Here is a 55,454-nt window from a genome sequence, read left to right as displayed (position 1 = left end):
CTCGTCGCCGAGATGACCCCTGACTCTGGCATTCAAGTGTTCTGAGCATTCCGATAACTCAGGTTGTCGCAGGGGCATAAAATGGGCATGTCTTGCTTCCTAGACTTGACAGTATGATCAGTTTCTCGCCCCAACACCTTCCATTCTGCTAATGGGGCGCTTCTGGGACTTGATCACGGGCGCGGAACTCTCCCATAACCGCGCAGCCGAGGGTGAGCCGGGCGGCATTGCGATTCCATCTCGCGATGCCGCCCGCACCGTCGGTGGCATCGAAGCACTCTCGCTCGGCGCTGTCTATCGCGCAGTGTCGATCCGCTCGACTGCGATTGTTCAACTCTCGATTGACGTTGAGCGTGCGGGCGAACTCATTACGACGCCTTCGCTCATCCGGCGCCCTGATATCGACACCCCGCTCTCTGTCTTCCTTGAGCGCACCGTCGTATCCCTCAACCTCGCGGGCAACGCGTACTGGCGCATTCGCCGTGACTCTGCCGGGCAGGTCAATTCACTTGAGGTACTCAACCCTCACGACGTCACCATTCAGACGACGCCCTCGGGGCGCATCTCGGCATACGTCTATCGCGGACACGACCTCAAGCCCGCCGACGTTCAGCACCTAAGCAAGCTTCGTGTTCCCGGCTCGCCGTATGGCCTGGGCCCGATTCAGGCCGCAGCGGCTGAGATTCGCGGCGCTCTCGACCTTCGCGACTACGCCTCAGGTTGGTTCGCATCCGGCGACGTCCCCTCGGGCGTGCTCTCGGCAAGCGCACATCTGACCGACGAGCAAGCCGACGCCATCCGCACGCGCTGGACAGAAACACGCGGCGGCACTCGCGGCGTTGCCGTTCTCGGGCAGGGCACGAGCTATGAAGCCGTGCAGCTATCCCCCGAAGATGCACAGTTCCTCCAGTCGCAGCAATGGAACGTTACGAGCATCGCTCGCCTGTTCGGCGTCCCCTCGTCGCTCATGCTGGCTGTTCTCGACGGCAACTCGATGACCTATTCGAACGTGCAAGACGAATACCAAGCCTTCGCACGTTACGGGCTCGCCGATGACATTCGCGAGATCGAGGAAGCCTTTACGGCGATCCTGCCTCGCGGGCAGCGCGCCCGTTTCAACGTCGAAGCCCTTTTGCGCATGACTACGCGCGACCGCTACTCAGCGCACGCCGTCGCTCTCAACTCGGGCTGGATGACCCCCAACGAGATTCGCGTCGTCGAAGGGCTCGACCCTATCGATGGCGGCGACGTACTCCGAGCCCCCAACACTCCCCCGAAGGCGGAAGCATGACCGACCTACTTACGCGCGCGTTCGACATTCGCGCAACCGACGACGAGACACGAACCGTTGAAGGTGTCGCTGTCCCGTGGGGCGTGACTATCGCCGTCGGCGGCATCCGCGAGCGCTTCGAGCATGGAGCCGTTGAGGTTCCCGCAGATGGCCGCGTGCTGCTCTACGACCGCCATGCCGAGCCCATCGGGCGACTGACTGCTCACGAAGACACCGAGGCCGGATGGAGCATCCGCGCGGAATTCTCCGACACCGCACGCGGGCGCGATGCCTGGACGCTCGCAAAGGACGGCGTTATGTCGCAAATGTCTATCGGCTTTATCGCTCGCGAGGACGACGAAGACGCCGACGGCACCATCGTTCGCCGCCGCGTCGAAGTACGCGAAGTCTCCCTAGTCCCGTTCGGTGCGTACGGAAACGACGCCCCGGTTACCAATGTCCGCCATGACTCGGCGGCTGACAACAACGCGGCGCAGTCCGCAGAAAGGAGTCGGCAGATGACCGACCCCGTTACCGCCGCCGAGGCCACCGAGCTTCGCGGCGCAATCGATGACCTCGCACGCACTGTTGAGGCACTCAACAGCCACGAGGATGACTCCATCGCAGTAGATACTCGCACCGCAGGCGAGGCGCTCAAGGCCATTGCCGCAGGCGACGACACCAGCATTCGCGGCTATGAAGACACGCTCGTGCGCGCATACACAGGCGGCACAACCGCTGACACCGTGGCGCAGGCCGGTTGGGTCGGCGACCTTACCCGCATCTTCGACGCAAGCTCGGGCGCGCTCGCTGACGTGTTCTCGACGGGCACTCTCCCGGCGACTGGCACGAGCATTGAGTACGCCGAGCTCAAGTCGAATACTGTCTCGGTTGACGAACAGCTCGCCGAGGGTGACAACATCACTTTTGGCAAGGTAGCTACCGAGATCAAGTCGGCTCCGGTCAAGACCTACGCGGGCGGCACTGAGCTTTCGCGTCAGCAGATTGAGCGCGCCTCGGTCAACGTCGTTCAGACCTCACTGGAGGCGCTCGGCACCGCAGCGGCAGCACGTAAGAAGGCCGTACTCCGTGCGGCATTCATCGCGGCCGTCACGGCTCGCGAGGCCATCGCCGTTAATGGTGGCGTCGTCGTTCTCGGCGCAGTGCTCGCAAGCTCGACCGCTCTCCAGTGGACTAACAGCGTCGTAGATGCCGCAATCAAGCTCGATGCCGAGAACCTCGCCATTGACGCTCTGATCGTGTCCCCGTCCGTGTTCAAGCACCTCAACGCGCTTGAGACTGAGGGGCACCGCGTGTTCCGAGTCGCAGACGATGCACGCACTGTCGGCACGCTGAACCTGCCTGGCCTCGAAGGCAACCTCGCGGGCATCCGCGTTGTGGCTGACGTTGGCCAGACCGGCGACAAGGCCGCGTTCGTCAACGGGCGGGCGATCCGTCAGTATGACTCGCCGCTCGTGTCGCTCCAGGACGACAACCTCGTCACCCTGTCGAAGTCGTTTGCGGTCTACCGTTACGGCGCAATTGCCGCCGAGATTCCGGCTGGCATCGTCCCCGTCAAGCTCGCAGCTTCCTAAGGCTGACCAATGACCGCCGCCGACCTCGCGCTCTATGTAAGCCCCGATATGCCTCTCAGCGAGGCATCCTCGGCGTACGCGGGCGAGTGCTGGGAGGAAGCCGAAGCGCTCATCTCCCAGCACGTCGGCGCGGCCTCTGTTCCCGCTGTCGTACTCAAGCGAGCAACCCTTGAGGTTGGTTCCGAGCTTTACCACCGCCGCAAGGCACCGAACGGAATTGCGCAGTTCGCAACTCCCGAGGCGTCAAGCCCCGCGCGCATTGCACGCGATCCGCTCGTCGGCGCGTACCCGCTGCTCGCTCCCTGGCTCGGGCGAGGTATCGCATGATTCTTGTCTCCGAACGTAAGGCCATCGCCGAGGTGCTGACCGGCGCGGGCATCCGCACCGTGGCTCACGTGCCAACGCGCCCCGAACCGCCAATCGCATTCGTCGTCCCCGGCTCGCCATACCTCGAAGGCGGCGACACCTTCGGACAGAAGACGCTCCGACTCGACATGTGGATCGTCGCGGGCCAAGGCGATAACGACTCGCTATCCGACGCGCTCGACGCGCTCATCGTGACAGCACTTGCCGCGCTCGAAGCCGACGACTTGACCGTCGAAAACGTCAGTCAGCCCATCGCATGGCAACCGTCAACGGGCGGCGAATACCTCGTCGCTGTCATCGGTATCCGTACCGAAATCTCCACCCCAACCCCAAGCGCCTAGGAGGCGACAAAAATGACAAGTACTCGTATTCGAGGAAAGCGCCTCGGGCTCATGCTCGGCGCAGCAGACGGCACCCCCGCCTGGCAGGACATTACGACCTACACCCTCGCGAACGAAGACCTCGATTCACCGACGTTCGGCGACGTGGCAACTGGCGCTGGACAGTGGATGCTCTCGGGCACCGCGATTCAGTCCACGGCAGCCGATTCGTTCTGGCAGTACGTCTGGGCGAACGCGGGCAGCGAAGTTGCCTTCACGCTCGCACCGCACGGCAACGAGACTCCCAGCGCCGCGCAGCCGCATTTCCTCGGCACTGTGACGATTGGCCGCAAGCCTTCGCTCGGTGGCGATGTGAACTCGACCGGCTACACCTTCGAATTCGAATGGGAAGTCGTCGGCGAGCCAACGCTTGACGACGGCACCGGCGTCTGACGCATGTACCCCCGGCTCGGCGCACGCTCTCGACCCTCGGTTCGTTTCGAGGGCGTTGAGCGTGCGTTCGAGTTGACCTCATACAAGATCGTCAGTGAAGACGGCGTAACAGGCTTCCTGTCGCCGTTTGAGGGCGCAGACGATAGGCCGACGTACCTCGAAGGCACCGCTTACCAGTCGCTCGCCGAGGGCTCGCTATGGCGCTTCGCTCGTGACCACTCGGGCGAGCGAGTCGAGTTCGTCGTCGCACCGCACGGCAATGCCGAGCCTGGCATCAATCAGCCGCATTACCGGGGCAGCGTCGTCGTAGGGCCAAAGCCTGACCTTGGCGGCGAAGCCGAGGATCGAACGTTCCTATTCGAATTCGCATGGCGCGTCGTGGGCGAAGTCGAGGAACTCGCATGAGCGACGAGTTCGAGGTTGTCAGCGGCACAGGCCGCGTGCGCGTCAAGGGACTTCGCAAGACGCTTCGCTCGATGGAACAGGCGGGCGCGGATGCCGAGAGCATGCGCGACCTCATGCATTCCATCGGCAGCATCGTCGTTCGCTCGGCAAGCCCGCCACGAGTCAGCGGCGCTCTCGCGGGCACGATGCGCGCAGGACGCGGCAAGACAAAGGCCGTCGTTCGTGCCGGTGGCGCGCGCGCTCCCTATGGCCCCGTCATTCATTACGGCTGGCCCGCACGGGGCATCTCAGCGCAGCCATTCCTTTCGGACGCGCTCAACCGCAACCAAGCAAACATCTTCCGCGAACTCGACACGGGCATCGCGGACATCCTCAGCCATAACCGGCTGACCTAACAGAAAGTCGAGACGACTAAATGGCAATTGATTACTCCACCCTGACGATGGGTGAAATCGGACAGATCGAGTCCCTCTCCGGGCAGGGCATCGCCGTACTGGAGAACGAACAGGCACCTAAGGGCTTGGCACTGGCCGCGCTCGCGTTCATTGTGAAGCGCCGCGAGAACCCGCGCTTCACCTGGAATGAGGCACAGTCCCTCACCTTCGCCGAGGTTGGCGACGTGCTCGGGCTCGACACGTCCGACGACACCGAGACGGAGACCACCGACGCCGACCCTTTCGAGTTGCCCGAAGCGTCCACGACTTCGGGCAAGCGTCGCTCGAAGACGACCGACTAGGCGACATGGCGACGTTCGTCGTGCGGCTCCGTTGGACGCCTTCGGATTACTGGCGAATGACCGCCGCTGAACGTGACGCCATCATTCGCGAACTCAACAGATCCCACTAACTCCCTGCCCTCGGTTGGTCTCGCACCGAGGGCAGGGCATCCCAGCCCGAGACGGAACGGAGCGAGTGCATGAGCAAGCACACAATCGCAATCTCAGTGCTCGCTGACACGAAGCCATTCAGTAAGGCCATGAAGGGCATTGGCGGCATCGCAAAGGGTGTCGCCGTCGGTGCTGGCGCAATCGCCGCCGCAGTCGGCGTGATCGGCATCAAGGCCATCGGCGCAGCGTCTGACCTTGAGCAAGCGATGGGCGGCATGCAAGCCGTATTCAAGGGCGCAGCGGGCGAGATGGCCACGCTCGCCACTAACGCGGCGCAGTCCGTCGGGCTCACCACGTCTGAGTACGCCTCGCTCGCTACCGTGCTCGGCAGTCAGCTAAAGAACATGGGCGTCAGCACTGACGACCTGGCGGGGCAGACCGATTCACTCGTCGGGCTCGGCGCTGACCTCGCGGCGCAGTTCGGCGGCTCTACCGCCGACGCCGTAGGGGCGCTCAGCTCCCTCATGCGCGGTGAGCGTGACCCCATCGAGAAGTACGGCGTTTCGATCAATGAGGCGCGCATTCAGGCCAAGCTCGCCGAGATGGGCCTATCGGGTCTGACCGGCGAAGCGCTCACTCAAGCCAAGACGCAAGCGACCCTTGCACTGCTCTATGGCCAGACCGCCGACGCACAAGGCGCGTTCGCTCGCGAGTCCAACACGCTCGCAGGTCAACAACAGCGGTTGGGCGCATCGCTCGCCAACATCAGCGCCACGATTGGCACGGCTCTACTTCCCGCCGCTACCGCCGCAGTCGGCGCGTTTGGCCAGATCGTGCAAGTCGTGTCGAACTCCGCTGGATTCGCCGCATTCACGCAAGGGCTGGCAAACGTTTCTCAGGGCATGGCGGATGCCGTGGCCGGATTCATGGCAGGCGATGGGCTCGACTTCACAAGCATTGCGACCGGGCTACTCAGCGCGCGAGATGGCATCGTCGATGCCGCGCTGAACGCGCTTGGCGGCATCCTGGATGCGGCGACTGAGATTGTCCCGCTCGTCATTCAATCAACCGCGAGCCTCATTGAGCGCGTCGTCGGCTTCCTCTCCGCTAACGCCCCGATGCTGCTCGCGGGCGCTGTCGCCCTGTTTACGGGCCTACTCAGCGCAGTTGCGACCATTCTTCCGCCGCTCATTACTTCGCTCGCCACGATGCTCCCTGGCATCGTTACGGCGCTGCTCGGCATGCTCCCGGCGATCCTCGCGGCAGCTACTCAGATGTTCACCGCGCTTGTGCAGGCGATCCCGGTTGTTATCCCGGTTCTGCTCTCGACGCTCGTAACGCTCATCCCGGCACTCGTCGCCGCGATCCTTGGCATGATCCCCGCAATTCTCGACGGCGCGATTTCACTGTTTGCCGCCATCGTTGAGGCAATCCCCGTCATCATTCCGCTCGTCATCACGGCGCTGCTCGGGCTCATCCCGACGCTCGTATCGACAGTGCTCGGCATGATCCCGACGTTGCTCGAATCAGCATTCAAGTTGTTCACCGCGCTTGCCACGGCGATTCCAAAGATTATCCCCGAACTCATCCCCGCGCTGCTCGGGCTACTCCCAACCATCATCAGCACGCTGCTTGGCATGATCCCGTCGCTGCTCAGGGCGGGCGCTGACCTCATCGGCGGGCTCGTCAAGGGACTTTGGCAAGCCGCAAGCTCGGTCGGCTCCGCGCTACTCGACATCGCCAAGAGCGCTATCGGTGACTTCCTATCGTTCCTCGGCATTCAGTCGCCATCACGCCTGTTCGCCGGATACGGTCAGAACGTCATCGCCGGTTTGGCTCGCGGGCTCGGGAAGGCGCGCCCTGTTGACCTCGCGATGCGGTCACTCGCACGCACGGTCGATACGAGCTTCGCGCCGACCATGACGCTCGGCGCTGACCGCGTTACGAGTTCGGCTCGCCCCGTGCGGACGGCAGCGCAGATGCCGAATGTCGTTCACCTGTCGCCGCAGGATCGCGAGCTACTGCGAACCAACAACGTGCAGTTGCGGATCGGCAATAGGGATATCGCGCAGGCGCAGGGCTCGGCGAACTTCGTAACCAAGCGGCAGGGCGTCGGATAGCAAACATGTCCTAATTGACTGTTTCGCAGGTCGAACCCGCTGCCGTGCTTGGGCAGACTCGCCGGCGACAGGTTCACGGTAAGTCGCTGGCGCGTCAACTCGAGTTGAGCGTTCGTCACCGCGTTGTGCACGCGCTGAGCCGCTTCACCCAGTGCTTTGTCCGGCAGCCCGACGATTTTGAATCCCGGCGTCTGATTCGACACGTCAGCTTCGATCTCGACCAGGTGACCGTCCACGCCCGTCAGCGCGACCGCCCAGGTTCGCGCCGTCCTCATCGCAGATCCACCAGATGCTCAAGCTGACCTGCAGTCGGGTCTCCGCCAATGATCCCGATCACATCGATGCGCAGCATCCGATTCTTGGCGAGGTCGGCATGATCTCGGCACCAGGCGTACCCCAGCCGCCAGAGGCGCTCCTTCTTGCGCTCATCGACCGCTTCGAAGGGATGCCCGAAATCAATACTGCGCCGGGTCTTCACCTCGACGATGCACAGTGCTCCATCGCGCTCTGCGACGATGTCGATCTCGCCCTGCGAGCACCGCCAGTTACGCGCCAGAATCTGATATCCGCGCTCGATCAGATGCTGCGCCGCGCGTTCTTCACCCGCGCGTCCGAGGTCGTCTTTCGCTGCCATGACGACAGCATGCTCAAACCCAGGAGTGCGGGTACCCCGCGATTACACGAACCGTGCAGAATCCTCGTAGAACCGGAAATGGGGATAACTACTTGCCGTCCAGCGACAGGTCCTCTGGCAGCTCGAATTCTCGTCGCTGGAGCTCTTCAACGTTGACGTCCTTGAATGTGAGCACGCGCACGGCCTTGACGAAACGATCGGCACGGTAAATATCCCAGACCCAGACGTCCTTCATCGAAAGCTCGAAATAGAAGTCATGCTCGGTGTCACGACGGACGACATTCACCTCATTGGCGAGATAAAATCTGCGCTCGGTCTCCACTACGTATGCGAATTGCCCTACGACATCGCGATACTCGCGAAACAGTGCGAGTTCGAGCTCGCGGTCGTAGTCGTCGAATGCCTCTTCATCCATGATGAGTCCATCCTATGAGTTCCTGGGCTGGGAAGCTCAGAACAGGGTCGGTGCATCGGCTATCGCCCACGACGACCGATGAAACGGAGACAATCCCCGGTCTCTGATCGCGGCACGATGCTCGGCGCTGGCGTAGCCCTTGTTGCGATTCCACTGGTACGGCGAGTGCTGCTCATGCAGCTCGGCCATGTGTGTGTCTCGCGCCACTTTGGCGATCACAGATGCTGCCGAAACAGAGGCGCAGTCCCGGTCTCCCTTGATCACCGAGCGCACCTGCAGTGGCACCGGGTGCACGGCCGAAACATAATCGTGGTTGCCGTCCAGGATCACCAGCGTGCGCTCGAGAGACACGCCCTGTACGACCACGGCGTCGATTGCCCGGGATGCGGCCAGCCCCAGCGCGCGGATGATTCCGACCTCGTCAACCTCGGCGGCGCTCGCCCAGCCGACACCGGATGCCGGCACCCAGGCTGCGGCACGGGCGGCGACATCGGGACGACGCTTCTCGGTCACCAGCTTCGAGTCGCGCAAGCCTTCCGGCACGCGGCGGCGGGCCCCGGCAGCATCCATCACAGCCGAACCGACGGCGACCGGGCCTGCCAGCGCACCGCGCCCGACCTCATCGAGCGAGATGATCAGGTCGTACTCGGCCAGGAGTTTGCGCTCCAGACGCAGGGTGGGCGCGACTACCGTCATTCTGGCTCCGGAACCCCGTTGAATACGGGATGATGTCCATCGATCGTGCCGATGCGTCCGAGCGGCCACGTCGTCAAGAAGGCCTTGCCGACAACGTTGTCCAGGGGCACGAAACCACCACTGGGCAGGTCTTGATGGGCGCGAGCATCCTGCGATCGGTCGCGGTTGTCACCGAGCAGCCACAGTGAGTCCGCGGGCACGGTGACATCGAAGGGCTCGTTGGATGCGGCGGTGTCCCCCTCGGGCAGGTTCAGATACGACAATTCATCAACGGGCGCCCCGTTGATCTCGATCTGACCGAGCGCGTTGCAGCAGACCACGTGGTCGCCGGCGGTACCGATGATGCGTTTGACGAGGTGATCTTCGCTGTCAGACGAACTCAGCCCGATCACCGTGAGCAGCGAATCGATCGCTTCGATCAGCGGTGGCCCCGCCGGCTTCTGCACCTGCGCTGGCAGCCACCCGCCCGGATCCTCGAACACGACCACGTCGCCGCGTTCGTATCCCGTCCAGCGCGGCGTCAGCTCATCGACCAAGATTCGGTCGTTCACCAGGAGCGTGCGCTCCATGGATGCGGAGGGAATGTAGAACGAGCGCACGATGAAGCTCTTCACCAGGAACGAAACCAGAGCGGCGATCACGATGATCACCAGCACGTCACGTAAGAAAATCCAGAATCCGCGGCGCCTCCTACCGGGGACCTCACGGGCGGATTCAGTCGTCATCGCGTTCCTTCACGGGGAGCTTCACACCGCGCACTGACGGCTCATTCAAGGTTCCCATACTCCAGGCCGAACAAAAGCACCCCGAGACGCTGTGTCCCGGGGTGCTTGAAAGAATATCGCGATCAGTTGTCGCGCTTCTCCTTGATCTTGGCCTTCTTGCCGTGCAGCTTGCGCAGGTAGTAGAGCTTCGCGCGGCGCACGTCTCCACGGGTGACGACCTCGATGCGGTCGAGCACCGGGGAGTGCACCGGGAAGGTGCGCTCGACGCCCACCTGGAAGCTGACCTTGCGGACCGTGAAGGTCTCGCGCACGCCATCGCCCTGGCGGCCGAGGACGATGCCCTGGAATACCTGGATACGAGAGCGCGAGCCCTCAGTGATGTTGACGTGCACCTTGACGGTGTCGCCGGGACGGAAGTCGGGGATGTCGGAACGGAGCGAAGCCGCGTCGACGGCGTCCAGGATCTGCATGATCGTCTCTCTCTGCACTCGCCACAGGTCGGATGCATGAAATGGAAGGAATACGTAGGTGTGTGCTGAACGGCGCTTGACACGACCGCGGGCTCCCCTGAGGCAGAGCCGGTCACGGCACAACGATCCATTCTCGCACGGAACGCGCACCGCACCAAACCGCAGATCAGGGTTCGGCTACCGGCTTTTCCTTCACGATGATGACTTCCTGCTGGCGAAAGGCCTGGTCCCAGGCATCCGGCTCAGAATCCGTCACCATCGTCGGCGTGACGCGGATGCCGACACTCGCGCTGCGAGCCTCATTCCACAGTTGCCAGAGCATCAGCCAGAACAGCGCTATGGCCGCGGCGATCGCGCCGGTCAGCAGCAGCGGGAACCACGCCTGCGGGTAAAAGCCGACCGCAATCGTCAGGGCGTGCCACACGCCGAAACCGAGCACGTCCCACCACGACAGCATCCGGGTTTCCCGCACCGATGCACGCGCCCGTGCCAGGAGGGTCAACACCAACTGTCCGAGGAACACAGACGGAATCGCGATGAACAGCACCCAGAGGAATGCCCAGCCGCCCGCGTTGAAGATGCCCCAGCCAATCAGCAGCCACAGCGGCAGCACAACCGCGGCCGGAAAGAGCCAGCTGTACAGTGCACGTCGCAACCACATGTCACGATCGTACGTCGCACTTCTATGTGCGTCACCAATGTTCGCTGTGAGCGACCACAGCCAGGATCAACGAGAATAGAGAGGACGAGAGGAACACCCATGATCGAATTGCGCACTCCTGCTGAGATTGAAGAGATGCGAGCGGCGGGACGATTCGTTGCCGAGACCCTGGCGACGCTGCGCGATGAGACCAAGGTTGGTACGAACCTGCTCTCCATCGACCGCAAGGCGCACGACCTGATCCGCAAGGCGGGAGCTGAGTCCTGCTACATCGACTACGCACCGTCGTTCGGCAACGGGCCTTTCGGCAAGGTGATCTGCACCTCGATCAACGACGCCGTACTGCACGGACTCCCCCACGATTACACGCTGCGCGACGGCGATCTGGTCTCGCTCGATTTCGCGGTCGCGGTGGATGGCTGGGTGTCCGACTCGGCCGTCTCTTTCATCGTCGGCACGCCGCGCGATGAGGATTTGCGTCTGATCGACACGACGGAGCGTGCTCTGGATGCTGCAATCGCTGCCGCGACCGTCGGCAATCGTATCGGCGACATCTCTGCGGCGGTCGCCGCGATCGCGCACGGCGAGGGCTACTCCATCAACACCGACTTCGGCGGGCACGGCGTCGGCCGCACCATGCACGGCGACCCGCACGTCGCCAACGACGGTCGCGCTGGTCGGGGCTTCCCGCTGCGCGATGGACTCGTGCTGGCCTTGGAGCCCTGGTTCCTCGCCACCACCGACGAACTCCGCACCGATGCAGACGGCTGGACACTGCGCAGCGCTGATGGCTCTCGCGGCGCTCACTCTGAGCACACGGTGGCGATCACCGCTGATGGTCCGATCGTGCTGACTGATCGCACGTTCCTCGGAGTGAAGTAGAGCAGTTCTTCGTGATGCGGTGCCGGCTTCACGCAGCGCCAGGGCTTATGCCATCCTGAGGGCATGATTCCGCAGGATCGACGAGTGCCAGAACGTGTACTGCTGGCTCGTCATGCGCAGGCGGAATGGAATGTCGAGGGACGGCTGCACGGACAGCGGGATTCGCCGCTGACACGTGAGGGAATCGCCCAGGCAGCGCGTCTCGCTGACAGTCTCGCGCCGTACGGGGTCAGCATGGTCTTTTCGAGCCCGCTGGGCCGGGCGCTGCGAACGGCCGTCATCATCGCCGAACGTCTCGGTACCGAGATCGTCGAGATGCCCGAGCTCGCAGAACTCGATCTCGGGGATATGGCCGGGATGACCCGCCCCGAGATCGAACAGGCATTCCCGGGCGCCCGCGAGGAGCGGGCGGAGAACCGCTATGGCTGGGCATTCCCTGGCGGCGAGAGCTATGCACAGGCTCGTGGACGAGCTCGCGTTGCGCTGTCTGCCTGCGGGTGGGAGTCGGATGGACTGCCTCTCATCGTCTCGCACGAAATGATCGGGCGGATGCTGCGCGCCGAGCTGCGCGGCCTGAATCCTGCCGAGACGCTGGAGCTGAGGCATCCGCTCGGCACAGCCTTCGACATCAACGGCCGCGCCGAGCATCTGGTCTGACGCGCATCCGCTGAGTCTCAGACGTCGGAGCGGTACACGAACACGTCGGTGAGCATCGGCAGGTCGAATTGCTCGCGGCCACGGGTCTGCGGGTCAGCGTCGAGAATGTCCTCGAGCTGCGCGAGCATGCGCCCACGGGTCGTTTCGTCGGCAACGAGGAAGCTACTGACGGTGAGCCAGCGGCTGAGGTAGTCCCCCCGCGTGATCTGCTCGTTCCAACGGATCTGGATCTGCTTCTCGAAGGCGAACCCGGGCAATTCCTCTGCTGCGGACTCAGTCGTGCCGTCAGTTTCAGCTACTGCCGGATGCGCGACGCGATGGCAGGCATGGTCCCACGTGCACGTCGGGTCAGAATGATTCCAGAGCAGCTCGAGGATGCCACCCGGCACCAGCACGCGCGCGATCTCAGCGCACGCCTTCTCCCTGTCGAACCAATGGAACGCCTGGGCCACCGTCACCGCGTCGACCGCAGCATCCGGCAGCGGAACGTTTTCTGCTCCCCCGATGATCGCTTCGACTTCGGGCAACTTCGCCCTGAGCACATCGAGCATCGCAAGAGACGGCTCCACGGCGAACACTCGCTCGGCCCGGTCCGTCAGCAGTTCGGTGAATTTCCCGGTGCCTGCTCCGAGGTCCAGTACTGCGGCGACGCGGGTCGGGATGATCACCTCGGCGGCAGCATCCGGAAATCCGGGTCGGTACCGCTCGTACTCTTCGCCGATGTTCTCGAATGACTGCGCCAGTTGCTGGTGATCCGCCATGCTTCGACGATAGCGTCGATGGGAAGTGGACGAGCCACGAGAAATGCCCTGCTGCATGAGAAATGGCGTAGCAACACGTTTCTCATGCGAGACGACGTTTCTCGCGGCGGCGGCAACGCGGGGCGCGCGGCGCGCGCCTACGCGAGCTCGATGAGGTCCTGGTACTCCTGGTTCCAGATGTCTTCGACACCGTCGGGCAGGATCAGCACGCGCTCGGGGTTCAGCGACTGCACAGCCCCCGGGTCGTGCGAGACCAGAACCACAGCACCCTCATAGTGTGCGAGCGCGTCAAGGATCTCCTCGCGCGACGCCGGGTCGAGGTTGTTCGTGGGCTCATCGAGCAGCAACAGGTTCGCGGATGACACGACCAGGGTCGCCAGCGACAGACGGGTCTTCTCGCCACCGGAGAGGACACCGGCCGGCTTCAGCACGTCATCCCCGGTGAACAGGAACGAGCCGAGCACGCGACGCGCCTCCATCTCGGTGATGTGCGGGGCCGCAGACACCATGTTCTGCAACACCGAACGGTCCACGTCGAGGTTCTCGTGCTCCTGTGCGTAGTAGCCGATCTTCACGCCGAAACCAGGCTCGAGCTGCCCGGTGTCCGGCTCGTCGACACCGGCGAGCATCCGCAGCAGTGTCGTCTTTCCGGCACCGTTGAGTCCGAGCACGACCACTTTGGAGCCGCGATCGATAGCGAGATCAACGTCGGTAAAGATCTCCAGGGAGCCGTACGACTTCGACAGACCGGTAGCCATCATCGGCGTCTTTCCGCACGGAGCCGGCTTCGGGAACCGCAGCTTCGCGACCCTGTCCGTCTCACGCACGTCATCGAGACCAGCAAGCAGCTTCTCCGCGCGCGCAACCATCTGGTGCGCTGCGGCAGCCTTGGACGCCTTGGCGCCGAAGCGGGCAGCCTGCTGCTGCAGCGAGGTCGCCTTCTTCTCGGCGTTCGCGCGCTCCTTCTTGCGGCGCTCTTCGTCCGCTACCCGCTGACGCAGGTAGTTCTTCCAGTTCATGTTGTAGATGTCGATGCTCTGACGGTTCGCATCGAGATAGAACACGCGGTTGACGGTCTCGCCGACGATCTCGATGTCGTGGCTGATCACGATCAGCCCGCCGCGGTAGTTCTTCAGGAACTCACGCAGCCACACGACACTGTCGGCATCCAGGTGGTTGGTCGGCTCGTCGAGGATCATCGTCTCGGCATCGGAGAACAGAATGCGAGCGAGTTCGATGCGGCGTCGCTGACCACCGGAGAGCGATGACAGCGGCTGGTCGAGGATGCGATCCGGTAGCGACAGGTTGTTCGCGATCGAGGCCGCTTCAGCTTCAGCCGCATACCCGCCTAACGCTTCAAAGCGCTCCATCAGGTTGCCGAACTTGCGCATCGCCTTATCGGCGACGGCCTGATCAGCGGATGCCATATCCTCGCTGGCCTTGGCCATGCTGAGCTGAATGGATCCGAGTCCACGAGCATCCAGAATACGCGTGCGTGCGAGCATCTCCGGGTCGCCGGTACGCGGATCCTGCGGAAGGTAGCCCAGCTCACCGGATCGGGCCACGTTGCCGTCTGCCGGGGGCAGGTCACCGGCAAGCACCTTCGTCAAAGTGGTCTTGCCGGCACCGTTGCGTCCGACCAGCCCGATCTTGTCGCCGGCAGAGACGCGAAAGGACACGTTCTCCATCAGGAGGCGGGCGCCAACGCGAATCTCGAGGTCGTGCACGGCAAGCACAGCGGAAGTCCGTTTCGTCAGGGGAATTTGGCCGATGGGCCAGCCTCCCAGTATAGGTCTCCCGCGCTGGTAAGACGCCGACAGCCCCCGATGCAAAGACCCCTCTGAAGTATGACGCGTTCGATACCTCAGGGTGATGTGGTCGTAGCAGCGCAAACCATAGGTTCTACGGGTGGACATCATCAACGACCTCATCCTGCAGGCTGCCGCATCCCCGTGGCTCTATCTTGTTATGTTCGCCACGGCCGTGCTCGACGGCTTCTTCCCTCCGATCCCGAGCGAGACGGTGCTGGTCGCAGCCGCTGCGGTTGCGACATCCACCGGTGAAACGAATCTGCCCCTCTTGATCGGCGTCGCCGCTATCGGCGCGATGATCGGAGACAACCTGGCGTATGCAATCGGCCGCACAATCGGAACCACCCGATTCGCCTGGATGCGCCGTCCTCGCGTCGCCGCCGCCTTCGAACGCGCACAGCGCACACTCCGACGCAACGGCGCCGGCCTCATCCTCGGCGCCCGTTACATCCCGGTCGGACGCGTGGCCGTGAATATGTCAGCCGGCGCGCTGAGCTACCCGTGGCGGCGCTTCCTGCCCTTCAGCATCCTCGGCGGCATCACCTGGGCCGCGTACAGCGCGGGCATCGGGCTCCTGGCCGGGCACTGGCTGAAAGAGCAGCCACTCCTGAGCGCCGTCTTCGGCGTCGCGTTCGCTCTCCTCCTCGGCGTGATCATCGATCGCATCATCGCCCTACGACGTCGGCGCCGCGAAAGCGAGGATACGGATGCCCCGACCCCGGCTGAGATCGAGATGCACGAGTCGCAGCCTGCGCAGGTGCAAGGATGACTTCCATGAGGTCGAAGAAGCGCGCTGCGCCGCAACCCGCCGCACAGCGCCGGTGGCCGTGGCCGCGCAACCGGCACACCGCCCTCATCGTGATTCTGACGACGGCCGCTGTCGCGCTGTACAGCGTGCTGGTTCCGGTGCACGTCACCTTCTACGGCAGTCCGGTTGCTATGACGATGCTGCTGGGCGCGATCGCCGTGGCCGCTCCGCTCGTCTCGCTCCGTTACCCTCGGGTCGCGATGATCGGCTTCACGGCATCGGCCGTACTGATTCCACTTATGGTCTCCCGCCAGATGGTCGTGGCAGCCCCGTGGCCCTGGTCGGTTCCGCTGCTCATCGCCTTCGCGATCATGGTCGCCAGCGTCACGTTCCGCCACGGGTGGCGATATGGACTCATTCAGCTGATCGTCGGTGCCGTCGCCGGAGTGATCGCATCGGTGATGCTCCCGGCAATCCCGAGCGGTAACTCGCTCATCGTCACCACCTCAATCCTGACCGGTGTCTACCTGCTCTCCTTCCTGCTCGTCGGCCGCCTGCGGCTGGGGGACGAACTCACGCGAGAACGCGCACTTACCGCGCAGGAGCAGTCCCGGCGCGAACTCGTTGAAGAGCGCACACGGATCGCACGAGAACTGCACGACGTCGTGGCCCACAGCCTCTCTTTGATTCAGGTGCAGGCATCCACCGCGCGTTACCGTGTTCCCGATCTCGCACCCTCCAGCGCCGCCGAATTCGAATCCATCGCCGCCTCGGCCCGTGAATCGCTCTCCGAGATGCGAAGGATCCTGGGCGTACTGCGTATGGAAGACCACACTGCCGACCTCGCCCCGCAACGCGGAATCGAGGACATCGCCGCGCTTGTGGATGCCACCAGGCGCGCCGGTGCCGCCGTCTCACTGATCCACCACACGGCCGGCGAAGATGTGAGCGCTTCGACCGGGCTCGCCGTCTACCGCATCGTCCAGGAATCACTGAGCAATGCTGTGCGCCACGCGCCCGGCACCGCAATTTCCGTGACCGTGACAGATGACGATTCTGACATCGTGCTGATCGTCCATAATGTTCACTCTCCTCAGGCCGGCGACCCGGCGGCGAGCCAGACCGCCACCGTGACGATGGGGCATCCCGGCGGCCATGGTTTGCGCGGTATGACCGAGCGTGCGACGCTACTCGGCGGGAGCATCCAGGCAGGCGATGATGCTGACGGCGGCTGGACAGTCGCCGCACGCGTGCCGAAGAACCCCCTCTCCCCTCCCGCGGAAGGCAATCTGTGACGATCGAAGTACTCATCGCCGACGACCAGGCGATGGTCCGCGCCGGATTCGCTGCCCTGCTGGATGCCCACGACGGCATCACCGTCACCGGCCAAGCCGCCGACGGCGCAGAAGCAGTTGCGGTCAGCACCCGCGTGGACCCGGACGTGATCTTGATGGACGTGCGGATGCCGAAACTCGACGGTATTGAAGCGACCAGACGCATCCTCGGTGACGGTTATCCCGCGGCGAAGGTACCGCGCATCTTGATGCTGACCACTTTCGACATCGACGACTACGTGTACGACGCGCTTCAGGCTGGCGCCAGTGGGTTTCTCCTGAAGGACGCCCTGCCAGAAGAGCTCGTCCACGCCGTGCGCGTGATCGCCGCAGGTGACGCGCTGCTGTCGCCGAGCGTGACGCGTCGCATGATCGCGCAATTTGCCGCGCAGAAGCCACGCACCACGGCATCCGCCCATCTGCTCAGCGAACTCACCGAGCGCGAGCGCGAGGTGTTGATTCTCCTCGGTCAGGGAAATTCGAACAGCGAGATCGCATCCGCGCTTTTCATTGCGGAGCAGACCGTCAAGACGCATGTAGGCAAAGTGCTGGCCAAGGTCGGTGCACGTGACCGCGTTCAAGCCGTGATATTCGCCTACGACACCGGCTTGGTCGAACCCGCCTGACGCCTCTGCCACCTGGGTAGGGGGTCACTCGACACCTCCGGGTGATGTGCGGCTACACAGCGACTCCATAGTCTCCTCGAACAGTCACCGAGGAGGAACCCCATGGCCATCGCCGAGGCACCCCAGCGCAGCGCACCGACCGCCCGACACTTCACTACCCGCGACCCGGGAATCGACTTCATCCGCGCCCTCTGCGTACTGGGCGTCGTGCTGCTGCACTCGATGATGGTCGGGGTGACGGTGACGGCATCCGGTCCCGTGTTCGAGAATGCCAGCGACGGCACGGCATGGATCGCTCCGCTGAGCTGGATCCTCCAGGTCATGCCGCTGTTCTTCGTCATCGCGGGGTTTTCGGGCCTGCTCGCCTACCGGCGCGTGCGCGAAAGAGGTGGCACCCCAGCAGAATTCATCGCAGCTCGAATCCATCGCTTGCTACTGCCCGCCACCTTCGCGATCGGGATCGTCGGCGTCGCTCTTGCCATGCTCACCGTCGCCGGCGTCCCGGCCGATCTCATTGCCGTTGCCGGGTTCAGATATGGGCAGCCCCTGTGGTTCCTCGGAGTCTTCCTGATCTGCCAGGCGCTGCTGCCGGCGCTGGCTGGGGCCCACCGCCGCGCTCCCCTGCTCACCATCGGCGCTCTCGCAGCAGCGGCCGTGACGGTCGACGTCATCCGTTCGCTGACGGGGTTGGATGGGCTCGGTTTCATTAACCTCGCGTTCGTATGGATGACACTGCAGCAACTCGGTTTCTTCCTCGCCGACGGGAGCATCGACGCGATGAGCAGACGAAACCGGATGCTGGCGGGCATTGCCGCCGCCACCGCACTGATTCTCACCTTTGTCTGCGGAATCTACTCCCCCGACCTCATCGCGAACATCAACCCACCGACCGCGGCATTGCTGCTGGTCGGAGTCGCACACACTGCCGCCCTGTCGCTGTTCCGAAACCAAATCGCACAGTTCAGCCGGCGCCCGCGCGTTGCTGCTTTCACGCGATTCGTCACCCCTCGCACGATGACGATCTACCTCTGGCACATGCCTGTACTGCTGGCGATGGCCGGCGCGACCGCCCTGTACGCGATGTCGATCGGGATCGCCCTTCCTGAGCTGAACAGCATCGAATGGTGGATTGGCCGCCCGCTGTGGCTGGCCACAGCGCTTGCCTGCACCACCACGATCGCGATGATCTTCGCGCGGATCGAGGCTCAGCGGGCACCCGCAGCTACCGGGTCACTTCGCCGTCTGTCCGTCGCGATCCTCACCGGTGCGACCGCGGTCGTGATGCTGCTCGTCTTCGGTACCAGTCTGCTCACTGCCTGCAGCGCCGTGCTGATACTCGTTCTGTCGCTGCGACTCGCTCGAGCAGACAGCGCACGCGTTGCGGTCAGCTGACGTCGAGAGCGGCGATACGAGTGATGGCCTCGGTGATGATCTCGGGACTCGTACCGAAGTTCAGCCGGACGTGACCGGCCCCTTCGGCTCCGAACGCCGGACCGAAGTGCAGCGCGACCCTCGCCTCCCGAAGGATCCGCTTCGATGGGTTGTCACCCCAGCCGAGACCGGCAAGGTCGATCCAGGCGAGGTATCCGGCATCCGGCAGGCGATAGCGCGCGGCCGGGAGATGCTGGGCGAGCAGATCTGCCACCAACCGTCGGTTCTCATCAAGGGTGACCAGAAGACTGTCGAGCCACACGTCGCTCTCTTCCGCGAATGCGGCGACGGCGGCGAGCATCCCGAACTGGCCGGTGCGCCACTCGACTTCGATAGGCAGAGACCGCAGGACTCGAGTGGTGTCGTCAGAGGCTGTCACCATGAGCGCACACTTGAGACCGGCGAGGTTGAACGCCTTGCTCGCACTGACGACGGCGTAGCCGACCGCGCGAGCATCATCCGATATCGACAGGAAGGGCCGGAACCCGGTATTCGGTTGCACGAGGGGCGCATGGATCTCGTCGGACACCACCGCAGCGCCGTGCGCGGCGGCAAGCTCAGCAAGCGCGGTCAAAGATGCCGCCGAGTGCACGGTGCCGGTCGGATTGTGTGGATTGCACAACAGCACCGCTCGGGCGCCGGCTTCCAGCGCCGCATGGATGCCGTCGAGGTCGAGCTCCCACCCTGTTCCCGAGTCTCGCAGCGGAACACGTTCGACGATGGCGCCGGCCTCTTCGACGAGGTCAAAGAATGGCGGATACACGGGCGTCGTGACGATCACACGCTCGCCCGGCGATGTGACGCGCCGCAGAATCTCGACGATGCCCATGCTCACATCGGCAGTAGAACGCATGCGCGCAGCATCCGGAGACCAGCCGAAACGACGGTGCGCGAATTCGGCGTATGCCTCGGCAAGTGGGGTGCGTGAAGCCACGTAACCGGTGTCGCCGATCGAAATGGCACGCTCAAGCGCCCGAGTGATCTCGGGCGCCAGAGCGAAATCCGTTTCGGCTACGAACAGCGGCAGCACATCGGCGGGGTACTCCCGCCACTTCTCGCTGGTGCGCTCGCGAAGAGCATCCAGCGAAAGAGCGCGGAGCCGTTCCATGTCAGATAGCGAAGCCGAGCGCCCGCATCATGTCGCGTCCGTCATCGGTGATCTTCTCCGGACCCCACGGCGGCATCCACACCCAGTTGATGCGGAAGCGGTCAACGACGGAGTCCAGCGCCTCTGCCGTCTGCTCTTCGAGCACATCGGTCAACGGGCAGCCAGCGCTCGTCAGTGTCATGTGGATGACGAGAGCATCGTTCTCGTCATCCCAGCTCAGGTCATAGATGAGGCCGAGGTCGACGACGTTGATCCCGAGCTCCGGGTCCATGACGTCCTTCAGAGCCTCGGTGACCTCGTCGAACTTCTCTGGGGCAAGCGTCGCGGTCATGACCTCAGCCTACGCTTCGATCGGCGCAGCAGGGTCGAAGAAGCGGTCGTAGCCTTCTTCCTCAAGGCGATCAGCCAGTTCAGGCCCGCCCTCTTCGACGATCTTTCCGCCGACGATCACGTGCACGAAGTCCGGACGGATGTAGCGCAGAATGCGGGTGTAGTGCGTGATCAGAAGCACGCCGAGTCCGGTGGACTCCTTCGCGCGGTTCACGCCCTCCGACACGATCTTCAGCGCGTCGACATCGAGACCAGAATCGGTCTCGTCGAGCACGGCGAACTTCGGCTTGAGAACCTCGAGCTGAAGAATCTCGTGACGCTTCTTCTCGCCACCGGAGAAGCCTTCGTTGACGTTGCGCTGCGCGAACTTCGGGTCCATGCGCAGGTTGGTCATCGCGGACTTGACGTCCTTGGTCCACGAGCGGATCGCGGGAGCTTCGCCGTCGAGCGCGGTCTTCGCGGTGCGCAGGAAGTTCGTGACCGTCACACCGGGGATCTCCACCGGGTACTGCATCGCGAGGAAGAGACCGGCGCGCGCACGCTCGTCAACGCTCATCTCGAGAACATCGTCACCGTCGAAGGTGATCGAGCCGCTGGCGACGGTGTACTTCGGGTGACCGGCGATCGTGTACGCCAGTGTGGACTTGCCTGAGCCGTTCGGGCCCATGATGGCGTGCGTCTCACCGGTCTTCATGGTGAGGTTGATGCCGTTGAGGATCGGGGTCGTCCCCGCCTCGGTCTCGACCGTCACGTGCAGGTCGCGGATCTCAAGAACAGACATTTCAGACTTCCTTCGTCACGGTCGGATCAATGAGCACGTCATCGCCGTTGATTTCAACGACGTAGACCGGAACGGGCTCATAAGCGGGGAGATTCTGGGGGATGCCGGTACGCAGCGAGAAGGCGGAGCCATGGGCCCAGCATTCCAGCGTGTCGCCTTCAACAAACCCTTCGGACAGCGAGATCTCGCCATGGGTGCAGGTGTCACCGATCGCATGGATCTCACCGGCGGAGTCGAGAACGATCGCCATCGGGACACCATCGAGCTCAACGCGCAGCGGAGTGTCCTGCTCAAGATCGGTGATGCCGCAGGCGCGCTGAGCGCTCATACGTTGACTCCGGCGAGTTCGGTATCGATCGCCGCGAGCAGTTCACTTTCCAGCGACGGGATGCCGAGGCGCAGCACGATGTCGGTGAGGAAGCCGAGCACCACCAGACGGCGAGCCTCTTCTTCAGAGATGCCGCGAGTCTGCAGGTAGAACAGCTGCTCGTCGTCGAAACGTCCTGTAGCGCTGGCGTGGCCGGCACCGAGGATGTCACCGGTCTCGATCTCGAGGTTCGGAATCGAGTCGGCGCGTGCGCCCGCGGTGAGCACCAGGTTGCGGTTCGCCTCATAGGAGCTGGTGCCAGTGGCATCGCGTCCGATGAGAACATCGCCAATCCACACGCTGCGCGCACTCTCACCCTGGAGCGCGCCCTTGTAGAGCACGTCGCCGGTGGTGTGAGCGCCCTTGTGGTGCATGTAGACCTGGCTTTCCAGGTGCTGTCCGGCATCTGCAAATGTCAGGCCATACATCTTGCCTTCGGAACCGGTACCGGCCAGCTCCAGGTTCGGGTTCACGCGCACGATTCCGCCGCCAAAGCTGACGATGAAGTGCCTCAGCTGTGCGTCCTTGTCGACGCGCGTCTGATGTGACGCGGCGTGGATGGCATCGTCATCCCAGCGCTGGACGGAGACGACGGTGAGGCGCGATCCTGCCCGAGCAATGATCTCGATGTTCTGCGCGTACTGGGCAGATCCCTGGTGACGCAGAATAACTGTTGCCGCGCTGTTCTCCTGCGCCTCGATCACGATGTGAGAGTCGGCACGCTTGTCAGCGCCCTGGCCTGTCACCGTGACAAGGATCGGTTCAGCGACCTCTTCATTGCGCGGGATGCGCACGTGCATGCCGTCGACGCTTCCCTGCCAGGCCACAGCTGCCACGATGTCTTCCGGAACGAAGAACTCGCCACGCGGCGCTGTACCTGCGGCCAGCGTGTCGGCAATGTACTGCTCGCCGCTGGTGATCTCGTAGGTGACACCGTCATTTGATTCAGCCGGAGTGAACAGGCCGCTCAGACGAGCAACCGGTGTGTGCTTCCAGTTGACCTCGCGGCCGGTCGGAGTTCCGAAGTCGGCGGGCTCGAATGAGCGCGGTCGTTCGGATCGGGTCTGCACGGGAACGAATCCAGCATCTGCCACCTGGGCTGCCGGGTCGATGTGCGCGTTCGTCTGCTGCGCCGAGGTGGGCGCTGTCGTAGAGGCCGCCATTTAGCCGACCGATCCTTCCATGCCCATTTCAATGAGCTTGTTCAACTCCATTGCGTACTCCATCGGAAGTTCGCGTGCGATCGGCTCGATGAAGCCGCGGACGATCATCGACATCGCTTCGGTCTCTTCCATGCCACGGCTCATCAGGTAGAACAGCTGCTCTTCGCTGACTTTCGAGACGGTGGCCTCGTGGCCGAGTTTCACGTCATCGACACGAATGTCGATTGACGGATAGGTGTCCGATCGAGACTGGGTGTCAACGAGCAGTGCGTCGCAGATGACCGAGTTCGACGAGTGGTGCGCGGCTGGATCAACACGGACTTCTCCGCGATAGCCCGTGCGTCCGCCGCCACGGGCGATCGACTTCGAGACGATCGATGACTGCGTGTACGGAGCCATGTGGATCATCTTGGCGCCAGCATCCTGATGCTGACCGGGACCTGCGAAAGCAACGGAGAGCGTCTCGCCCTTGGCATGCTCGCCCATCAGGTAGATCGACGGGTACTTCATCGTCACCTTGGAGCCGATGTTGCCGTCGACCCATTCCATGGTTGCGCCCTCGTGAGCGACAGCGCGCTTGGTGACGAGGTTGTAAACGTTGTTCGACCAGTTCTGGATCGTCGTGTAACGAACGCGTGCGTTCTTCTTCACGATGATCTCGACGACGGCCGAGTGCAACGAGTCCGACTTGTAGATCGGGGCGGTGCAGCCTTCGATGTAGTGAACGTAACTGTCCTCATCGGCGATGATCAGCGTCCGCTCAAACTGACCCATGTTCTCGGTGTTGATGCGGAAGTACGCCTGCAGGGGGATCTCGACGTGGACGCCCTTGGGGACGTAGACGAATGAACCACCCGACCAGACGGCCGTGTTGAGGGCTGCGAACTTGTTGTCACCAGAGGGAATGACGCTGCCGAAGTACTCTTCGAAGAATTCGGGGTGCTCACGCAGCGCAGTGTCCGTGTCCATGAAGATGACGCCCTGCTCCTCCAGATCCTCGCGGATCTGGTGGTAGACGACCTCGGACTCGTACTGGGCGGCGACGCCGGCGACAAGACGCTGACGCTCGGCCTCCGGGATTCCCAGACGCTCGTAGGTTTCACGAATCTCAGCCGGGAGCTCTTCCCACGACTGCGCCTGCTTCTCTGTGGAGCGGACGAAGTACTTGATGTTGTCGAAGTCGATATCGCTGAGGTCTGCGCCCCAGGTCGGCATCGGCTTGCGTCCGAAGAGCTGCAGAGCCTTCAGACGGGTCTTCAGCATCCATTCGGGTTCTTTTTTGAGCCCCGAGATACCGCGGACAACATCTTCAGAAAGACCGCGCTTGGCGATGGCGCCAGCGGCGTCTTCATCGTGCCAGCCGAACTCGTACACCCCCAGACCATCGAGTTCTGGGCGGTCGATCAGCACATCCGACATCACACACTCTCCTTGTTGGACCCAAACGGTGTCATCCGCCCCGGCACGCCATAGCCCCGCAGATGATACGGGGTGGGAGCCGCTGGTGGGCCTCATCACGGACGCATTCTTCGCGCCTAAACTGTTGGTGATGCACCTTGCGCTGAGCGCATGCATCGCAACAATCCGATTCTACAGGTTCCCCCTGACAAACGGGCCGTGCCCAGCGCCAGGAACGGGCCGGAGGACGCATGCCCGAAACCGCAGAACTCACCGACTCCCCCGAACGCGTTGGCGGATCCGCCATGATCGGTCGACCGTTGCGCGTTCTGGCGTGGTTGTCGTTCCTGGCCGAGGTGATCATCATCGGCACCGGCGGCGCTGTTCGACTGACCGGATCGGGACTCGGATGCTCGGAATGGCCGCTGTGCACACCGGAGTCGCTCGTTCCGACACCGGAACAGGGCATCCACGGCATCATCGAGTTCGGCAACCGCACGATGACCGGCTTGGTCGGGCTCCTCGCTATCGCCGTGCTGCTGCTGGTGCTGCACTCGGTCGGTGGACGCCGCCCCGTCAGCGCGGCGCTCTGGTTTGCGGGCGGCGGCATCGTCGTCGGCGTCGTATGCTTCGCGATCACTTCGGCACTCGGACTTCCCGGCTTCCCGTTCTTCTCCCTGGGCCTGCTGCTGGTGACGATCGTCGCAGGGGTGCATTCCCTTCGAACGACGCCGATGCGCCGCGATCTCTCCGCGCTGGCGTGGATCGTCCTGATCGGTGTTGTCGCGCAGGCTTTCGTCGGCGGCATCACCGTGCTCACCGGATTGAACCCCTCGATCGTCGGGTTCCATTACGTATCATCTCTGCTGCTGGTGTGCGCGACCGCGGCATTCCTGGTTCGCCTGGATGCCGCTCCCGGTCCGCGCGAGCGCGCCGTGCCCGTCTGGTTCGCGATCGTGACGCACGTCACCGGTCTGGCTCTGGCCGCGACGATCTTCTTCGGTGTGCTCACCACGGGGTCCGGGCCGCACTCGGGCGATGTGAACGTCATCCGTGACGGCTTCGACGCCACGGTGCTCGCACACATTCACTCCTGGCCCGGCTACATCCTCGCGGCGCTGCTGACGGTACTGACAGTATTCGCCTGGGTGCAGCGGCTTCGGCCGCGCCGGTGGCTCCTGGTGCTCGTACTCGCTGTTCTGGTGCAGGTGGCAGTCGGAGTGTGGCAGTCTCGCGATGGCCTCCCCGGACTCCTCGTCGGCATCCACATGGTTTTGGCCGCGCTCTCCGCCGCCGCGTACACCGTCGTGGTGCTGCGCCTCAAGCGCCCCGCCCCCTGATCCACCCGCGCATCCCTCTTGCGAGTGGGCGTCCGTGGCTCACTTTTGGGGAAAAAGTGCGCCACAAATGGCCACTCGCAGGCGGTATTCAGGCGTGGGATCAGAACGGCAGCAGCGGGTTAACCGCTACGGCGCGAGAAGCGTCATAGCCAGCCCCGGATCGTGCAAGACCACGAGAACTGTCAGGCAGGTCCCGAGACGCAACTGTCAGAAAAGCAGTGGGCGTCCGTGGCTCACTTTTGGGGAAAAAGTGCGCCACAAATGGCCACTCGCCAGCGGTATTCAGGCGTGCGATCAGAACGGCAGCAGCGGGTCAACCGCTACAGCGAGGAAGAGCAGCGTCAGGTAGCTGATCGATGCGTGGAAAACGCGCATCGGACGCGGGTTCGTCCCCCGAACCGCCTGGCTGTACAGCCGGTGCGACTCGTACACGAACCAGCCGCCGAAGACGACTGCCGAGACCGAATAGACCAGCCCCATATTCGCAACCGGGATGAGCAGCAGCGAACATGCCAGCGTCGCCCAGGCATACAGGATCACCTGCAGGCCCACCTGCGAGGCGTTGCGCGTAACACCGAGCATCGGAACATCCGCGTCGACGTAGTCATCGCGGTACTTCATCGACAGCGGCCAGTAGTGCGCCGGGGTCCACAGGAAAATGAGTGCGAACAGGATGATCGCCGGCCACGCGACTTCACCGGTGACAGCTGACCAGCCGATGACGACCGGGAAACATCCCGCAATACCGCCCCAGATGATGTTCTGCTCGGTGCGGCGTTTGAGGATCAGCGTGTAGATCACGACATAGAAGAAGATCGCACCTACCGACAAGGCTGTCGTCAGCCAGTTGGTGGTCAGCGCGAGCCAGCCAGTCGATACCACGGCGAGCACCCACGAGAAGATCAGGGCTGCTCGCGGTGACACTTCGCCAGTGATGATCGGCCGGTTCTCGGTGCGGCGCATATGCGCGTCCATGTCACGGTCGATGTACATGTTGAAGGACGCGGCAGAGCCCGCGCTCAGCGATCCGCCGATGACGGTGGCCAGCACGAGCCAGAGGTTCGGCATACCGCCCTCGGCAAGGATCATGACCGGAACGGTGGAAACGAGAAGAAGCTCGAGAACACGCGGTTTCGTCAACGCGACATATGCCTTGATAGTCCGACCGAACGAGCGGTTCACCGCCGTCGTCTGCGACATGGTCGAGATAACGATCGCCTCCTCAGCGCACACCAACGACAACCCTCTCATTCTAGGGCAAGCAAACTGAACGACTCGCGACGTAAAGCGCATTTCGCGGTTGCGCTCACAGCGCTATGCTGAAAACCACTCGCGCGCCCGGCGCTGTGCACCTGTCCGTGACGATGCGGACGCGCTGAAGGAATTCGGGCGCCCTCGTAGTTGTTGGAAAGGGTATGACCGTGACAGAACTCCAGTGGGCTGAGATCGATCGACGCGCGGTAGATACCGCCCGAATCCTTGCGGCGGATGCCGTGGAGAAGGTCGGCAACGGTCACCCTGGTACGGCGATGAGTCTCGCTCCCGCGGCGTACCTCCTCTACCAGCGTGTCCTGCGCCACGACCCGACCGACACCGATTGGCTCGGTCGCGACCGTTTTATCCTTTCGGTCGGTCACTCCTCCCTCACGCAGTACGTACAGCTCTACCTCGGTGGTTTCGGTCTCGAACTCGACGACCTCAAGTCGCTGCGCACGTGGGGCTCGAAGACTCCGGGGCACCCCGAGTACGGCCACACTAAGGGCGTCGAGATCACCACCGGACCGCTCGGTCAGGGGCTCGCATCCGCTGTCGGCTTCGCCTACGCTGCCCGCTACGAGCGCGGCTTGTTCGACCCGGAAGCCGCCGCTGGCACCAGCCCGTTCGACCACTTCATCTACACGATCGCCGGTGACGGCGACCTGCAGGAGGGCGTCACCAGCGAAGCGGGATCGCTCGCCGGTCACCAGCAGCTCGGCAACTTGATCGCGATCTACGACTCGAACCAGATCTCGATCGAAGACGACACCGACATCGCCTTCACCGAAGATGTCGCCGCCCGCTATGCGGCCTACGGATGGCACGTGCAGACGGTCGATTGGAAGAAGACCGGCGAGTACATCGAAGATGTCGCCGAGCTTCACGCTGCGATCGAGGCAGCAAAGGGCGAAACGACTAAGCCGTCGCTCATCATCCTCAAGACGATCATCGGCTGGCCCTCGCCCGGAAAGCAGAACAGCGGCAAGATCCACGGCTCTGCTCTCGGCGCCGACGAGCTCGCCGCGACCAAGAAGGTTCTCGACTTCGACCCCGAGCAGAGCTTCGTCGTCGCCGACGACGTGCTCGAGCACACCCGGGCCCTGGCTGATCGCGCCGCCGAGGAACGCGCTGCCTGGCAGAAGTCGTTCGATGCCTGGGCCGCCGCAAACCCCGAGCGCAAGGCGCTGCTCGACCGCCTGGAGGCGAAGGAGCTTCCCGCCGACATCGACTCCGCACTGCCGGTGTTCGAGGCGGGCAAGGAGGTCTCCACTCGCGCAGCATCCGGCCAGGTGATCAACGCGCTGGCTGCTGAGCTGCCTGAGCTGTGGGGCGGCTCCGCCGACCTTGCCGAGTCAAACCTCACCACGATCAAGAACGCCGCCTCCTTCATCCCCGCGGAGTGGTCGACCCATGAATGGTCCGGCAACCCGTACGGCCGCGTGCTGCACTTCGGCATCCGCGAGCACGCGATGGGCGCGATCATCAACGGCATCGTGCTGCACGGCCCGACCCGGGCCTTCGGCGGCACCTTCCTGATCTTCAGCGACTACATGCGCCCGGCTGTGCGTCTGGCTGCGCTGATGAACATCCCGAGCATCTTCGTGTGGACGCACGACTCTGTCGCCCTCGGCGAAGACGGCCCGACCCACCAGCCGGTCGAGCAGCTCGCAGCACTGCGTGCGATCCCCAACTTCACCGTCGTGCGCCCCGCGGATGCGAACGAGACCTCGGCCGCCTGGCTCGAACTGCTACGCCGCCACGGCTCCCCCGCTGGCCTCGCGCTCACCCGTCAGAACATTCCGGTGTTCGAGCGCGGTGATGGCGAAGCATCCGGCGAGGTCTTCGCATCGGCTGCGAACGCCGCCAAGGGTGCCTACGTGCTCGCCGAAGCACCCAACGGCACGCCGGACGTCATCCTGATCGCAACCGGCTCTGAGGTTCAGCTCGCTGTGGCCGCTCGCGAAACACTTGCCGGCGAAGGAATCAACGCCCGCGTCGTCTCCGCTCCGTCATTGGAATGGTTCGACGAGCAGGATGCCGCGTACCGCGAGTCCGTGCTCCCGGCCGCCGTCACGGCGCGTGTTTCGGTTGAGGCCGGATCCGCGCTGACGTGGCGCGGCATCGTGGGTGACAAGGGTCGTTCCGTTGCGATCGACCACTTTGGTGCATCCGCCGATTACAAGACCCTGTTCCAGAAGTTCGGCATCACCGCCGAGGCCGTCGTCGAGGCGGCGCGCGAAAGCATCAAGGAGAACGCATGAGCACCCCCACCGCAGATCTCGCAGCCGCCGGCGTCAGCATCTGGCTCGACGACCTCTCTCGCACCCGCATCAACTCCGGCAACCTCGCGGAGCTGATCGAATCGCGCAACATCGTCGGTGTGACCACTAACCCGACGATCTTCGCAAACGCGATCACCGATAAGAACGACACCTCCTACGACGCTCAGGTCACCGAGCTGGCCGGCTCCGGTGCCATCGCTGAAGACGCCGTGTTCGCGGCCACCACGCAGGACGTCGCCGCCGCTCTGGACGTGTTCCGTCCGGTGTGGGAGAAGTCCGGCCACGTCGACGGCCGTGTCTCGATCGAGGTCTCCCCCGACCTCGCACACGACACAGACGGCACCGTGGCACAGGCCAAACAGCTGTGGGAGAAGGTCGACCGCCCGAACCTGCTGGTGAAGATTCCTGCCACCAAGGCCGGGCTTCCCGCAATCGCGCAGGCGATCGGCGCTGGCATCAGCGTCAATGTCACGCTGATCTTCAGCCTCGAGCGCTACGCCGAGGTCATTGACGCCTACCTGACAGGCCTGGAGACCGCGAAGGCTGCCGGCATCGATCTCGCCACGATCCACTCGGTTGCATCGTTCTTCGTCTCGCGCGTGGACACCGAGACCGACAAGCGCCTCACCGTCATCGGCACCGCCGCTGCGGAAGCGCTCAAGAGCAAGGCCGGCCTCGCCAACGCGCGGCTCGCCTACGAGCTGTTTGAGCAGACGTTCGCCGCCGACCGTGCGAAGGCACTTGTGGATGCCGGTGCAAACCTGCAGCGTCCGCTCTGGGCCTCGACCGGTGTCAAGGATCCGGCGCTGCCCGACACCCTGTACGTCACCGAGCTCGTCGCCCCCGGCGTCGTCAACACGATGCCCGAGAAGACTCTCGAGGCGACCTTCGACCACGGCGTCATCACCGGTGACACCATCACTGGCGGTTACGAAGAGGCGCGTGCGGTCTTCGCCGGGCTCGCCGAGGTCGGCATCGACTTCGCCGACGTCACCCAGGTGTTGGAAGACGAAGGCGTGACGAAGTTCATCGACTCTTGGCACGACCTGCTCACCCAGGTCGCAGAAGGGCTTGAGGCGCAGCGATGACGTTCTCGATCCACGCCTCGGGCGCCGCGAAGGCTGCGATCGACGAGGTCGTCCCACAGCTGGTGGGCGATCTCATCGCTTCGCGCATCACCGGTTTCGATTCCACACTGTGGGGCGAAGCCGCTGAGGAAGAAGCATCCAAGCGCCTGGGCTGGGTCGAAGCGGTTTCGGTCTCGCGACCGTTGGTTCCTGAAATCATCGCGTTGCGGGATCAGTTGCGCGCCCTGGGCGTGAATCACGTGGTTCTCGCCGGTATGGGTGGGTCGTCTCTGGCGCCTGAGGTCATCAGTCAGACCGCGGGCGTCCCGCTCACGATTCTCGACTCGACCGCTCCTGGACAGGTTCTGGCCGCTCTTGATGAGGGGTTGGAGCACACGGCGCTCGTCGTGTCGTCGAAGTCCGGGTCCACTGTCGAGACCGATTCGCAGAAGCGAACCTTCGAGGCCGCATTCCGCGACATGGGCATCGACCCCACCGAGCGCATCGTGATCGTGACCGACCCCGGTTCGCCGCTGGATGCTGCCGCGCGTGCCGACGGATACCGAGTCTTCAACGCCGATCCCAACGTCGGTGGGCGCTACTCGGCGCTCACCGCCTTCGGCCTGGTTCCGTCGGGACTTGCCGGTGTCGACATCGCCGAATTGCTCGACGAGGCAGAAGCCACGCTGCTGCAGGTCGCGGTCGATCAGGCTGACAACCCGGCGCTGCGTCTGGGCGCTGCGATCGCCGCCACGAACCCGCGTCGCGACAAGCTCGGGCTGATCACCGATGGCACGCACATCGTGGGGCTACCGGATTGGATCGAGCAGCTGATCGCCGAGTCGACCGGCAAGGAAGGCACTGGCATCCTTCCGGTCGTCCTGCTTCCGGTTTCGCCCGAGGTCGACGAGGTGCCGTCGGATCTGCAGATCGTACGCATTGTCGACGACGCCAACGAATTCCACCTGCGCGAACGTCACCAGGGCGAGATCCTCGTCAGCGGCACGCTCGGCGCGAATCTGCTGGTCTGGGAGTACGCCACCGTGATCGCGGGCTACCTTCTCGGCATCAATCCCTTCGACCAGCCGGATGTCGAATCCGCCAAGGTCGCAGCCCGCGGTCTGCTGGATGCTCGGCCCGAGCCGACTGCGCCGGCGTTCGTGGAGAACGGCATCGAGGTGCGTGTCTCGGATGCTGCTCTTGCTGTCTCCGGCAATATCGAGGCCGTGTTGGATGCCCTGTGGGCGCAGCTGCCCGAGGACGGTTATGTCTCGATTCAGGCATATGTCAATCGCCTGGAGCTGACGCAGCTGCAGGGCCTTCGCGAACTTGTCGCGGCCGATTCGGGCCGCCCGACGACATTCGGGTGGGGTCCGCGCTTCTTGCACTCGACGGGTCAGTACCACAAGGGCGGCCCGGCCCAGGGTGTTTTCCTGCAGATCTTGGAGCGCACTGACGTCGACCTTGAGATTCCCGAACGCCCGTTCACTTTCGGCCAGCTCATCCAGGCACAGGCTGCCGGCGATGCCGCTGTGCTCGCCGAGCACGGTCGTCCGGTCGTGACCCTCACCATCACCGATGACTCAGCCGATGTGCTCGCGCTGTTCGAAGCCGCCCAGAAGTAAATTCGTAGGAGACTCCCGCACCGATGACCGTTTCCGTTTCGCGCGGCAATAACCCCCTGCGCGACCCCGATGACCGTCGCCTCAATCGCATCGCCGGCCCCAGTGCCCTGGTGATCTTCGGCGTGACCGGCGACCTGTCGCGTAAGAAGCTCATGCCCGCGGTGTACGACCTGGCAAACCGGGGGCTGCTGCCCCCGGGTTTCGCGCTGGTCGGCTTCGCCCGTCGCGATTGGGAGGACCAGGATTTCGCTCAGGTCGTCTACGAAGCGGTGAAGGAGCACGCCCGCACCGAGTTCCGCGAGGAGACCTGGCAGCAGTTGCTGCAGGGCATCCGTTTCGTCTCCGGTGAGTTCGACAACCCGGAGTCCTTTGCGAAGCTGCGTGAAACCGTCGAGAAGCTCGATGTGGAACGCGGCACGATGGGCAACCACGCGTACTACCTGTCCATCCCGCCAAAGTCCTTCCCGCTGGTGACCAAGCAGTTGAAAGACTCGGGACTCGTCGGTGAGGATCGCGACAGCGATCATTGGCGCCGCGTCGTCATCGAGAAGCCGTTCGGACACGATCTGGATTCGGCGCGTGCGCTCAACCAGGCGCTGGAGGTGGCTTTCCCGGCCGACTCGATCTTCCGCATCGACCACTACCTCGGCAAGGAGACGGTGCAGAATATTCTGGCGCTGCGCTTCGCGAACGAGCTGTACGAGCCGATCTGGAACCGCAACTACGTCGACCACGTGCAGATCACGATGGCCGAGGATATCGGCGTGGGCGGGCGGGCCGGCTACTACGACGGCATCGGTGCTGCGCGCGACGTCATTCAGAACCACCTGCTGCAGCTCCTGGCACTCACCGCGATGGAAGAGCCCATCAGCCTGTCGGCGGAGCACCTCCGCTCCGAGAAGGAGAAGGTTCTCGCGGCGGTCAAACTGCCAGACGATCTGTCCCAGGCGACAGCGCGCGGGCAGTACGCCGGTGGCTGGCAGGGTGGCCAAGAGGTCGATGGTTTCCTCGGCGAGGACGGCATGAACCCCGAGTCGATCACCGAGACCTATGCCGCCATCAAGCTGGAGATCGCGAACCGTCGCTGGGCTGGCGTGCCGTTCTACCTCCGCAGCGGCAAGCGTCTGGGCCGCCGTGTGACCGAGATCGCGGTGGTTTTCAACCGCGCCCCAGAGCACCTGTTCGGGCGCAGCAATGCTTCTGAGCTCGGGCAGAACGCGCTCGTCATCCGTGTGCAGCCTGATGAGGGCGTCACAATCCGATTCGGTTCGAAGGTTCCCGGCACCGGCACGAACGTGCGCGATGTGACGATGGACTTCGGTTACGGCCATGCCTTCACGGAGGCGAGCCCGGAGGCTTACGAGCGGCTGATCCTCGACGTGCTGCTGGGCGATCCACCGCTGTTTCCCCGCCATGAGGAGGTGGAGCTGAGCTGGAAGATCCTCGATCCGGTAGAGAAGTACTGGGCAGCCGTCGGCGGACCGCTGGAGCAGTATGCTCCCGGCTCCTGGGGGCCAGCATCCGCTGATGCCCTTCTTGCCCGTGACGGACGCGTTTGGAGACGACCGTGATCATCGACCTTCCCGACACCACCGTCAGCCAGGTTGCCAAGCAACTGGTCAAGGTCCGTGAAGAGGGCGGCGCTGTCGCTCTCGGCCGTGTTCTGACCCTCATCATCTCGGCGCGCAACGGCGTCGCCGAGGCCGCTATCGACGCCGCCAACGATGCCTCGCGCGAGCATCCGATGCGTGTCATCGTGCTCACCACGGGCGAAGGTGACGCTCATTTGGACGCTCAGATCCGCGTTGGCGGGGATGCCGGAGCCAGTGAAGTGGTCGTGCTGCGCGCCTACGGCGCGGCGGCCAGTAACGAGGAAAGCCTCGTCACAGGTCTGCTGCTACCCGATGCCCCTGTGGTTGCGTGGTGGCCGGAGCAAGCACCGGTCGACCCGGCAGCATCGCCGCTGGGCCGCATCGCTCAGCGCCGGATCACGGATGCCGCCAACAGCGACGATGTGCGCGAGCAACTCATCCTGCTCGGAAAGTCGCATGCTCCGGGTGACACTGATCTCGCCTGGACGCGTCTGACGCACTGGCGCGAGCAGTTGGCTGCTGTGCTCGACCAGCCTCCGTACGAGACGATCACCTCGGCTGAGGTGCTTGGGGCTGCGGCTTCTCCCTCTACCGCTTTGCTCGCCGCTTGGCTGCAGTTGTCGTTGGATGTGCCGGTGCGCTGGCAGTACGAGGATCCGTCCCACTGGGAAGCAGGCATCAAGTCGGTACGGCTCACCCGTGCCAGCGGCGACATCCTGCTCGAGCGTCCTGAGACCAGCGTCGCTGTGCTCACGCAGCCCGGCCAGCCCGACCATGAGCTACACCTGCCACGACGCACCCTGCGCGAGTGCCTTGCTGAGGAGCTCCGGCGCCTCGACCCCGACGTCCTGTACGGTCGAGTGATCACCGAGGGCTGGCAGAAGCTCGGTGCGCCTGAGACAGGAGACTGAACGCAATGGTGGCATCCGCGGAGAAGCTCGTCGTCGTGGAGCAGACCCCGACCGCTCTCGCCGAGCGCGTCGCGGATCGTTTCCTCACCCGGGTGAAGGCACGCACCAAGAACGGTCGCATCGCACACATCGCGCTCACCGGCGGCTCTATGGGCGGTTCCGTACTGCAGGCTGTCCGCGAGCACCCGAAGGTCGACAAGATCGACTGGTCACTCGTGCACTTCTGGTGGGGAGATGAGCGCTTCGTTCCCGCTGATGACGCCGATCGCAACGCGGTGCAATCCCGTGAGGCGCTGCTGAACCACATCGCGGTTCCGGCTGAGAACGTGCACGAGGTTGCCGCATCTGACAGCGGTAAGACTTTGGATGAGGCGGCCACCGACTACGCAGCCGAACTGCAGAAGTTCGGCACCGACGAACACCCGTGGCCGTCGTTCGCGGTGTGCTTCCTCGGTGTCGGCCCCGATGGTCACATCGCCTCGCTCTTCCCGGATCGCACCGAGGTCACCGAGACGGATGCTGCGGCCCTGCCGGTGCGGGACTCGCCGAAACCACCGGCAGAGCGGGTGACGTTGACGCGTCCGGTCATCAACTCGTCCAAGCGGGTCTGGCTGGTGCTTACGGGAGCCGACAAGGCCTCCGCGCTCGGACTCGCTCTCGCTGGCGCCAGCTACACGAATGTGCCGGCAGCCGGCGCCAAGGGGCGCAAGCGTACGATCTTCTTCGTCGACCAGGCAGCAGCCGCTGAGGTCTCCGAAGACCTCATCGATCAGGCTTACTGACCGCGCAGTTCACCGTCTTCGTCGCCGCGCAGCCCGGCTGCGCTCCCGTCCGCTGATTCCGTCGGAGGATTGGCCACGATTCCCGTGCCGTCGCTGCCGCGGCGAATGGCCAGCTCCTGGCTCTCGCTGAGGACCTGTGGGTGGTACCGGGCGAGTCCGACCACTCCCCACACGGCAATCGCACCGGCCACTGCGAAGCACACCAGAACCCACTGCGGGGCTGCTGCGGCTTCCCCGAGGACCAGCATTCCGATCAGGACGGCGATCAGCGGGTCAACGACGGTGAGACCGGCGATGACGAGGTCCGGCGGGCCGGAGCTATACGCGGTCTGCACGAAGTATGCGCCGACGGCAGAAGCCGCGACGAGTGCGATCACGCAGACCAGGGTGATCCAGTCGAACTCCCCTGCCTGCACCCGTTTGATGACCGCTTTGGCCAGCGTCGCGACGAAGCCATAGAGAATGCCGGCACCGACCACGTAGAACAGCGCGCGCATGCGGTGGCGCAGGACCAGCCAGCATCCGCCGAGCGCGATGATCACGACCAGCAGGATCGCCAGAATCGTGAAGAGCTCGCGGTCCGCGATCTCTTGCTCGGTGGCGAATATTGCAGCGAAAAACACGAAGATGAAGATGCCGCCGACGCAGGCGCCGATCGCGATCAGCGATTTCTTCGTGGGCGTGTGTCCCGAGATGCGGGCGTTGAGGAGCGTAGTGATCACCAGGGCGATCGCCCCTAGCGGCTGGACCACGATGAGCGGTGCGACCGCGAGCGCGGCGAGTTGACACACGATGGCCAGCATCAGCATGACGGTGCCGATGATCCAGGACGGGCGGGTCAGCAACCGCTTGAGCTGCTCGATGCTCAGGCCCGTGGCACCGTCGGCACCGCTGAGCCGCTCCACCTTCTCCACGCCACGGTGCTGATACTGCGCTCCGAGCGACATGAACACGGCGCCAGCGAGGGCGAGCGGGATCCCCAGCAGGAGTGCCGGGTTCTGAAATGCGCCGACAAGCTGATCGCCGACATCCGACGCGGTCATCCATACGCTTGCACTCACAGGGAAAACATTACCGGGCGTAACCTGCACAGTAGGGTTGTGGCGTGGCTGTTCTACCGATTCGCATCATGGGCGACCCTGTTCTGCACTCTCTCGCATCCCCCGTCGAAGAGATCGACGACGAGATCCGCGCTCTCGTGGCTGACATGTACGAGACGATGGACGCCGCTCCCGGCGTCGGATTGGCCGCACCTCAGGTCGGTGTGGCCTTGCGCATTTACACCTACGCGTACGTCGACGACGATGACCAGCCCTGGCGCGGGGTTCTGATCAATCCGGTCCTGTGGATGTCACCGCCGGAGCCCGGCTCCCCCGACCCGGAAGAGGAATCCGAGGGATGCCTGTCATTCCCCGGTGAGCGTTTCGCGCTGCGACGAGCGGACCGCGTTCTCGTGACCGGTCTCGATTTGGACGGTTCTCCCGTGCGCATCGAGGTCGACGGGTGGCGTGCGCGCATCATGCAGCACGAATTCGATCACCTCGACGGCATCCTCTATGTCGATCGCCTGTCTGACAGTGATTGGAAGACTGTGCAGAAGATCTCCCGCAAGCGTGGATGGGGGCGTCCCGGATCGAGTTGGATGCCCGGCATCGACGATCTGGATGGCTGAGCGCGTAGCGTTTTTCGGACGCATTTTCAAAGTTGCGGCGCATATTCACGCTGAGTAGCGTTCACTGAGGGCAGGTTGATGTTTCCTGCCCTCCACAGCTTTCTATGAGGGAATGACGAATGAAAATGCGTACACGCACGGCTTGGGCCTTTGCCGGCTCCGCGGTTGCTCTGAGCCTTGCGCTCAGCGGATGCAGCAGCATGGTGCTCGGCGTCGGCGACGCCCAGCGCGATGACGGAGGCAACGTCACCGAAGAGGCGACGATCGACATCTTCTCGCTCAAGGTCGGCGACTGCATGCCCGAGAGCGACACGGCCGGCGAGATCCAGGACACGCCCGTCGTGCCCTGCGAAGAGCCGCACACCAACGAAGTGTTCTTTGAGTTCGAGCTCACCGGCGACACCCTGCCCAGCGATGACGAGATCACCGCCGAGGTTGAGGCGCAGTGCGTGCCGGCGTTCGCCGACTTCGTCGGATTCGACTACTTCGAGTCCGTGCTCGACTTCTGGTGGCTGACGCCCACAGAAGAAACCTGGGACAGCGCCGATGACCGCCTCGTGCAGTGCGTCCTCTACGAGCCCGACCCCGCTGACCCGACCGGCGAGACACCGCTGGAGATCACCGGATCGCTGAAGGGCGCCACACGCTGATCGTTTTCTCGCACTGTTTTTGAAGAGGCTCCACCATCCGGTGGGGCCTCTTCTGCTTCTGGTGAAGCAGGCGCTGCCGCACGCTGATTACGCCGCGGCGGCCGCGCACGCCCAACGAGAGAAGGCGCCCCATCCCGGAGGATGTGGCGCCTTCTGTTTTGCTCCCCAAATTGGACTCGAACCAATAACCTGCCGATTAACAGTCGGCTGCTCTGCCAATTGAGCTATTGGGGATCAGGCACTGTCGCCGAGGCAACTCTACAATCTTAGCAAACTCCTGCAGGTGCTTGCGACATCGCCCGAGCCCTCGGGCGTGTCGTCGAACCACGCCGCGAACGGGTCACCGCACGCGCGAATCGGACTGCCCATTCGGCACCCAGAGCAGGTCCTTTCCCACCCCGCGGGCAACGACGTGCCCACCCCTGAGCATCAACGTCTCCGCGTTCAACTCGCGGATGAATGCGGCGTCGTTCGTGACCAGCAATGCGCCGAGCCCCTGATCCTTGCGCCGACGGGTGATCGCATCGAACACGACCGGTCGAACCTCGAGATCGAGGTTGGCCAGTGGCTCATCGGCGATGAGTACGCGCGGCTCGAGTACGAATGCCCGGGCAATCGCCACCCGCTGGCGCATCCCGGCGCTCAGCTCATACGGAAACTTCGATGCGGTTCCCAACGGCAGGTGCATCTCATCGAGGAGCGTCGCGACACGGATCGCGAGGGCCTTGGTGTTCACCCGCTTCTCACGGATAAGAATGGGTTCGGAGATCACTTCGCTGATCGTCAGTGTGGGCGGCAGATCCGCACCGGCGCTCTGCGGGATAAACCCCGTGCGGTAGGTGAGCTCGCGGTGCCGACGTCCCGGCTTTCGCACGTTCACACCGCAGACCGAAGCGTGTCCGCCCACGATTCGAACCGAAGGATCGGTAGAACCTGCCAGAGCAGCCACCAGCGTCGACTTGCCGGAGCCGGTGGGTCCCGCGACGCAGATGAGCTCACCGGGCGAGAGCTCGAAGCTCACCCCGTCGACGGCCCGGGTGGCAAGGCCGTGCCCGACCCGATCGATAACCAGATCAGAACAGTCGATCGCGTACGGGGAAGAAGACCTGCCAGACATAACGCCCATCCTCCCCCGGATTCGGTATACCGGGCGGTTACGACTCGGTGAACCGCTGACGCTCGATGTCAAGATCCCGCAATCGTATTCGTAGCGCGCGACCACCGTCGGAATCTGCCGGCACGCGCTGCACGGCACCGAGAAGCTCGTTCTTCTCCCGATCGAGGTTGCGCAGCACCATACGCCGACAAAGATCGGCCGTCGACGCCACGGCCCCAGCCTCATCGCGCGCCGGGAACGGCGTCATCAGCAGCTCGCCGGCGAGGGAGCGGTACGGTTCACGCACGGCGTTTACTGCATCCATCGCCCACCCGACCCGGGTGCGATCCGGCACAGCCACGATGACCTCGCGGATGGCTTCGAGAGCCGGATGCCGGAACGGCACCTCCAGCGCCCGTGCCAGCATCGGCTGATCGACCTGGTGCCCGTATTGCAGGGCGCCCATCAGTGCACCACGCTCCATCACGACATCCGCCGTACGCGGCAGACTCGCCAGTGTCACCGGGGCGACAGCGGCGCTCGCAGCGTCAGTCGGCGCCGCCTGTGCGGGTTCTCGTCGTGCCTGTGTCTGACTCTGCCCGCGTGCCGCCCGCTCGACTTCAGCGCGCACCTCGGTGGGGTCCATGCCCAGCCGTCGCGCGAGAACCCGCTCGTATCCGGGCCGCAGAAGTCGATCCCGGATCTCGGCCACGATCGGGGCAGCAGCGCGCAGCGCTCCCACCTGGCCCTCGACTGTTGCCAGGTCGAATCCGGCAAGCTTTCGATCGATCGCGAATTCGAACATCGGCACTTTGGTGTCCATCAGCCCACGCACGGCGGCATCACCGCGCTGCAGGCGCAGATCGCACGGATCGAGGCCATTGGGCGCAACCGCCACGAACGTCTGTGCGTTGAAGCGGTCGTCTTCAGTGAATGCGCGCAGCGCGGCCTTCTGACCTGCCTCATCACCGTCAAACGTGAAGACCACCTCGCCGGATGCGGAATCATCACCCATGATCCGGCGCAGCACCTTGATGTGTTCGGTACCGAAGGCGGTGCCACAGGTTGCCACCGCCGTCGTGATCCCCGCCAGATGACAGGCCATGACGTCGGTGTACCCCTCGACGACAACAACGCGTCGCGGATCCCCCCGGGCGATGTCACGCTTGGCGAGATCGAGTCCGTAAAGGACCTGCGCCTTCTTATAGATCACGGTCTCTGGCGTGTTCAGATACTTCGGGCCCTTATCGTCGTCGAAGAGCTTCCGCGCACCGAATCCGATCGTCTGGCCGGTGACATCTCGAATCGGCCACACCAGGCGTCCGCGGAACCGGTCGTAGACACCGCGCTGCCCCTGCGACACGAGCCCTGCGGCCAGAAGTTCGTCGCGGGTGAAGCCCTGTGCGGTCAGCGCTTTCAGCATGCCGTCCCAACCCCGCGGAGCGAAGCCGACGCCGAAGTGCGCCGCTGCGCCCGCGTCGAAACCACGCTCGCCCAGAAACCGACGGCCGGTTTCGGCGTCGCTGGTGAGTAGTTGGCCGCGGAAGAACTCCGCTGCGGCGGAGTTCGCCGCGTACAGCCGGCTGCGCCCACTGTTGTCGGGCGCCGTTCCGCCATCTTCGTAGTTCAGTGTGTAACCGATGCGTCCCGCGAGCCGCTCAACGGCCTCGGTGAAGCTGACATGGTCCATCTCCCGCAGGAACGAGTAGACGTCGCCAGACTCGCCGCAACCGAAGCAGTGGTAGTAACCGACCTGCGGGCGAACATGGAAGCTCGGGCTCTTCTCATCGTGAAACGGGCACAGCCCCTTGAGGGATCCAACACCGGCAGACTTCAGTGCCACACGCTCACCGACGATATCGGCGATGTTCGTGCGGGATTTCACCTCATCGACGTCTGCTTGACGGATCCGCGCCATGTCAGAAGGCCCCTTCGACCGTTTGCGCAGCGGCCAGCGATCGGTTGGAACCGACCCGTGCGGTGCGCGGGCTCCAGATGCCCACCTCGGCCGGGTCGATGTCTCCCACCAGTCGGTTGTGCCAGTCCAATGCTGTCTGATCGGTCAGGCTGGCGATCTGGTCGACGATGACCCTGGAGCGCTCGGCATCAGTTGTCGCGTCTAGGAAATCTGCAGCGAACGCGGGCTCCAGCACGTCTTCACCGGCGTTCCACAGCGCGTCCGTCGACCAGAGCGCATCGGCGAGGCGTTTGAGTACACGACGCTGCTCCTTGTAGACGCCCTTGCGCGCTTCAATGGTGACGATCGCCTGCCCCATGATGCCTTTGAGTACGGCGATCTCGGTCTCCACGACGCGAGGAACAACGACATGCGCGTTGTAGCGGGCGAGCGTCGGGCCGCCATACGCATCTCGCGTCGCGGCAACAGCAGCCCGAGCGAAACGGCCGATCATGTCGCTCGTGAGGTTCTTCAACCGGGCGAGGTCCTGACGGGAACGATCGAACGACTTCAGCCACATCGGCTGACGCGTGAGCCGATAAAGACCATCGGCGAGCTCCTCGCGCGTGAAGTCGTAGCCGACCCATTGCTGGATGCGTCCGACAAGAGCGTGGTGCTCCGCCGGATCCGACAGCTGAGCCACGTCGAGGTAGCCGTTGACGATGGCATCCTCGAAATCGTGCACCGAGTACCCGATGTCATCGGAGAGATCCATGATCTCGGCTTCAATGCAGCGCAGGCGCCCGGGAGCGCCATCACGCATCCAACGGAACACGGCCTCATCTTCGGGGTAGACGCCAAACTTCAACCGTCCGCCCGGATCCGGCATCGGACTGTCGACTGTCCACGGGTATTTGCAGGTCGCATCCAAGCTCGCCCGGGTGAGGTTGAGCCCGACAGAATGCTCGCTGCTGTCGAGGACCTTGGCTTCCAGACGCGTCAGGATTCGCAGTGACTGCGCATTGCCCTCGAAACCGCCGATGGCCTCAGCCCAGTCGTTGAGCGCTCGTTCACCGTTGTGGCCAAAGGGCGGATGCCCGAGATCGTGGCTGAGGCAGGCTGTGTCTACGACATCGGCAGAAACTCCTAACGCGACCGCCAGCTCACGCCCGACCTGTGCAACTTCCAGCGAGTGCGTCAGACGGTTGCGGGCGAAATCAGCCGTGCTGGCGGGACTCAGTACCTGGGTCTTCGCAGCGAGCCGGCGCAGTGCGGCTGAGTGCAGCACGCGCGCACGATCACGGGCGAAGCCGTCGCGCTCAGATCGGTGAGTCTCAGCGACGTAACGCTCAGCGTCGCGGGGCTCGTAGCCCTCCGCGAGAACCTCAACCACCGTTATTCTCGATTTCCGCTCCTCGCAGCATCTCGCTGGCATCGGCTGCGACGTCCCGGGAATCCAACCACTTCTCCGGCAGCGCCGTGCGCTTCGGGCGGCCAGCACGTCCGCGCTGACCCTCAGCATCCTCACCGGGGTACGGCGCGTCATGATCGAGCTGGCCGAGTAGATCGTCGATGTGCGCCAGGCTCTGCGCAGTGGCGAGACCGGTGCGCACGTCGCTGCCGACCGGGTAGCCCTTGAAATACCAGGCGACGTGCTTGCGGATATCGCGGCAACCGTGATCTTCGTCGCCGAGGAACTCGATGAGCAGCTCCGCATGACGACGGAACGCATCCGCGACAAAACCGAGTGTCGCATCGACCGGACGAGACTCAGCGCCGAAGGCCGTGGCCAGCTCTCCGAACAGCCACGGACGTCCGAGGCATCCGCGTCCGACGACCACGCCATCGCAATCGGTCTGCGCCATCATCCGCACAGCGTCTTCACCCGACCAGATGTCACCATTGCCCAGCACAGGGATGCTTGTGACTGCCTGTTTCAGCTCGCCGATGGCATTCCAGTCGGCGTGGCCGGAGTAGAACTCGTTGGCCGTGCGCGCGTGCAGCGCGACAGCGGCGGCTCCGGCATCTTCGGCGGCGCGGCCCGCGTCGATGAACGTGAGGTGGTCAGGGTCGATGCCCTTGCGCATCTTCACCGTCAGCGGAATATCTCCTGCTGCCTTCACAGCCTGCTCGACGATATCGGCGAAAAGCTTGGTCTTCCAGGGGAGAGCTGCTCCCCCGCCCTTACGCGTGACCTTCGGCACGGGGCATCCGAAATTCAGGTCGATGTGATCGGCGTGATCGTCGTCGACGATGACCTTGACCGCATCAGCGATGGTCTTCGGGTCGACGCCGTAGAGCTGGATCGAGCGCGGCGTCTCACTCTCGTGGTGCTGGATCAGTCGCATCGTGGTCTCGTTGCGCTCAACGAGCGCACGCGAGGTGATCATCTCGCTGACGTAGAGTCCGGCACCATACTCACGGCAGAGCCGGCGGAAGGCGGTATTGGTGATCCCCGCCATGGGCGCGAGGACGACAGGCACGTCGAGGGCGATCGGGCCGATGCGCAACGCGCGCGCGGGTGCAGGAGCGATATTCATGTCCTCTCCATTCTCCCACCCTCCGGCCTCTGCAGCCTCAACGCGTCATAGGCTGTGGATATGACCGATTCCGCGCTGCGCCAGATTCCGTTCATTGATGCTCAAGGAGCCGAGAAGACCCTCGACGACTTCGGCTCCGACGTGCTGCTGGTGGTCAACGTGGCGTCGAAATGCGGCCTCACCCCGCAGTACGAGCAGCTCGAACAGCTCCAGCGCACCTATGGCGAACGGGGTTTCAGCGTTGTCGGGTTCCCGTGCAACCAGTTCCTGGGCCAGGAGCCCGGGTCCCTGGAGCAGATTCTGGAGTTCTGCTCGACGACCTACGGCGTGAGCTTCCCGGTCAACGACAAGGTCAAGGTCAACGGCAAGAACGCCACCGAGCTCTACAAAGCGTTGAAGCAGTCAGCGGATGCCGGGGGCAAGGCCGGTCGCGTGGAGTGGAACTTCGAGAAGTTCCTCGTCCTGCCCGACGGCTCAGTTCAGCGGTTCCGACCGAAGCAGAAGCCCGACTCGCCGGAGATCGTCGAAGCCATCGAGACGGCGCTTACCTCGGCTGCTCGCTGACCGCGGGAACGGGCTTTGCGGCCCAAGAGAGTATTGGCATGGACCAAGAAATCCTCATCTACCTCCTCCTCGCGATCGTCATCGTTCTGCCCATGGTGGGGTTGATCCTGAAGCGTAAGGCCCGCCGTGCTGGAGCTCAGCGCTGGGAAGCGAAGAAGGACCGTCAGGCCGGCGATGACGGGCTCGGCGCAACAATCACTTTCGCTGCCGATGAGGCCACGGTCCGAGCCTTTGCGGCGCCCCTCATCGAAGGCACAAAGCGCGTCCGCACGCAGGATGACGGCACCTGGGCGCAGACGCACTACAACGACGACGACGTCGTGTACCAGCTCGTTTCGACTGCTGAGGGCGCCACTCTGGGTGTCTCACGTGCGATCGAGTTCTCCGGAACCCTCAACGGCATGAAGGCGTGGAAGAAGCTCCGCGAACAGCTCGTTGCCGCGGCGGCCGAGCGCGAAATCGCTGTCACTACCGGCAATCGTCCGCTCGTGCGCACCGCCGACGCCAGCCCCACCGGCGCAGTGATCTGGCGGCCTGCCGCCTGATCAAAGCTCCGGCTTCAGCTCGCGAGGGATTCGTCTGACTTCAGGCGGATCCCTCAGCAGTTGCCACCGGCTCGCCGCGCTTGGACCACAGGTCCTTCAGGACGTTCTCGAACGTCGCCGGTGGCTGCGCACCGGAGATGCCGTACTGCCCGTCGATGACGAAGAACGGCACACCCTGGATTCCGTAGGCACGTCCCTGCGCCTGGTCCTGTCGCACGGCCGGCAGGAATTTGTCGTTATCCAGCGCATGGCGCGTGGTGTCGGCATCCAGTCCCACCTCGACAGCCAACTCGACCAGATCGTCGACGCGTCCCACGTGCTTGCCCTCGGTGAAGTAGGCCGACATTAGCCGCTCTTCCATCTCGAGCTGCAGGCCCTGCGACTTCGCATGGTGAAGCAACTCGTGTGCCTTCACCGTGTTGGTGTGCTGAAGCAGATCGAAGCGGTACTCCAGGCCTGCGTTCTTTGCGACATTGGTGACGTTCTCCAGCATGCCCTCGACCTGCTCACGAGGCATCCCCTTGTGTCCGGACAGGAAATCGACCTCGTTGCCGTCGAAGTCGACCGGCGTATCGGGTGCCAACTCGAAGGAGTGGAACGTGATGTTGACCTGCGGGGCATCCGCGCCCTGCGTTTCTTGGAGCGCCGCAAGGCCCTGCTCGAGGTTGCGTTTGCCGATGTAGCACCAGGGGCAGGCGATGTCGGACCAGATTTCAATTGCGATGGGTTCAGTCACATCACCAACAACCTCTCGTCAGCCGCGTGTATTCCGCAGATAGAATTTTCGGATGCTCTGTGTCGATGACCCGCTCCCCGTAGCGCCGATGCGCGTACTCATCGCGGGGGTCACCGGATCGGGAAAGACGACCCTGGCACGGCGCATCGCCGAGCGCTGGAAGCTGGATCACCATGAGATCGATGCGCTCTACCACGGCCCGGAGTGGACGCCCCGACCCGAGTTTCTCGACGACGTTCGTACCTTCGCCGCCACCGAGCGATGGGTGACCGAGTGGCAGTACACGAGCAAGGGGACCAACGAAGTCCTCGTGCCGCGCGCCGATCTGGTCGTCTGGCTCGACTATCCCTGGCCACTCGTTCGACGGCGGCTCGTGGCTCGCACCCTCCGTCGACGGGTCATGCGCACCAGGCTATGGAATGGAAACGTGGAACCGGCCCTGTGGACGCGCGAGGCCTGGTCCGGCGAGAACGACATCATGCGCTGGCAGAAAGACACCCGGTACAAATGGGACCGGCGGATGCCGGAGATCGAGAAGGCCTTCTCGTCTTTGCAGATCATGAGGTTGCGTCATCCTCGTGAGACGGAGCAGTGGTTGCGCAGATGACCGCGCCTCTGTTGACCGCGGCTGATCCGCTGCCTTTCCTGCCCGAACGGGTACTGATCGCAGGGGTCACCGGATCGGGAAAGACGACCCTGGCACGGCGCATCGCCGAGCTCTGGAGACTCGATCATCATGAGATCGATGCGCTCTACCACGGCCCGAATTGGACACCGCGACCCGAGTTCCTCGACGACGTTCGTACCTTCGCCGCCACCCAGCGCTGGGTGACCGAGTGGCAGTACACGAGCAAGGGCACCGACGAGATCATGACGCCGCGCGCGCAACTGGCGATCTGGCTCGACTATCCGTTCCCGGTGGTGCGGGCTCGGCTGATCCGACGGACGCTGGCGCGGAGCATCCTGCGCACGCAGATGTACAACGGCAACGTCGAAAAGCCGCTCCGGAAACTGCTGGCGACACGCGACCCTGCCGAGAACATCCTCGCCTGGCAGACCCAGACGCGCGGGTTCTGGGCAGACCGGATGCCGCTGAAGCGGGCGCAGTTCCCGCATCTGACAATCGTCCGGCTCGCACACCCGCGTGAGACGGAGCGGTGGTTGCGCGCGCAGCGGGAGCACGAATCTCGCTGAACAACAGCAACTTCGCAGCAATTCCAGCAGATCCTGCGAAATTCGTGCTGTTCTGCGGTCTGGGGTTCTACGATTCCACGCGGCTCACGTGCCAGCATCCGGCACATCGACCGCACCGCCGAAGCGTCGGTCACGCGACACGTAGACCTCGATCGCACACCACAGCTCCTCGCGGGAGAAATCCGGCCAGAGCGTGTCGAGGAACACCATCTCGGCATAAGCCGACTGCCAGAGCAGGAAGTTCGACGTGCGCTGCTCGCCCGAAGAGCGCAGGAACAGGTCGACGTCGGGCATGTCCGGAACGTACAGGTTCCGACGGATCATCTTCTCGCTGATCGCTTTGGGCTTGACCTTGCCGGCGGCGACGTCCTCAGCGATCCGGCGCATGGCGTCGACGAGCTCCACCCGACCGCCGTAGTTCACGCACATCGTGAGCGTCAGGACATCGTTGCCCTCGGTGAGCTTCTCGGCGTACTGCAGCTCTTTGATGACCGATCCCCACAGCCGCGGTTTGCGCCCAGCCCAGCGCACCCGCACACCCCACTCGTTGAGCTGATCGCGACGCCGGTGCAGCACATCACGGTTGTACCCCATCAGGAAGCGCACTTCTTCGGGTGAGCGCGCCCAATTCTCGGTCGAGAACGCGTAGACGCTCAGGTGCTTGACGCCCGCCTGGATGGCGCCGGCGACGACATCCAGCAGAACTTCCTCACCGGCTTTGTGCCCCTCGATGCGGGTGAGTCCGCGCTTGTTCGCCCAGCGCCCGTTGCCATCCATGACGATCGCGACATGCTCGGGAATCTTCCCGAACGCTGGCGGGTGAACACCGGTCCAGTCCAGCGGGCGATACGCGACGGCGTCTTTGTGGGTGTAGGGCTTAGTCAATAGTTTCCCTCTCGTGGCGAATCCGAGACATGGGCGAGCGAGCGGATGCCGCGCTCCAGGTGGAACTGCGCATAGGCCGAGATCAGCCCCGAGGCCGCTGCTGTGGCGGCGTGCGGCGCTGCGTCGACCTCGTCCCATTCACCGCGGAGGAGCGATCTCAGCAGCTGCAGAGTTGATTCGGCGATCCGTGGGCTTCCGGCGGGAGCACAGTCCGCGCAGATCATCCCGCCCATCTGCCCGACGAAGCTCCGGTGTGGCCCGGGCGACGCGCACCGAGCGCAGTCGCTCAGAGACGGTGCCCAGCCCGAAAGCGACATGACGCGCAGCAGATAGGAATCGAGGATGCTGCGTGGGGCGTGCTCGCCACGAGAAAGCGCGCGCAGGCCGCCGACGAGCAACAGGTACTGCTCGGGTGTGGCCTCTGCGTCGTTCAGCCGATCAGCAGTCTCAACCATGGCGTTGGCCGAGGTGAAGCGATCGTAGTGTGCGGCGATATCACTGCCGTAGGCGCCGAGCGACTCCGCCTGTTGCACAATGTCGAGCGAGCGCCCCTGATACAGCTGCACGTCGGCGACCATGAACGGCTCCAGCCGTGAGCCGAACTTCGATGAGGTGCGGCGTACGCCCTTCGCAACAGCGCGGATCTTGCCGTTGCGCCGCGAGAGCATGGTGACGATGCGATCCGCCTCCCCCAGCTTGTGGGTGCGGAGGATCACCGCTTCGTCTCGGTAGGTGGGCACTGTTCGATTATCTCCCGTGCGCGCGAGAATGGCTGGGTCACCGCACCGAACGTCGAGACCCCCTCGTATTCACACGCGGGGGTCTCGACGATAAAACCGGATGCCGAGAGGACGAGCCAGACTAGACGCTGGCGAGCTCCGGATTCGCCACCCGCGTGCGGATCGACCGGTTCACACCCGACACGATCGCCTTGAGCGATGCGGTGGAGATATCGCCGTCGATGCCGACGCCCCACAGCCGCTGATCTCCGATCTGGAGTTCCACATAGGCCGCGGCCTGGGCGTCGCCGCCCGAGCTGAGAGCATGCTCGACATAGTCGTACACCGTGATGTCGAAGCCCTGCGCACGCAGCACCTCGACAAAAGCTGCCACGGGGCCATTGCCCTGGCCCGTGACTGCGTGCTGAGCGTCTCCATCGCGGATCACGACATCGAGCACGACCTCGCCGGACATATCGCTGCGCGTCTGCGTTGCCAGCAGCTCGTACCGGCCCCACTTCGCCTCCGCGGCCTCGGCCGGCAGATACTCGTCGTTGAAGATCGACCAGATCTGGTCGCTGGTGACCTCGCCGCCCTCGCTGTCGGTTTTGGACTGCACGACCCCGGAGAACTCGATCTGGAGCTTGCGCGGCAGATCGATGGCGTGATCGGTCTTGAGCAGGTACGCGACGCCGCCCTTGCCGGACTGCGAGTTCACCCGGATGACTGCTTCATAGGATCGACCGAGATCCTTCGGGTCGACGGGCAGATAGGGCACCGCCCACTCGATCTCATCGATTGTCTTGCCCTCAGCCTCGGCGCGGGCCTCCATCGCCTCGAAGCCCTTCTTGATGGCGTCCTGATGCGATCCGCTGAACGCGGTGAACACGAGGTCACCCGCCCAGGGGCTACGCTCAGGCACCGGCAGCTGGTTGCAGTACTCGACAGTGCGCTTGACCTGGTCGATGTCGCTGAAGTCGATCTGCGGGTCGATGCCCTGCGTGAACATGTTGATTCCGAGTGCGACCAGATCGACGTTTCCGGTGCGTTCTCCGTTACCGAATAGGCATCCCTCGATGCGGTCGGCTCCGGCCATGTAACCGAGCTCCGCAGCCGCAACCGCGGTGCCGCGGTCATTGTGCGGGTGCAGCGAGAGGATGATGTTCTCCCGATGGTTCAGGCGCCGGCTCATCCACTCGATCGAATCGGCGTAGATGTTCGGGGATGCCATCTCAACCGTCGCGGGCAGGTTGATGATGACCTTGCGCTCGGGAGTCGGTTCGAAGACCTCGATGACCTGGTTGCAGATGTCGAGAGCGAACTCCAGCTCGGTGCCGGTGTAGCTCTCCGGTGAGTACTCGTAGAAGACCTGCGTCTCGGGAATCCGCTTCTCGAACTCGCGGCACAGCCGCGCGCCCTCGAGAGCCAGATCGATGATGCCCTGCTTGTCGCTGCGGAACACGACCTCGCGCTGCAGCACGCTCGTGGAGTTGTACAGGTGCACGATCGCCTGCTTGGCCCCGGCGATCGACTCGTAGGTGCGCTCGATCAGGTGCTCTCGCGCCTGGGTCAGCACCTGAATGGTGACGTCAGCCGGGATGAGGTTCTCTTCGATCAACTGGCGGACGAAGTCGAAATCGGTCTGGCTCGCCGAGGGGAAGCCGACCTCGATCTCCTTGTATCCCATGCTCACGAGCAGCTGGAACATGACGCGTTTACGCTCGGGCGACATCGGGTCGATCAGCGCCTGGTTGCCGTCACGCAGATCGACTGCGCACCAGCGGGGTGCTTCAGTGATGCGCTGAGACGGCCAGGTCCGGTCCGGGAGGTCGACAGCGATCAGCTCGTGGAACGGCCGGTACTTGTGAATCGGCATCGCAGACGGGCGCTGGAAGTTTTGCATGGTGGGGCTTCTTCTCTTCGTCAAATTGAACGGGCCAACACAAGCGCCGCGACGAGGAAGGCCCTAGCTTTAGGACTCGTCGCGGCAACTAAGAAGAAGCTGTCCGCCGAAAGGCATGTGGTCATGCTAGCAGGATGCGAGGGCACCTGTGCGCCATCTGCGTGCTGCTAGAAGCCGAGCTTGCCCAGCTGCTTCGGGTCACGCTGCCATTCCTTCGCGACCTTCACGTGCAGCCCCAGGAAGACGCGCGTGCCGAGCAGCTCTTCGATCCCGACGCGCGCACGCTTTCCGACATCTGCGAGACGCTTGCCCTTGTGCCCGATGATGATCGCCTTCTGGCTATCCCGCTCGACGACGATCTGCGCGTGCACGTCGGTGAGGTCGCTACCCTCACGGGGAGCCACATCGTCGATCACGATGGCAATCGAGTGCGGCAACTCATCGCGCACGCCTTCGAGTGCGGCCTCACGGATCATCTCGGCGATGCGATCTTCGTCGGATTCATCCGTGGTGATTCCTTCGGGGTACAGCGCCGGCCCCTTCGGCATCAGCTTGAGAACCTCGTCTGTCAGCACATCGAGCTGTTCGCGTGTCAGGGCTGACAGCGGGATGACTGCGGCCCAGTCCTCCCGCAGCGAGTCGACTTCCATCAACCGCTCCGTGATCGCGTCTCGGCTCGCGGCATCCGTCTTGGTGACGATCGCGACCTTTTTCGCGCGCGCATAACCGTCCAACGATGCGGCGATGCGCCGGTCGCCAGGGCCGACCTTCTCCGTGGCTGGCACGCAGAATCCGATGACGTCAACGTCGCCCAGAACCTGCTCCACGAGGTCGTTGAGCCGTTCGCCCAGCAGGGTGCGCGGCTTGTGGATGCCCGGTGTATCGACGATGACGAGCTGTCCGTCCGGGCGGTTCACGATGCCGCGAATCGCACGCCGGGTCGTCTGAGGCTTCTCACTGGTGATGGCGATCTTCTCGCCGACCAGGGCATTGGTGAGCGTCGATTTGCCGACGTTGGGACGCCCGACGAACGTCACGAATCCGCTACGGGGTTTTTCAGACATCGTCGGTCTCCTCTAGTGCGCCAGCGGCGCGTTCCACGAATACAGTTGCGATTCCGCGGCCTCGGCCGCGCGATGCTCCACCGGTCAGGACGAGCCCATCGATGGTGGCGGTCACGCCAGGCTGCGGAACCTGATCGACAGCTTTGCCGAGCAGGCCACCGATCGAATCGACGTCCTCGTCTTCCAATTCAATGTCGAACAGGTCGCCCACGTCGTCGAGCGACAGCCGCGCGCTGACCCGGTAGCGGCCTTCGCCCAGGTCGACGATCTCAGCAGCCGCCTGGTCGTACTCGTCAGAGATCTCGCCGACCAGCTCTTCGATGAGATCCTCCAACGTCACCAGTCCGGAGATTCCGCCGTGCTCGTTGATCACCAGACACACGTGCACGGCGTCGCGCTTCATCTGCTGCAGCAGCGTCTCCGCACGCATCGATTCCGGCACGAACGTCGCCGGTCGTGCAATGGGGCGAATGGATGCTGCGCGCCAGGCCGAGTCGTCGCGATAGGCGAACTGCACGAGGTCTTTCAGATACAGCACACCGACGACGTCGTCTGCATCGTCATCGACCACGGGTATCCGCGAGACACCCCGATTCAGGAACAGTGACATCGCCTGGTCGGTGGTGGCCTCAGCATCCACTGTCACCATGTCAGTGCGCGGCACCATCACGGCGCGCACGAACTGATCGGTGAAGTCGAAGACCGAGTGGATCAGATCGCGATCGTCCTCTTCGATGAGATCGTTGGACGCGGCCTCGTCGACCATGCTGAGTAGCTGGTCTTCCGAGGCGAACGAGCTTCTTCCGGTGCCGGGAGTGACCTTGCTGCCGAGCACGACGAGTCCCTGGGCGAGCGGGCCGAGGCTCAGACGCAGACCGCGCACGATCGATGCCGTGCCTCGGATCATCCCCTCCGCGTGGTGTCGGCCGATCGACCGTGGGCTCGCCCCGACCAGAACGAAGGTGATGCCGGTCATCAGGATGGCCGCGGCCATCATCGCCCACCAGATGTTCTCGAACAGGACCGTGAACGCGACGGTGACCAGCACGGCAGCGGTGACCTCGACGAGCACGCGGATGAAGGAGACCGCGTTCACATGAGCGTCGAGATCGTCGCCGATGCGGGTGAGGGCCTTCGCGTTACGGCCTTCACTGGCCATACTGGCAAGATCAGCGCGGGAGACGACTCCGTAAGCGGCATCGATGGCTGCGGAGAGCCCACCGAAAGCGACGAGCAGAAGAGCTGCGAGAAGCAGGAGGATTTCGGTCATCAGCCGCGTTCAGCATGCGCGAAAGCCACGATCAGCTCCTTCTGCAGTCCAAACATCTCACGCTCCTCGTCGGGCTCGGCGTGGTCGAAGCCCAGCAGGTGCAGCAGGCCGTGCGTGGTGAGCAGGATCAGCTCGTCCATCAGCGTGTGACCGGCGGCCTGTGCCTGGGTCTCCGCAACCTGGGGGCACAGCACGATATCTCCGAGCAGCCCAGGAGGGGTCGGACGTTCTTCGGTGCCGGGGCGCAGCTCATCCATCGGAAAGCTGAGCACGTCGGTGGGTCCGGGCTCGTCCATCCACTGCACGTGCAGAGCTTCCATGGCGCCTTCGTCGACGAGGACGATCGCGACCTCGGCATCCGGGCTCACGTGCAGCTGGGCGAGGTTGAAGTCCGTCAGGCGCTGCAGGACGGTCTCGTCGATGGAGATCTCCGACTCGTTATTGATCTCGATCATGATGAGTGTCCTCGTTTCGGGGAACGGTCGCGCGGACCGGGACGCAGGTTGCTGCGGCGCTCCGCACGGTTGGCGAACTCGGCTGCTTGCTCGCGCTCGTATCGTGCGGCGACGCGCTGCTCGTCGTACTCGCTGTACGCGTCGACGATGCGTCCGACGAGCGAGTGACGCACGACATCGGCGCTGGTGAGGCGGGTGAAATGAATGTCGTCGATGTTGTCGAGCACTCGAGTCACGAGGCGCAGACCTGATGCGCCCTGCGGCAGATCGACCTGGGTGATGTCGCCGGTGATGACCATCTTCGTGCCGAAGCCGAGCCTGGTCAGGAACATCTTCATCTGCTCGGGCGTGGTGTTCTGTGCCTCATCGAGCACCACGAACGAGTCGTTGAGCGTGCGTCCGCGCATGTAGGCGAGCGGAGCGACCTCAATGGTGCCGGTCGCCAGCAGCCGGGGCACGACCTCGGGGTCCATCATCTCGTTGAGCGCGTCGTAGAGCGGGCGCAGATACGGGTCGATCTTGTCATTGAGCGTTCCGGGCAAGAATCCCAGCCGCTCCCCTGCCTCGACCGCGGGACGGGTGAGGATGATACGGGTGACCTCTTTGCGCTGCAGTGCCTGCACCGCCTTGGCCATCGCGAGGTAGGTCTTTCCCGTTCCGGCCGGGCCGATACCGAACACCACGGTGTTCTCTTCAATCGCATCGACGTAGCTCTTCTGGCCAGCGGTCTTCGGGCGGATCACCCGACCGCGGGTCGACAGAATTGCTTCGCCGAGCACCTCGCTGGGACGGGGGCCGTCTTGCTGGCGCAGCATCCGCGCCGAATTCTCGACGTCGCCCGGGACGAGGTCGTGACCGTCGCGTGTCATGGTGAGCAGTTCCTCCACCAGAGTTTTTGCTGCAGCAACGTGAGCGGCTTCACCGGTGATCGTGATCTCATTGCCGCGCACGAGTACGTCAACATCGGGATGCTGGCGCTCCAGCATCTTCAACAGGCGATCCTGCGGACCGAGTACCCGCACCATCGCGACGCCGTCGGCGTAGATGCGTTCGGTGACGCTGTTCTGTTCGGGCTCAGGCACCGACGCTCTTCTCCGTCAGGCCGCCAGCGAGGATGTGCGCGTGCACGTGGAAGACTGTCTGGCCGGCGTTCGCGCCGACATTGAAAACCAGTCGAAAATCGCCGTCGGAGTGCTCGGCGGCAAGATCCTTCGCGAAAGCAGTCAGTTCGGCGAGCAGCGCGGGATCTCCCGCTGCGAGTTCAGTGACGTCGCGATACTGCTCGGTCTTGGGGATGACGAGCAGGTGCACTGGCGCCTGCGGAGCGATGTCGCGGATGGCGAACAGCCGATCAGTCTCCGCGATGATCTCGCCGGGAATGTCGCCGCCCAGGATACGGGTGAAGATCGAGGGTTCCGTCATGATCTCAGTCTACTGGCGTCAGTTGCTGGCGTCGCCGAGCCGCCTCTGCAGGGGCGCGCTGCCTCACCAGCGACCGAGTGCGGCCGACAGTACAGCGATCGCCGCGGGCCCAGCGGTTGACGTGCGCAGCACCGTGTTCCCGAGGAGCACCCGCTCGGCGCCGGCTGCTTCGAACTTCTGCAGCTCCTCCGGGGAGATGCCGCCTTCCGGGCCGACGACCAACAGAATGTCCCGGTGATCGGCGGCCACGGACGAGAGCCGCACTGTGGCGGTCGGATCCAGGACCAGCATCCGCTTGCCCTCGGCGCGCGCGATGAGCTGTGCTGTCGTCAACGGCGCCGAGACCGGCGGCACCCAGGCACGATGCGCTTGTTTCGCAGCCTCCCGAACGATGCTCGCCCAGCGCTCGCGCCCCTTTGCTGCCTTCGGTCCCTCCCAGCGAGAGATGCTCCGCGATGCCTGCCACGGCACGATGTCGTCGACGCCGAGTTCACAGGCTGCCTGCACGGCGAGCTCGTCGCGGTCGCCCTTCGCCAATGCCTGGACCAGAACGAGTCGCACGTCCGGGATTTCCGCCTCCGTGCGCGCGGCGATGTCCACATCGACGCGTGACGCGGACACGTCAGTTACGGTGCCTTCCAGCCACACGCCGGATCCGTCGCCGATCGTCACCGATTCCCCGACCCGCAGCCGTCGTACCACCGCAGCATGCTTGGCCTCAGCGCCGGTCAGAGAGACTGTTTCTCCGACAGCGACCGATGACGACCCCTCGACAAGAAAGTGCAGAGCCACGTGTCCTCCGGTTCAGAAAATGCGAATCAGTGCCGGAACCGGTCCCGCAACTTCGAGAACAGCCCCTGCTGGAACTGCGCAAGCTGCGGCGACGGAGACTTCTGCTTCTTGGCGAAGTCCTCGATCATCGCACGCTGCGCCGAGTCGAGCTTCGTCGGGGTCACAACCTGCACACCGACGCGAAGGTCGCCGCGCTGAGTTCCTCGCAGCGGCGTGATCCCCCGGCCCTTGATGGTCAAGATGTCGCCCGACTGCACACCGGGACGAATCTCGAGGTCGACCTGGCCATCCAGGCCGTCGATCGATGTCTCGGTACCGAGAATCGCGTCCGCCATCGACACCTCGAGCGTCGCCAGCAGGTCGTCCCCGTCGCGGCTGAACGCCGCGTGCGGTGAGACAGTCACCTCGACGTACAGGTCTCCGTGCGGTCCGCCAGCCTTGCCGACCTCACCCGATCCCGGCAGCTGCAGACGCAGCCCGGTCTCGACTCCAGCCGGAATGTCCAGAGACACCGTGCGACGAGAGCGCACACGGCCCTGACCGGCGCAGGTTCCGCACGGGTGCGGGATCACTGTGCCGTATCCCTCGCAGCTGCCGCATGGCTGTGACGTTACGACGTTGCCGAGGAGGCTGCGCACCTGACGCTGCACGTGACCGGTGCCGCCGCAGATGTCGCAGGTGACCGGAGATGTGCCGGCCTGTGTGCACGAGCCGTTGCAGGTCTCGCACAGCACCGCGGTGTCTACCTCGATGTCGCGATGCGCACCGAACACGACGTCGCCGAGCTCGAGCGTGACGCGCACCAGCGCATCCTGCCCGCGTTCGCGGCGTGATCGTGGAC

The 55,454-nt window shown here is 64.0% G+C and carries 60 protein-coding genes, 1 tRNA gene and 1 pseudogene (2 of these 62 only partly in view); 29 read left to right on the top strand and 33 right to left on the bottom strand.

Annotation, left to right across the window (positions count from 1 at the left end; translation table 11 throughout):
• The 10 genes from ACSU1L_RS01445 to ACSU1L_RS01400 form a co-directional block, all read left to right on the top strand.
• On the top strand, positions 1-45 hold the 3' portion of the coding sequence (locus tag ACSU1L_RS01445) for a hypothetical protein (protein ID WP_439254385.1). It extends 1,422 nt beyond the left edge of the window; only the last 45 of its 1,467 coding nucleotides appear in the window; the start codon falls outside the window, past its left edge; the stop codon is at positions 43-45.
• 106 nt (positions 46-151) lie between these two features.
• Positions 152-1,291 carry a phage portal protein gene (locus tag ACSU1L_RS01440; RefSeq protein WP_439254384.1) on the top strand — a complete coding sequence of 380 codons (1,140 nt, stop codon included), beginning with the start codon at positions 152-154 and terminating at the stop codon, positions 1,289-1,291.
• On the top strand, positions 1,288-2,865 hold the full coding sequence (locus tag ACSU1L_RS01435; protein WP_439254382.1) for an HK97 family phage prohead protease: 1,578 nt from the start codon (positions 1,288-1,290) through the stop codon (positions 2,863-2,865). Before ACSU1L_RS01440 ends, ACSU1L_RS01435 begins: the two co-directional genes overlap by 4 nt.
• Before the next feature lie 9 nt (positions 2,866-2,874).
• Positions 2,875-3,192 (top strand): hypothetical protein, encoded by a 318-nt coding sequence (locus tag ACSU1L_RS01430; RefSeq protein WP_439254380.1) that lies wholly within the window; start codon positions 2,875-2,877, stop codon positions 3,190-3,192.
• The gene (locus ACSU1L_RS01425) at positions 3,189-3,572 is read left to right on the top strand and encodes a hypothetical protein (protein ID WP_439254378.1); all 384 of its coding nucleotides are present in this window, start codon (positions 3,189-3,191) and stop codon (positions 3,570-3,572) included. Before ACSU1L_RS01430 ends, ACSU1L_RS01425 begins: the two co-directional genes overlap by 4 nt.
• Positions 3,573-3,584: 12 nt before the next feature.
• The gene (locus tag ACSU1L_RS01420) at positions 3,585-4,004 is read left to right on the top strand and encodes a hypothetical protein (protein WP_439254377.1); all 420 of its coding nucleotides are present in this window, start codon (positions 3,585-3,587) and stop codon (positions 4,002-4,004) included.
• Between the two features lie 72 nt (positions 4,005-4,076).
• Positions 4,077-4,409 carry a hypothetical protein gene (locus ACSU1L_RS01415; RefSeq protein ID WP_439254376.1) on the top strand — a complete coding sequence of 111 codons (333 nt, stop codon included), beginning with the start codon at positions 4,077-4,079 and terminating at the stop codon, positions 4,407-4,409.
• A complete protein-coding gene (locus ACSU1L_RS01410; protein WP_439254374.1) occupies positions 4,406-4,804 on the top strand; it encodes a hypothetical protein in 399 nt (132 codons plus the stop codon). Before ACSU1L_RS01415 ends, ACSU1L_RS01410 begins: the two co-directional genes overlap by 4 nt.
• 20 nt (positions 4,805-4,824) lie before the next feature.
• Positions 4,825-5,145 carry a hypothetical protein gene (locus ACSU1L_RS01405; protein ID WP_439254373.1) on the top strand — a complete coding sequence of 107 codons (321 nt, stop codon included), beginning with the start codon at positions 4,825-4,827 and terminating at the stop codon, positions 5,143-5,145.
• A gap of 179 nt (positions 5,146-5,324) precedes the next feature.
• Positions 5,325-7,355, top strand: coding sequence for a phage tail protein (locus ACSU1L_RS01400; protein ID WP_439254372.1), 2,031 nt, complete (start codon positions 5,325-5,327; stop codon positions 7,353-7,355).
• Between the two features lie 38 nt (positions 7,356-7,393).
• Here ACSU1L_RS01400 and ACSU1L_RS01395 read toward each other — a convergent pair.
• The 7 genes and pseudogenes from ACSU1L_RS01395 to ACSU1L_RS01365 form a co-directional block, all read right to left on the bottom strand.
• Positions 7,394-7,630 (bottom strand): annotated as a pseudogene (locus ACSU1L_RS01395) (magnesium chelatase domain-containing protein); the annotation flags it as partial.
• A complete protein-coding gene (locus tag ACSU1L_RS01390; protein ID WP_438255901.1) occupies positions 7,627-7,989 on the bottom strand; it encodes a YraN family protein in 363 nt (120 codons plus the stop codon). The gene ACSU1L_RS01390 and the pseudogene ACSU1L_RS01395, both read right to left, overlap by 4 nt.
• An 88-nt stretch (positions 7,990-8,077) precedes the next feature.
• A complete protein-coding gene (locus ACSU1L_RS01385; RefSeq protein WP_438255900.1) occupies positions 8,078-8,404 on the bottom strand; it encodes a DUF2469 family protein in 327 nt (108 codons plus the stop codon).
• Positions 8,405-8,440: 36 nt separating this feature from the next.
• The gene (locus ACSU1L_RS01380) at positions 8,441-9,100 is read right to left on the bottom strand and encodes a ribonuclease HII (RefSeq protein ID WP_438255899.1); all 660 of its coding nucleotides are present in this window, start codon (positions 9,098-9,100) and stop codon (positions 8,441-8,443) included.
• Positions 9,097-9,825, bottom strand: a complete 729-nt coding sequence (gene lepB / locus ACSU1L_RS01375) for a signal peptidase I (protein ID WP_438255898.1) — start codon at positions 9,823-9,825, stop codon at positions 9,097-9,099. The genes ACSU1L_RS01380 and lepB overlap by 4 nt, the downstream gene beginning before the upstream one ends.
• A gap of 122 nt (positions 9,826-9,947) precedes the next feature.
• Positions 9,948-10,295 (bottom strand): 50S ribosomal protein L19, encoded by a 348-nt coding sequence (rplS, locus tag ACSU1L_RS01370; RefSeq protein WP_438255897.1) that lies wholly within the window; start codon positions 10,293-10,295, stop codon positions 9,948-9,950.
• A gap of 166 nt (positions 10,296-10,461) precedes the next feature.
• Complete coding sequence (locus tag ACSU1L_RS01365) at positions 10,462-10,956, bottom strand: MFS transporter permease (RefSeq protein WP_438255896.1); 495 nt, start codon at positions 10,954-10,956, stop codon at positions 10,462-10,464.
• Between the two features lie 99 nt (positions 10,957-11,055).
• On the opposite strand from ACSU1L_RS01365, the gene map reads away from it, so the two are divergent.
• Positions 11,056-11,838 carry a type I methionyl aminopeptidase gene (gene map, locus ACSU1L_RS01360; RefSeq protein WP_438255895.1) on the top strand — a complete coding sequence of 261 codons (783 nt, stop codon included), beginning with the start codon at positions 11,056-11,058 and terminating at the stop codon, positions 11,836-11,838.
• Between the two features lie 84 nt (positions 11,839-11,922).
• Complete coding sequence (locus ACSU1L_RS01355) at positions 11,923-12,495, top strand: histidine phosphatase family protein (protein ID WP_439254370.1); 573 nt, start codon at positions 11,923-11,925, stop codon at positions 12,493-12,495.
• A gap of 17 nt (positions 12,496-12,512) precedes the next feature.
• Here the strand turns inward: ACSU1L_RS01355 and ACSU1L_RS01350 are convergent, their stop codons facing one another.
• Both ACSU1L_RS01350 and ACSU1L_RS01345 read right to left on the bottom strand, forming a co-directional pair.
• Complete coding sequence (locus ACSU1L_RS01350) at positions 12,513-13,256, bottom strand: class I SAM-dependent methyltransferase (protein WP_439254368.1); 744 nt, start codon at positions 13,254-13,256, stop codon at positions 12,513-12,515.
• Between the two features lie 137 nt (positions 13,257-13,393).
• Positions 13,394-14,992 (bottom strand): ABC-F family ATP-binding cassette domain-containing protein, encoded by a 1,599-nt coding sequence (locus ACSU1L_RS01345; protein ID WP_438255881.1) that lies wholly within the window; start codon positions 14,990-14,992, stop codon positions 13,394-13,396.
• Positions 14,993-15,164: 172 nt separating this feature from the next.
• Between ACSU1L_RS01345 and ACSU1L_RS01340 the strand changes: the two genes are divergently transcribed.
• The 4 genes from ACSU1L_RS01340 (at position 15,165) to ACSU1L_RS01325 (ending at position 19,167) form a co-directional block, all read left to right on the top strand.
• The gene (locus tag ACSU1L_RS01340) at positions 15,165-15,836 is read left to right on the top strand and encodes a DedA family protein (RefSeq protein WP_439254367.1); all 672 of its coding nucleotides are present in this window, start codon (positions 15,165-15,167) and stop codon (positions 15,834-15,836) included.
• Positions 15,833-17,110: a sensor histidine kinase gene (locus ACSU1L_RS01335; RefSeq protein WP_439254366.1), complete on the top strand. Its 1,278-nt coding sequence runs from the start codon at positions 15,833-15,835 to the stop codon at positions 17,108-17,110. Before ACSU1L_RS01340 ends, ACSU1L_RS01335 begins: the two co-directional genes overlap by 4 nt.
• On the top strand, positions 17,107-17,775 hold the full coding sequence (locus tag ACSU1L_RS01330; protein WP_439254365.1) for a response regulator: 669 nt from the start codon (positions 17,107-17,109) through the stop codon (positions 17,773-17,775). Before ACSU1L_RS01335 ends, ACSU1L_RS01330 begins: the two co-directional genes overlap by 4 nt.
• 102 nt (positions 17,776-17,877) lie before the next feature.
• Entirely contained in the window at positions 17,878-19,167 is a 1,290-nt protein-coding gene (locus ACSU1L_RS01325) for an acyltransferase family protein (RefSeq protein WP_439254363.1), read from the top strand.
• Here the strand turns inward: ACSU1L_RS01325 and ACSU1L_RS01320 are convergent.
• Genes ACSU1L_RS01320 through sufB form a run of 6 tightly spaced genes read right to left on the bottom strand, consistent with a single transcriptional unit; the run spans position 19,160 to position 24,374 of the window.
• The gene (locus ACSU1L_RS01320; protein WP_439254362.1) at positions 19,160-20,314 is read right to left on the bottom strand and encodes a MalY/PatB family protein; all 1,155 of its coding nucleotides are present in this window, start codon (positions 20,312-20,314) and stop codon (positions 19,160-19,162) included. The genes ACSU1L_RS01325 and ACSU1L_RS01320 overlap by 8 nt on opposite strands.
• 1 nt (position 20,315) lies before the next feature.
• Positions 20,316-20,645 carry a metal-sulfur cluster assembly factor gene (locus ACSU1L_RS01315; protein ID WP_438255887.1) on the bottom strand — a complete coding sequence of 110 codons (330 nt, stop codon included), beginning with the start codon at positions 20,643-20,645 and terminating at the stop codon, positions 20,316-20,318.
• A 9-nt stretch (positions 20,646-20,654) separates the two neighbouring features.
• Positions 20,655-21,425 (bottom strand): Fe-S cluster assembly ATPase SufC, encoded by a 771-nt coding sequence (gene sufC, locus ACSU1L_RS01310; protein ID WP_438255888.1) that lies wholly within the window; start codon positions 21,423-21,425, stop codon positions 20,655-20,657.
• A gap of 1 nt (position 21,426) precedes the next feature.
• The gene (locus ACSU1L_RS01305; RefSeq protein ID WP_438255889.1) at positions 21,427-21,753 is read right to left on the bottom strand and encodes a non-heme iron oxygenase ferredoxin subunit; all 327 of its coding nucleotides are present in this window, start codon (positions 21,751-21,753) and stop codon (positions 21,427-21,429) included.
• A complete protein-coding gene (gene sufD / locus ACSU1L_RS01300) occupies positions 21,750-22,955 on the bottom strand; it encodes a Fe-S cluster assembly protein SufD (RefSeq protein ID WP_439254360.1) in 1,206 nt (401 codons plus the stop codon). The genes ACSU1L_RS01305 and sufD overlap by 4 nt, the downstream gene beginning before the upstream one ends.
• The gene (gene sufB / locus ACSU1L_RS01295) at positions 22,956-24,374 is read right to left on the bottom strand and encodes a Fe-S cluster assembly protein SufB (RefSeq protein WP_438255891.1); all 1,419 of its coding nucleotides are present in this window, start codon (positions 24,372-24,374) and stop codon (positions 22,956-22,958) included.
• Positions 24,375-24,658: 284 nt separating this feature from the next.
• On the opposite strand from sufB, the gene ACSU1L_RS01290 reads away from it, so the two are divergent.
• Positions 24,659-25,693, top strand: a complete 1,035-nt coding sequence (locus tag ACSU1L_RS01290) for a COX15/CtaA family protein (protein ID WP_439255031.1) — start codon at positions 24,659-24,661, stop codon at positions 25,691-25,693.
• Positions 25,694-25,987: 294 nt separating this feature from the next.
• On the opposite strand, the gene ACSU1L_RS01285 is transcribed toward ACSU1L_RS01290, so the two are convergent.
• The gene (locus tag ACSU1L_RS01285) at positions 25,988-26,908 is read right to left on the bottom strand and encodes a heme o synthase (RefSeq protein ID WP_439255030.1); all 921 of its coding nucleotides are present in this window, start codon (positions 26,906-26,908) and stop codon (positions 25,988-25,990) included.
• A gap of 200 nt (positions 26,909-27,108) precedes the next feature.
• Between ACSU1L_RS01285 and tkt the strand changes: the two genes are divergently transcribed.
• The 6 genes from tkt to pgl are packed head-to-tail and all read left to right on the top strand — an operon-like array spanning position 27,109 to position 35,209.
• A complete protein-coding gene (tkt, locus tag ACSU1L_RS01280) occupies positions 27,109-29,211 on the top strand; it encodes a transketolase (RefSeq protein ID WP_438255790.1) in 2,103 nt (700 codons plus the stop codon).
• Entirely contained in the window at positions 29,208-30,320 is a 1,113-nt protein-coding gene (gene tal / locus ACSU1L_RS01275) for a transaldolase (protein ID WP_439254359.1), read from the top strand. Before tkt ends, tal begins: the two co-directional genes overlap by 4 nt.
• Complete coding sequence (locus tag ACSU1L_RS01270; protein WP_439254357.1) at positions 30,317-31,924, top strand: glucose-6-phosphate isomerase; 1,608 nt, start codon at positions 30,317-30,319, stop codon at positions 31,922-31,924. Before tal ends, ACSU1L_RS01270 begins: the two co-directional genes overlap by 4 nt.
• 23 nt (positions 31,925-31,947) lie before the next feature.
• Positions 31,948-33,495: a glucose-6-phosphate dehydrogenase gene (gene zwf, locus ACSU1L_RS01265; protein WP_439254356.1), complete on the top strand. Its 1,548-nt coding sequence runs from the start codon at positions 31,948-31,950 to the stop codon at positions 33,493-33,495.
• Positions 33,492-34,427, top strand: coding sequence for a glucose-6-phosphate dehydrogenase assembly protein OpcA (locus ACSU1L_RS01260; protein WP_439254355.1), 936 nt, complete (start codon positions 33,492-33,494; stop codon positions 34,425-34,427). The genes zwf and ACSU1L_RS01260 overlap by 4 nt, the downstream gene beginning before the upstream one ends.
• A gap of 5 nt (positions 34,428-34,432) precedes the next feature.
• Positions 34,433-35,209 carry a 6-phosphogluconolactonase gene (gene pgl / locus ACSU1L_RS01255; protein ID WP_438255785.1) on the top strand — a complete coding sequence of 259 codons (777 nt, stop codon included), beginning with the start codon at positions 34,433-34,435 and terminating at the stop codon, positions 35,207-35,209.
• Here the strand turns inward: pgl and ACSU1L_RS01250 are convergent.
• Positions 35,203-36,252, bottom strand: coding sequence for a DMT family transporter (locus ACSU1L_RS01250; protein ID WP_439255029.1), 1,050 nt, complete (start codon positions 36,250-36,252; stop codon positions 35,203-35,205). The genes pgl and ACSU1L_RS01250 overlap by 7 nt on opposite strands.
• A 62-nt stretch (positions 36,253-36,314) precedes the next feature.
• Here ACSU1L_RS01250 and def point away from each other — a divergent pair, with 62 nt between their 5' ends.
• Both def and ACSU1L_RS01240 read left to right on the top strand, forming a co-directional pair.
• A complete protein-coding gene (gene def, locus ACSU1L_RS01245) occupies positions 36,315-36,881 on the top strand; it encodes a peptide deformylase (protein WP_438255784.1) in 567 nt (188 codons plus the stop codon).
• Positions 36,882-37,000: 119 nt separating this feature from the next.
• Entirely contained in the window at positions 37,001-37,531 is a 531-nt protein-coding gene (locus ACSU1L_RS01240) for a septum formation family protein (RefSeq protein ID WP_439254353.1), read from the top strand.
• Positions 37,532-37,692: 161 nt separating this feature from the next.
• Here ACSU1L_RS01240 and ACSU1L_RS01235 read toward each other — a convergent pair.
• The 5 genes from ACSU1L_RS01235 to dusB all read right to left on the bottom strand — a co-directional run bounded on the left by ACSU1L_RS01235 (position 37,693) and on the right by dusB (position 43,064).
• Positions 37,693-37,765 (bottom strand) — tRNA-Asn (locus ACSU1L_RS01235).
• Between the two features lie 106 nt (positions 37,766-37,871).
• Positions 37,872-38,648 carry an ATP-binding cassette domain-containing protein gene (locus tag ACSU1L_RS01230; RefSeq protein WP_438255782.1) on the bottom strand — a complete coding sequence of 259 codons (777 nt, stop codon included), beginning with the start codon at positions 38,646-38,648 and terminating at the stop codon, positions 37,872-37,874.
• 37 nt (positions 38,649-38,685) lie between these two features.
• Entirely contained in the window at positions 38,686-40,545 is a 1,860-nt protein-coding gene (gene dnaG, locus ACSU1L_RS01225; protein WP_439254351.1) for a DNA primase, read from the bottom strand.
• 1 nt (position 40,546) lies between these two features.
• The gene (locus ACSU1L_RS01220) at positions 40,547-41,959 is read right to left on the bottom strand and encodes a deoxyguanosinetriphosphate triphosphohydrolase (RefSeq protein ID WP_438255780.1); all 1,413 of its coding nucleotides are present in this window, start codon (positions 41,957-41,959) and stop codon (positions 40,547-40,549) included.
• On the bottom strand, positions 41,910-43,064 hold the full coding sequence (dusB, locus tag ACSU1L_RS01215) for a tRNA dihydrouridine synthase DusB (RefSeq protein WP_439254350.1): 1,155 nt from the start codon (positions 43,062-43,064) through the stop codon (positions 41,910-41,912). The genes ACSU1L_RS01220 and dusB overlap by 50 nt, the downstream gene beginning before the upstream one ends.
• A gap of 60 nt (positions 43,065-43,124) precedes the next feature.
• Here dusB and ACSU1L_RS01210 point away from each other — a divergent pair, with 60 nt between their 5' ends.
• Complete coding sequence (locus ACSU1L_RS01210; protein ID WP_439254348.1) at positions 43,125-43,628, top strand: glutathione peroxidase; 504 nt, start codon at positions 43,125-43,127, stop codon at positions 43,626-43,628.
• A gap of 38 nt (positions 43,629-43,666) precedes the next feature.
• A complete protein-coding gene (locus ACSU1L_RS01205) occupies positions 43,667-44,173 on the top strand; it encodes a hypothetical protein (protein ID WP_439254347.1) in 507 nt (168 codons plus the stop codon).
• 40 nt (positions 44,174-44,213) lie between these two features.
• Here ACSU1L_RS01205 and ACSU1L_RS01200 read toward each other — a convergent pair whose 3' ends face one another.
• The gene (locus ACSU1L_RS01200) at positions 44,214-44,909 is read right to left on the bottom strand and encodes a DsbA family oxidoreductase (protein ID WP_438255776.1); all 696 of its coding nucleotides are present in this window, start codon (positions 44,907-44,909) and stop codon (positions 44,214-44,216) included.
• A 52-nt stretch (positions 44,910-44,961) separates the two neighbouring features.
• Here ACSU1L_RS01200 and ACSU1L_RS01195 point away from each other — a divergent pair, with 52 nt between their 5' ends.
• Both ACSU1L_RS01195 and ACSU1L_RS01190 read left to right on the top strand, forming a co-directional pair.
• Positions 44,962-45,516: an AAA family ATPase gene (locus tag ACSU1L_RS01195; protein WP_439254345.1), complete on the top strand. Its 555-nt coding sequence runs from the start codon at positions 44,962-44,964 to the stop codon at positions 45,514-45,516.
• Positions 45,513-46,103 carry an AAA family ATPase gene (locus ACSU1L_RS01190; protein ID WP_439254344.1) on the top strand — a complete coding sequence of 197 codons (591 nt, stop codon included), beginning with the start codon at positions 45,513-45,515 and terminating at the stop codon, positions 46,101-46,103. The genes ACSU1L_RS01195 and ACSU1L_RS01190 overlap by 4 nt, the downstream gene beginning before the upstream one ends.
• Positions 46,104-46,187: 84 nt before the next feature.
• Here the strand turns inward: ACSU1L_RS01190 and ACSU1L_RS01185 are convergent, their stop codons facing one another.
• The 10 genes from ACSU1L_RS01185 to dnaJ all read right to left on the bottom strand — a co-directional run.
• A complete protein-coding gene (locus ACSU1L_RS01185; RefSeq protein ID WP_439254342.1) occupies positions 46,188-46,988 on the bottom strand; it encodes an isoprenyl transferase in 801 nt (266 codons plus the stop codon).
• Entirely contained in the window at positions 46,985-47,728 is a 744-nt protein-coding gene (recO, locus tag ACSU1L_RS01180; protein ID WP_439254341.1) for a DNA repair protein RecO, read from the bottom strand. Before recO ends, ACSU1L_RS01185 begins: the two co-directional genes overlap by 4 nt.
• 121 nt (positions 47,729-47,849) lie before the next feature.
• Positions 47,850-49,610 carry a 2-isopropylmalate synthase gene (leuA, locus tag ACSU1L_RS01175; protein ID WP_439254339.1) on the bottom strand — a complete coding sequence of 587 codons (1,761 nt, stop codon included), beginning with the start codon at positions 49,608-49,610 and terminating at the stop codon, positions 47,850-47,852.
• Between the two features lie 167 nt (positions 49,611-49,777).
• Complete coding sequence (gene era / locus ACSU1L_RS01170) at positions 49,778-50,674, bottom strand: GTPase Era (RefSeq protein WP_439254337.1); 897 nt, start codon at positions 50,672-50,674, stop codon at positions 49,778-49,780.
• Positions 50,667-51,944 (bottom strand): hemolysin family protein, encoded by a 1,278-nt coding sequence (locus ACSU1L_RS01165; RefSeq protein WP_439254336.1) that lies wholly within the window; start codon positions 51,942-51,944, stop codon positions 50,667-50,669. Before ACSU1L_RS01165 ends, era begins: the two co-directional genes overlap by 8 nt.
• A complete protein-coding gene (gene ybeY / locus ACSU1L_RS01160; protein WP_438255795.1) occupies positions 51,944-52,402 on the bottom strand; it encodes an rRNA maturation RNase YbeY in 459 nt (152 codons plus the stop codon). Before ybeY ends, ACSU1L_RS01165 begins: the two co-directional genes overlap by 1 nt.
• The gene (locus ACSU1L_RS01155; RefSeq protein WP_438255794.1) at positions 52,396-53,424 is read right to left on the bottom strand and encodes a PhoH family protein; all 1,029 of its coding nucleotides are present in this window, start codon (positions 53,422-53,424) and stop codon (positions 52,396-52,398) included. The genes ybeY and ACSU1L_RS01155 overlap by 7 nt, the downstream gene beginning before the upstream one ends.
• A 49-nt stretch (positions 53,425-53,473) precedes the next feature.
• Positions 53,474-53,821, bottom strand: a complete 348-nt coding sequence (locus ACSU1L_RS01150; protein ID WP_439254334.1) for an HIT domain-containing protein — start codon at positions 53,819-53,821, stop codon at positions 53,474-53,476.
• A 63-nt stretch (positions 53,822-53,884) separates the two neighbouring features.
• Positions 53,885-54,613 (bottom strand): 16S rRNA (uracil(1498)-N(3))-methyltransferase, encoded by a 729-nt coding sequence (locus tag ACSU1L_RS01145; protein ID WP_438255767.1) that lies wholly within the window; start codon positions 54,611-54,613, stop codon positions 53,885-53,887.
• A 26-nt stretch (positions 54,614-54,639) separates the two neighbouring features.
• Positions 54,640-55,454, bottom strand: the 3' portion of a protein-coding gene (gene dnaJ, locus ACSU1L_RS01140) for a molecular chaperone DnaJ (protein ID WP_438255766.1). Its footprint extends 298 nt past the window's final position; the window shows 815 of its 1,113 coding nt (coding positions 299-1,113); the start codon falls outside the window, past its right edge; its stop codon occupies positions 54,640-54,642.

Origin of the sequence: Microbacterium sp. A94 (genome assembly GCF_051842855.1) — a bacterium.
Lineage (GTDB): Bacteria > Actinomycetota > Actinomycetes > Actinomycetales > Microbacteriaceae > Microbacterium.
Note: the sequence above shows the minus strand (reverse complement) of the source record. Positions and strands in the feature narration are given on the sequence as shown.

Excerpts from the sequence above, each read along its gene's own strand:
- ACSU1L_RS01320 (WP_439254362.1), bottom strand. The coding sequence starts at position 20,314 with ATGGAACGGCTCCGCGCTCTTTCGCTGGATGCTCTTCGCGAGCGCACC.
- ACSU1L_RS01240 (WP_439254353.1), top strand. The coding sequence starts at position 37,001 with ATGAAAATGCGTACACGCACGGCTTGGGCCTTTGCCGGCTCCGCGGTT.
- ACSU1L_RS01420 (WP_439254377.1), top strand. The coding sequence starts at position 3,585 with ATGACAAGTACTCGTATTCGAGGAAAGCGCCTCGGGCTCATGCTCGGC.
- ACSU1L_RS01425 (WP_439254378.1), top strand. The coding sequence starts at position 3,189 with ATGATTCTTGTCTCCGAACGTAAGGCCATCGCCGAGGTGCTGACCGGC.
- lepB (WP_438255898.1), bottom strand. The coding sequence starts at position 9,825 with ATGACGACTGAATCCGCCCGTGAGGTCCCCGGTAGGAGGCGCCGCGGA.
- ACSU1L_RS01250 (WP_439255029.1), bottom strand. The coding sequence starts at position 36,252 with ATGACCGCGTCGGATGTCGGCGATCAGCTTGTCGGCGCATTTCAGAAC.
- ACSU1L_RS01190 (WP_439254344.1), top strand. The coding sequence starts at position 45,513 with ATGACCGCGCCTCTGTTGACCGCGGCTGATCCGCTGCCTTTCCTGCCC.
- ACSU1L_RS01430 (WP_439254380.1), top strand. The coding sequence starts at position 2,875 with ATGACCGCCGCCGACCTCGCGCTCTATGTAAGCCCCGATATGCCTCTC.
- ACSU1L_RS01365 (WP_438255896.1), bottom strand. The coding sequence starts at position 10,956 with ATGTGGTTGCGACGTGCACTGTACAGCTGGCTCTTTCCGGCCGCGGTT.
- tkt (WP_438255790.1), top strand. The coding sequence starts at position 27,109 with ATGACCGTGACAGAACTCCAGTGGGCTGAGATCGATCGACGCGCGGTA.
- ACSU1L_RS01220 (WP_438255780.1), bottom strand. The coding sequence starts at position 41,959 with ATGCCAGCGAGATGCTGCGAGGAGCGGAAATCGAGAATAACGGTGGTT.
- ACSU1L_RS01195 (WP_439254345.1), top strand. The coding sequence starts at position 44,962 with ATGCTCTGTGTCGATGACCCGCTCCCCGTAGCGCCGATGCGCGTACTC.
- pgl (WP_438255785.1), top strand. The coding sequence starts at position 34,433 with ATGGTGGCATCCGCGGAGAAGCTCGTCGTCGTGGAGCAGACCCCGACC.
- dnaG (WP_439254351.1), bottom strand. The coding sequence starts at position 40,545 with ATGGCGCGGATCCGTCAAGCAGACGTCGATGAGGTGAAATCCCGCACG.
- ACSU1L_RS01230 (WP_438255782.1), bottom strand. The coding sequence starts at position 38,648 with ATGTCTGGCAGGTCTTCTTCCCCGTACGCGATCGACTGTTCTGATCTG.
- ACSU1L_RS01155 (WP_438255794.1), bottom strand. The coding sequence starts at position 53,424 with ATGGTGCGGGTACTCGGTCCGCAGGATCGCCTGTTGAAGATGCTGGAG.
- ACSU1L_RS01410 (WP_439254374.1), top strand. The coding sequence starts at position 4,406 with ATGAGCGACGAGTTCGAGGTTGTCAGCGGCACAGGCCGCGTGCGCGTC.
- ACSU1L_RS01315 (WP_438255887.1), bottom strand. The coding sequence starts at position 20,645 with ATGACCGCGACGCTTGCCCCAGAGAAGTTCGACGAGGTCACCGAGGCT.
- ACSU1L_RS01385 (WP_438255900.1), bottom strand. The coding sequence starts at position 8,404 with ATGGATGAAGAGGCATTCGACGACTACGACCGCGAGCTCGAACTCGCA.
- ACSU1L_RS01380 (WP_438255899.1), bottom strand. The coding sequence starts at position 9,100 with ATGACGGTAGTCGCGCCCACCCTGCGTCTGGAGCGCAAACTCCTGGCC.
- dusB (WP_439254350.1), bottom strand. The coding sequence starts at position 43,064 with ATGAATATCGCTCCTGCACCCGCGCGCGCGTTGCGCATCGGCCCGATC.
- leuA (WP_439254339.1), bottom strand. The coding sequence starts at position 49,610 with ATGCAAAACTTCCAGCGCCCGTCTGCGATGCCGATTCACAAGTACCGG.
- sufC (WP_438255888.1), bottom strand. The coding sequence starts at position 21,425 with ATGTCTGTTCTTGAGATCCGCGACCTGCACGTGACGGTCGAGACCGAG.
- ACSU1L_RS01400 (WP_439254372.1), top strand. The coding sequence starts at position 5,325 with ATGAGCAAGCACACAATCGCAATCTCAGTGCTCGCTGACACGAAGCCA.
- ACSU1L_RS01350 (WP_439254368.1), bottom strand. The coding sequence starts at position 13,256 with ATGGCGGATCACCAGCAACTGGCGCAGTCATTCGAGAACATCGGCGAA.
- era (WP_439254337.1), bottom strand. The coding sequence starts at position 50,674 with ATGTCTGAAAAACCCCGTAGCGGATTCGTGACGTTCGTCGGGCGTCCC.
- ACSU1L_RS01205 (WP_439254347.1), top strand. The coding sequence starts at position 43,667 with ATGGACCAAGAAATCCTCATCTACCTCCTCCTCGCGATCGTCATCGTT.
- ACSU1L_RS01435 (WP_439254382.1), top strand. The coding sequence starts at position 1,288 with ATGACCGACCTACTTACGCGCGCGTTCGACATTCGCGCAACCGACGAC.
- ACSU1L_RS01150 (WP_439254334.1), bottom strand. The coding sequence starts at position 53,821 with ATGACGGAACCCTCGATCTTCACCCGTATCCTGGGCGGCGACATTCCC.
- ACSU1L_RS01325 (WP_439254363.1), top strand. The coding sequence starts at position 17,878 with ATGGCCATCGCCGAGGCACCCCAGCGCAGCGCACCGACCGCCCGACAC.
- ACSU1L_RS01305 (WP_438255889.1), bottom strand. The coding sequence starts at position 21,753 with ATGAGCGCTCAGCGCGCCTGCGGCATCACCGATCTTGAGCAGGACACT.
- ACSU1L_RS01390 (WP_438255901.1), bottom strand. The coding sequence starts at position 7,989 with ATGGCAGCGAAAGACGACCTCGGACGCGCGGGTGAAGAACGCGCGGCG.
- ACSU1L_RS01270 (WP_439254357.1), top strand. The coding sequence starts at position 30,317 with ATGACGTTCTCGATCCACGCCTCGGGCGCCGCGAAGGCTGCGATCGAC.
- ACSU1L_RS01335 (WP_439254366.1), top strand. The coding sequence starts at position 15,833 with ATGACTTCCATGAGGTCGAAGAAGCGCGCTGCGCCGCAACCCGCCGCA.
- sufB (WP_438255891.1), bottom strand. The coding sequence starts at position 24,374 with ATGTCGGATGTGCTGATCGACCGCCCAGAACTCGATGGTCTGGGGGTG.
- ACSU1L_RS01165 (WP_439254336.1), bottom strand. The coding sequence starts at position 51,944 with ATGACCGAAATCCTCCTGCTTCTCGCAGCTCTTCTGCTCGTCGCTTTC.
- sufD (WP_439254360.1), bottom strand. The coding sequence starts at position 22,955 with ATGGCGGCCTCTACGACAGCGCCCACCTCGGCGCAGCAGACGAACGCG.
- ACSU1L_RS01290 (WP_439255031.1), top strand. The coding sequence starts at position 24,659 with ATGATCGGTCGACCGTTGCGCGTTCTGGCGTGGTTGTCGTTCCTGGCC.
- tal (WP_439254359.1), top strand. The coding sequence starts at position 29,208 with ATGAGCACCCCCACCGCAGATCTCGCAGCCGCCGGCGTCAGCATCTGG.
- ACSU1L_RS01440 (WP_439254384.1), top strand. The coding sequence starts at position 152 with ATGGGGCGCTTCTGGGACTTGATCACGGGCGCGGAACTCTCCCATAAC.
- ACSU1L_RS01405 (WP_439254373.1), top strand. The coding sequence starts at position 4,825 with ATGGCAATTGATTACTCCACCCTGACGATGGGTGAAATCGGACAGATC.
- ACSU1L_RS01210 (WP_439254348.1), top strand. The coding sequence starts at position 43,125 with ATGACCGATTCCGCGCTGCGCCAGATTCCGTTCATTGATGCTCAAGGA.
- zwf (WP_439254356.1), top strand. The coding sequence starts at position 31,948 with ATGACCGTTTCCGTTTCGCGCGGCAATAACCCCCTGCGCGACCCCGAT.
- rplS (WP_438255897.1), bottom strand. The coding sequence starts at position 10,295 with ATGCAGATCCTGGACGCCGTCGACGCGGCTTCGCTCCGTTCCGACATC.
- map (WP_438255895.1), top strand. The coding sequence starts at position 11,056 with ATGATCGAATTGCGCACTCCTGCTGAGATTGAAGAGATGCGAGCGGCG.